At 44.2% G+C, this 57,671-nt stretch carries 59 protein-coding genes, 2 pseudogenes and 1 riboswitch (2 of these 62 cut by a window edge); of the genes and pseudogenes, 56 read left to right on the top strand and 5 right to left on the bottom strand.

The annotated features are described in order from the left end of the window. Positions 1-728, top strand: the final stretch of a protein-coding gene (locus OC538_RS03770) for an LTA synthase family protein (RefSeq protein WP_262173348.1). It extends 1,153 nt beyond the left edge of the window; the window shows 728 of its 1,881 coding nt (coding positions 1,154-1,881); its start codon lies beyond the left edge, outside the window; the stop codon is at positions 726-728. A gap of 88 nt (positions 729-816) precedes the next feature. Continuing rightward, on the top strand, positions 817-1,917 hold the full coding sequence (locus OC538_RS03765) for a hypothetical protein (protein ID WP_262173347.1): 1,101 nt from the start codon (positions 817-819) through the stop codon (positions 1,915-1,917). A gap of 81 nt (positions 1,918-1,998) precedes the next feature. On the opposite strand, the gene OC538_RS03760 is transcribed toward OC538_RS03765, so the two are convergent. Continuing rightward, entirely contained in the window at positions 1,999-2,181 is a 183-nt protein-coding gene (locus tag OC538_RS03760) for a DUF2759 domain-containing protein (RefSeq protein WP_251694409.1), read from the bottom strand. Positions 2,182-2,341: 160 nt separating this feature from the next. Between OC538_RS03760 and OC538_RS03755 the strand changes: the two genes are divergently transcribed. Continuing rightward, positions 2,342-2,980 carry an MBL fold metallo-hydrolase gene (locus OC538_RS03755; RefSeq protein WP_262173346.1) on the top strand — a complete coding sequence of 213 codons (639 nt, stop codon included), beginning with the start codon at positions 2,342-2,344 and terminating at the stop codon, positions 2,978-2,980. 42 nt (positions 2,981-3,022) lie between these two features. Here the strand turns inward: OC538_RS03755 and OC538_RS03750 are convergent, their stop codons facing one another. Beyond that, complete coding sequence (locus OC538_RS03750; RefSeq protein ID WP_251624533.1) at positions 3,023-3,265, bottom strand: DUF2626 family protein; 243 nt, start codon at positions 3,263-3,265, stop codon at positions 3,023-3,025. A gap of 298 nt (positions 3,266-3,563) precedes the next feature. On the opposite strand from OC538_RS03750, the gene comGA reads away from it, so the two are divergent. From comGA to gcvPB, 10 genes are all read left to right on the top strand, one after another. Next, positions 3,564-4,571 (top strand): competence type IV pilus ATPase ComGA, encoded by a 1,008-nt coding sequence (comGA, locus tag OC538_RS03745; protein ID WP_262173344.1) that lies wholly within the window; start codon positions 3,564-3,566, stop codon positions 4,569-4,571. Beyond that, positions 4,564-5,619, top strand: a complete 1,056-nt coding sequence (comGB, locus tag OC538_RS03740) for a competence type IV pilus assembly protein ComGB (protein WP_262173343.1) — start codon at positions 4,564-4,566, stop codon at positions 5,617-5,619. The genes comGA and comGB overlap by 8 nt, the downstream gene beginning before the upstream one ends. Positions 5,620-5,632: 13 nt before the next feature. Further along, positions 5,633-5,968 (top strand): competence type IV pilus major pilin ComGC, encoded by a 336-nt coding sequence (comGC, locus tag OC538_RS03735; protein WP_262173341.1) that lies wholly within the window; start codon positions 5,633-5,635, stop codon positions 5,966-5,968. Then, entirely contained in the window at positions 5,958-6,398 is a 441-nt protein-coding gene (gene comGD, locus OC538_RS03730; protein WP_262173340.1) for a competence type IV pilus minor pilin ComGD, read from the top strand. Before comGC ends, comGD begins: the two co-directional genes overlap by 11 nt. Next, the gene (locus OC538_RS03725; RefSeq protein WP_262173338.1) at positions 6,388-6,690 is read left to right on the top strand and encodes a hypothetical protein; all 303 of its coding nucleotides are present in this window, start codon (positions 6,388-6,390) and stop codon (positions 6,688-6,690) included. Before comGD ends, OC538_RS03725 begins: the two co-directional genes overlap by 11 nt. Beyond that, entirely contained in the window at positions 6,675-7,124 is a 450-nt protein-coding gene (comGF, locus tag OC538_RS03720; protein WP_262173337.1) for a competence type IV pilus minor pilin ComGF, read from the top strand. Before OC538_RS03725 ends, comGF begins: the two co-directional genes overlap by 16 nt. Positions 7,125-7,288: 164 nt before the next feature. Then, positions 7,289-7,801, top strand: a complete 513-nt coding sequence (locus tag OC538_RS03715; protein ID WP_262173336.1) for a shikimate kinase — start codon at positions 7,289-7,291, stop codon at positions 7,799-7,801. A gap of 184 nt (positions 7,802-7,985) precedes the next feature. Further along, positions 7,986-8,078, top strand: a riboswitch (glycine riboswitch). 135 nt (positions 8,079-8,213) lie between these two features. Next, on the top strand, positions 8,214-9,317 hold the full coding sequence (gcvT, locus tag OC538_RS03710) for a glycine cleavage system aminomethyltransferase GcvT (RefSeq protein WP_262173334.1): 1,104 nt from the start codon (positions 8,214-8,216) through the stop codon (positions 9,315-9,317). Positions 9,318-9,342: 25 nt separating this feature from the next. Then, a complete protein-coding gene (gcvPA, locus tag OC538_RS03705; protein ID WP_262173333.1) occupies positions 9,343-10,689 on the top strand; it encodes an aminomethyl-transferring glycine dehydrogenase subunit GcvPA in 1,347 nt (448 codons plus the stop codon). Next, complete coding sequence (gene gcvPB, locus OC538_RS03700) at positions 10,682-12,160, top strand: aminomethyl-transferring glycine dehydrogenase subunit GcvPB (RefSeq protein WP_262173332.1); 1,479 nt, start codon at positions 10,682-10,684, stop codon at positions 12,158-12,160. Before gcvPA ends, gcvPB begins: the two co-directional genes overlap by 8 nt. Before the next feature lie 59 nt (positions 12,161-12,219). On the opposite strand, the gene OC538_RS03695 is transcribed toward gcvPB, so the two are convergent. Beyond that, positions 12,220-12,537 carry a rhodanese-like domain-containing protein gene (locus tag OC538_RS03695; RefSeq protein ID WP_285847111.1) on the bottom strand — a complete coding sequence of 106 codons (318 nt, stop codon included), beginning with the start codon at positions 12,535-12,537 and terminating at the stop codon, positions 12,220-12,222. 133 nt (positions 12,538-12,670) lie between these two features. Here OC538_RS03695 and OC538_RS03690 point away from each other — a divergent pair, with 133 nt between their 5' ends. The 5 genes and pseudogenes from OC538_RS03690 to OC538_RS03670 all read left to right on the top strand — a co-directional run bounded on the left by OC538_RS03690 (position 12,671) and on the right by OC538_RS03670 (position 18,125). After that, complete coding sequence (locus tag OC538_RS03690) at positions 12,671-13,540, top strand: biotin/lipoate A/B protein ligase family protein (RefSeq protein WP_316044272.1); 870 nt, start codon at positions 12,671-12,673, stop codon at positions 13,538-13,540. Positions 13,541-13,708: 168 nt separating this feature from the next. Next, positions 13,709-15,667: pseudogene (locus tag OC538_RS03685) on the top strand (vitamin B12-dependent ribonucleotide reductase); the annotation flags it as partial. Positions 15,668-15,954: 287 nt separating this feature from the next. Further along, positions 15,955-16,557: pseudogene (locus OC538_RS03680) on the top strand (ribonucleotide-diphosphate reductase subunit alpha); the annotation flags it as partial. Between the two features lie 220 nt (positions 16,558-16,777). Continuing rightward, complete coding sequence (locus OC538_RS03675; protein WP_262173330.1) at positions 16,778-17,167, top strand: hypothetical protein; 390 nt, start codon at positions 16,778-16,780, stop codon at positions 17,165-17,167. Between the two features lie 94 nt (positions 17,168-17,261). Continuing rightward, a complete protein-coding gene (locus OC538_RS03670; RefSeq protein WP_262173328.1) occupies positions 17,262-18,125 on the top strand; it encodes an aminoglycoside phosphotransferase family protein in 864 nt (287 codons plus the stop codon). Between the two features lie 161 nt (positions 18,126-18,286). Here the strand turns inward: OC538_RS03670 and OC538_RS03665 are convergent, their stop codons facing one another. Further along, positions 18,287-19,270: a DUF1385 domain-containing protein gene (locus OC538_RS03665; protein ID WP_251694424.1), complete on the bottom strand. Its 984-nt coding sequence runs from the start codon at positions 19,268-19,270 to the stop codon at positions 18,287-18,289. A 177-nt stretch (positions 19,271-19,447) separates the two neighbouring features. On the opposite strand from OC538_RS03665, the gene OC538_RS03660 reads away from it, so the two are divergent. The 26 genes from OC538_RS03660 (at position 19,448) to OC538_RS03535 (ending at position 40,913) form a co-directional block, all read left to right on the top strand. Further along, on the top strand, positions 19,448-19,873 hold the full coding sequence (locus tag OC538_RS03660) for a hypothetical protein (protein ID WP_262173327.1): 426 nt from the start codon (positions 19,448-19,450) through the stop codon (positions 19,871-19,873). A gap of 66 nt (positions 19,874-19,939) precedes the next feature. After that, on the top strand, positions 19,940-20,386 hold the full coding sequence (aroQ, locus tag OC538_RS03655; RefSeq protein ID WP_262173325.1) for a type II 3-dehydroquinate dehydratase: 447 nt from the start codon (positions 19,940-19,942) through the stop codon (positions 20,384-20,386). Continuing rightward, positions 20,383-21,441 carry a M24 family metallopeptidase gene (locus OC538_RS03650; protein WP_262173324.1) on the top strand — a complete coding sequence of 353 codons (1,059 nt, stop codon included), beginning with the start codon at positions 20,383-20,385 and terminating at the stop codon, positions 21,439-21,441. The genes aroQ and OC538_RS03650 overlap by 4 nt, the downstream gene beginning before the upstream one ends. Before the next feature lie 22 nt (positions 21,442-21,463). Beyond that, on the top strand, positions 21,464-22,021 hold the full coding sequence (gene efp, locus OC538_RS03645; RefSeq protein WP_251700304.1) for an elongation factor P: 558 nt from the start codon (positions 21,464-21,466) through the stop codon (positions 22,019-22,021). A gap of 171 nt (positions 22,022-22,192) precedes the next feature. Beyond that, positions 22,193-22,402, top strand: coding sequence for a SpoIIIAC/SpoIIIAD family protein (locus OC538_RS03640; protein WP_251694429.1), 210 nt, complete (start codon positions 22,193-22,195; stop codon positions 22,400-22,402). Then, the gene (locus tag OC538_RS03635) at positions 22,381-22,779 is read left to right on the top strand and encodes a SpoIIIAC/SpoIIIAD family protein (protein WP_262173322.1); all 399 of its coding nucleotides are present in this window, start codon (positions 22,381-22,383) and stop codon (positions 22,777-22,779) included. The genes OC538_RS03640 and OC538_RS03635 overlap by 22 nt, the downstream gene beginning before the upstream one ends. Before the next feature lie 15 nt (positions 22,780-22,794). Continuing rightward, the gene (locus OC538_RS03630; RefSeq protein ID WP_262173320.1) at positions 22,795-23,694 is read left to right on the top strand and encodes a stage III sporulation protein AE; all 900 of its coding nucleotides are present in this window, start codon (positions 22,795-22,797) and stop codon (positions 23,692-23,694) included. Between the two features lie 8 nt (positions 23,695-23,702). Next, positions 23,703-23,870: a hypothetical protein gene (locus OC538_RS03625; RefSeq protein WP_262173319.1), complete on the top strand. Its 168-nt coding sequence runs from the start codon at positions 23,703-23,705 to the stop codon at positions 23,868-23,870. 67 nt (positions 23,871-23,937) lie between these two features. After that, positions 23,938-24,360, top strand: a complete 423-nt coding sequence (locus OC538_RS03620) for a hypothetical protein (protein WP_251694433.1) — start codon at positions 23,938-23,940, stop codon at positions 24,358-24,360. Then, a complete protein-coding gene (locus OC538_RS03615) occupies positions 24,347-24,889 on the top strand; it encodes a SpoIIIAH-like family protein (RefSeq protein ID WP_251694434.1) in 543 nt (180 codons plus the stop codon). The genes OC538_RS03620 and OC538_RS03615 overlap by 14 nt, the downstream gene beginning before the upstream one ends. 141 nt (positions 24,890-25,030) lie before the next feature. Beyond that, positions 25,031-25,549 (top strand): acetyl-CoA carboxylase biotin carboxyl carrier protein, encoded by a 519-nt coding sequence (gene accB / locus OC538_RS03610; protein ID WP_251694435.1) that lies wholly within the window; start codon positions 25,031-25,033, stop codon positions 25,547-25,549. A gap of 14 nt (positions 25,550-25,563) precedes the next feature. Continuing rightward, the gene (gene accC, locus OC538_RS03605) at positions 25,564-26,907 is read left to right on the top strand and encodes an acetyl-CoA carboxylase biotin carboxylase subunit (RefSeq protein ID WP_251694436.1); all 1,344 of its coding nucleotides are present in this window, start codon (positions 25,564-25,566) and stop codon (positions 26,905-26,907) included. A gap of 83 nt (positions 26,908-26,990) precedes the next feature. Then, positions 26,991-27,392, top strand: coding sequence for an Asp23/Gls24 family envelope stress response protein (locus tag OC538_RS03600; protein WP_251694437.1), 402 nt, complete (start codon positions 26,991-26,993; stop codon positions 27,390-27,392). A gap of 112 nt (positions 27,393-27,504) precedes the next feature. After that, a complete protein-coding gene (nusB, locus tag OC538_RS03595) occupies positions 27,505-27,885 on the top strand; it encodes a transcription antitermination factor NusB (protein WP_251694438.1) in 381 nt (126 codons plus the stop codon). Between the two features lie 24 nt (positions 27,886-27,909). After that, positions 27,910-28,776: a bifunctional methylenetetrahydrofolate dehydrogenase/methenyltetrahydrofolate cyclohydrolase FolD gene (gene folD / locus OC538_RS03590; RefSeq protein WP_251694439.1), complete on the top strand. Its 867-nt coding sequence runs from the start codon at positions 27,910-27,912 to the stop codon at positions 28,774-28,776. Between the two features lie 116 nt (positions 28,777-28,892). Then, on the top strand, positions 28,893-30,248 hold the full coding sequence (gene xseA, locus OC538_RS03585) for an exodeoxyribonuclease VII large subunit (protein ID WP_251694440.1): 1,356 nt from the start codon (positions 28,893-28,895) through the stop codon (positions 30,246-30,248). After that, positions 30,249-30,491: an exodeoxyribonuclease VII small subunit gene (locus tag OC538_RS03580; protein ID WP_251694441.1), complete on the top strand. Its 243-nt coding sequence runs from the start codon at positions 30,249-30,251 to the stop codon at positions 30,489-30,491. Then, positions 30,484-31,368, top strand: coding sequence for a polyprenyl synthetase family protein (locus tag OC538_RS03575; RefSeq protein WP_251694442.1), 885 nt, complete (start codon positions 30,484-30,486; stop codon positions 31,366-31,368). Before OC538_RS03580 ends, OC538_RS03575 begins: the two co-directional genes overlap by 8 nt. A gap of 129 nt (positions 31,369-31,497) precedes the next feature. Continuing rightward, complete coding sequence (gene dxs / locus OC538_RS03570; protein ID WP_262173316.1) at positions 31,498-33,399, top strand: 1-deoxy-D-xylulose-5-phosphate synthase; 1,902 nt, start codon at positions 31,498-31,500, stop codon at positions 33,397-33,399. Continuing rightward, on the top strand, positions 33,396-34,217 hold the full coding sequence (locus tag OC538_RS03565; RefSeq protein ID WP_262173315.1) for a TlyA family RNA methyltransferase: 822 nt from the start codon (positions 33,396-33,398) through the stop codon (positions 34,215-34,217). Before dxs ends, OC538_RS03565 begins: the two co-directional genes overlap by 4 nt. 43 nt (positions 34,218-34,260) lie before the next feature. Next, on the top strand, positions 34,261-34,710 hold the full coding sequence (gene ahrC, locus OC538_RS03560) for a transcriptional regulator AhrC/ArgR (RefSeq protein WP_251694445.1): 450 nt from the start codon (positions 34,261-34,263) through the stop codon (positions 34,708-34,710). A 38-nt stretch (positions 34,711-34,748) separates the two neighbouring features. Continuing rightward, positions 34,749-36,449, top strand: coding sequence for a DNA repair protein RecN (recN, locus tag OC538_RS03555; protein WP_262173314.1), 1,701 nt, complete (start codon positions 34,749-34,751; stop codon positions 36,447-36,449). Between the two features lie 100 nt (positions 36,450-36,549). Further along, positions 36,550-37,521: a SpoIVB peptidase S55 domain-containing protein gene (locus OC538_RS03550; RefSeq protein WP_251694447.1), complete on the top strand. Its 972-nt coding sequence runs from the start codon at positions 36,550-36,552 to the stop codon at positions 37,519-37,521. Between the two features lie 211 nt (positions 37,522-37,732). After that, positions 37,733-38,521: a sporulation transcription factor Spo0A gene (gene spo0A / locus OC538_RS03545; RefSeq protein ID WP_251694448.1), complete on the top strand. Its 789-nt coding sequence runs from the start codon at positions 37,733-37,735 to the stop codon at positions 38,519-38,521. 105 nt (positions 38,522-38,626) lie between these two features. Beyond that, positions 38,627-40,213 carry a DUF342 domain-containing protein gene (locus OC538_RS03540; RefSeq protein ID WP_251694449.1) on the top strand — a complete coding sequence of 529 codons (1,587 nt, stop codon included), beginning with the start codon at positions 38,627-38,629 and terminating at the stop codon, positions 40,211-40,213. Next, positions 40,188-40,913, top strand: coding sequence for a glycerophosphodiester phosphodiesterase (locus OC538_RS03535; protein ID WP_251694450.1), 726 nt, complete (start codon positions 40,188-40,190; stop codon positions 40,911-40,913). The genes OC538_RS03540 and OC538_RS03535 overlap by 26 nt, the downstream gene beginning before the upstream one ends. A gap of 798 nt (positions 40,914-41,711) precedes the next feature. Here the strand turns inward: OC538_RS03535 and OC538_RS03530 are convergent. Further along, on the bottom strand, positions 41,712-41,942 hold the full coding sequence (locus tag OC538_RS03530; RefSeq protein ID WP_251624491.1) for a DUF2627 domain-containing protein: 231 nt from the start codon (positions 41,940-41,942) through the stop codon (positions 41,712-41,714). 126 nt (positions 41,943-42,068) lie between these two features. Between OC538_RS03530 and OC538_RS03525 the strand changes: the two genes are divergently transcribed. The 12 genes from OC538_RS03525 to OC538_RS03470 all read left to right on the top strand — a co-directional run. Beyond that, entirely contained in the window at positions 42,069-44,102 is a 2,034-nt protein-coding gene (locus tag OC538_RS03525; RefSeq protein ID WP_251694452.1) for a sigma 54-interacting transcriptional regulator, read from the top strand. A gap of 14 nt (positions 44,103-44,116) precedes the next feature. Then, positions 44,117-45,025, top strand: coding sequence for a phosphate butyryltransferase (gene yqiS / locus OC538_RS03520; protein ID WP_251694453.1), 909 nt, complete (start codon positions 44,117-44,119; stop codon positions 45,023-45,025). A 30-nt stretch (positions 45,026-45,055) separates the two neighbouring features. Next, positions 45,056-46,153: a Leu/Phe/Val dehydrogenase gene (locus tag OC538_RS03515; protein WP_251694454.1), complete on the top strand. Its 1,098-nt coding sequence runs from the start codon at positions 45,056-45,058 to the stop codon at positions 46,151-46,153. A 54-nt stretch (positions 46,154-46,207) separates the two neighbouring features. Further along, a complete protein-coding gene (buk, locus tag OC538_RS03510; protein ID WP_285847114.1) occupies positions 46,208-47,281 on the top strand; it encodes a butyrate kinase in 1,074 nt (357 codons plus the stop codon). 29 nt (positions 47,282-47,310) lie between these two features. Continuing rightward, positions 47,311-48,738, top strand: coding sequence for a dihydrolipoyl dehydrogenase (gene lpdA / locus OC538_RS03505; protein WP_251694456.1), 1,428 nt, complete (start codon positions 47,311-47,313; stop codon positions 48,736-48,738). Between the two features lie 74 nt (positions 48,739-48,812). Next, entirely contained in the window at positions 48,813-49,820 is a 1,008-nt protein-coding gene (locus OC538_RS03500; RefSeq protein ID WP_251694457.1) for a thiamine pyrophosphate-dependent dehydrogenase E1 component subunit alpha, read from the top strand. Next, positions 49,820-50,803, top strand: a complete 984-nt coding sequence (locus OC538_RS03495) for an alpha-ketoacid dehydrogenase subunit beta (protein WP_251624484.1) — start codon at positions 49,820-49,822, stop codon at positions 50,801-50,803. The genes OC538_RS03500 and OC538_RS03495 overlap by 1 nt, the downstream gene beginning before the upstream one ends. Before the next feature lie 20 nt (positions 50,804-50,823). Further along, entirely contained in the window at positions 50,824-52,134 is a 1,311-nt protein-coding gene (locus tag OC538_RS03490; RefSeq protein ID WP_251694458.1) for a dihydrolipoamide acetyltransferase family protein, read from the top strand. Between the two features lie 199 nt (positions 52,135-52,333). Beyond that, positions 52,334-54,007 (top strand): methylmalonyl-CoA mutase family protein, encoded by a 1,674-nt coding sequence (locus OC538_RS03485; RefSeq protein ID WP_262173309.1) that lies wholly within the window; start codon positions 52,334-52,336, stop codon positions 54,005-54,007. Beyond that, positions 54,004-56,157 carry a methylmalonyl-CoA mutase gene (gene scpA, locus OC538_RS03480; protein WP_251694460.1) on the top strand — a complete coding sequence of 718 codons (2,154 nt, stop codon included), beginning with the start codon at positions 54,004-54,006 and terminating at the stop codon, positions 56,155-56,157. Before OC538_RS03485 ends, scpA begins: the two co-directional genes overlap by 4 nt. Before the next feature lie 32 nt (positions 56,158-56,189). Further along, positions 56,190-57,239: a methylmalonyl Co-A mutase-associated GTPase MeaB gene (meaB, locus tag OC538_RS03475; protein WP_251695266.1), complete on the top strand. Its 1,050-nt coding sequence runs from the start codon at positions 56,190-56,192 to the stop codon at positions 57,237-57,239. Between the two features lie 114 nt (positions 57,240-57,353). Further along, positions 57,354-57,671 carry the 5' portion of a BrxA/BrxB family bacilliredoxin gene (locus OC538_RS03470; protein ID WP_251624480.1) on the top strand. Its footprint extends 123 nt past the window's final position, so 318 of the gene's 441 nt are visible here — the first part of the coding sequence; its start codon is at positions 57,354-57,356; its stop codon lies off the right edge, out of view.

Below are 57,671 nucleotides of genomic sequence, written 5' to 3'. Positions count from 1 at the left end.
ATATACCGTTCTTTGAACAATCTGTGGAATTGATGAAGACAATGCCACAACCATTTTCAACGAGAATGATCACGTTGACGAACCACCATCCATTTGATTTGGATGAAGAAGATATGATGATTCCTGCATACGACTCCAATTCAAAAACATTGAATAAATATTTCCAGACAGCTCGTTATATGGATGAGTCCATTAAAATCTTCTTTGAAGAATTGAAGAAAAACGGTTTGTATGACAATTCCATAATTGTTATGTATGGAGACCATTATGGTATTTCGGAAAATCACAATAAAGCGATGGGCATGTATTTGGATAAGGAAATCACTCCACTTGATAATGTTGAATTGCAAAAAGTGCCGATGTTCGTGCATATACCTGGTAATGGAAAAGGTAAAACGATCCATGAGCTTTCCGGTCAACTGGATGTGAGACCGACAGTCCTGCATTTACTAGGCATCGATACGAAAGAAGACATGCAGTTGGGTGCGGACATATTCTCACCGGATCACGAACCGTTTGTCATTTTCAGGGATGGACGCTTGGTGACAGAGGATTATATTTACGCTCACGAGGTTTGCTATGATATAAAAACCGGAGAAGAAACAGAAGGAGCGGCGTGTGAACCGTATATTGACCGCGCTTCTACCGAACTTGGCTACTCCGATTTGATCATCAATGGAGACTTGCTAAGATTCACGGACAAAGATAGGGTTGAAGAACAGGAATAAGCCGATCCAGGCGTAACAACTATGTTCTGCACGGGTTCGTTTACCGTGCAGATTTTTTTTGAAAGAATGAAGGAAGGGGGAGAGGCGAATGAAAAGAATATGGTATCTGCTTCTGGTGAGCGTCTTCATCATGTCAGCCTGTTCGAAACAGAAGGTACAGCCTTCTGTGCAACCTGACATCGAAGAACCGTCAAATCTTGTGGAAAAGCCAGCTGAACCGCCGACTCCCCATGTCTTTAAAGCAGACCCTTCGAGCTTTCATTTCATTGCAGATTGGCTGACTGACACGCGGATTCTGTACGTTGAAAAAGATGAGGGCATGTACAAAGTGAACTATTTCGATATCGAAACGGGCGAATCGGGGTTGGTATACAAGGATGAATCATTTATTATCGATGTCCTCGTCCATCCTTCCCGCGATTATCTGTTAGTACATACGAGTGAACAAGCAAATGCCGCAGTTGTTAAGGTAATCGGAATGGATGGAACGATACAACATCAGGCCGAGATTGATTCGATAGAGCTTTCCGTCGAATGGAATCGAGATAACCCGGATAAAATACTTTTTGCAGCTTTTCAAGAAGATTGGTCCTTTGACCTGTTTGCATTTGATGGTTTAGATGATAGCCTTTCCGTTGTGAATTTTGATGATCCCTTTTCCAAATGGGCAAGTAATGACCGAATTATGGGCTTGTTGTTCAACGGTCATCCGCTTGACGGAGGAGAGGTCCGTTTGTTCCGATTAGATACAGAGGAAACCAGGACAATTGAAATGGATAACGTGATTTATCATGATGTGTTTGAAGACTCCCTCGTTGTCGTTCAGGTTAACGATCACGATACTTTTAACTATACAGTTAGAAATCTAGAAGGCACTGTTATTGCCGGATGGACGTTGCCTGCTGTTAGCAATTATTCAGAGTGGGTCACTCCGGAGATTGAATGGCTCGATGGAAATCGGCTGATTGTGAAAAGCGCTGAAAAAAGTGGTCAACTGGATGAAATGGCATCGGGATTTAATTTATACCTCATTGAAAACGGTAATCTGGAGCAGCTTACAAATGGGTTGGACGCAGGACCGTTAAAATGCTCGCCATCAAGGCGTTATTGTGTAAACGGTTATACGTCGGATGAGTTGATCGACATGAAAACGAAGGAAAAACATAAGTGGATTGAAATTGACAACTGATGTCTAACAGTACACTGCTGAAGAAATAAAAAACATCCTCTGCAACTAAATGCAGGGGATGTTTTTTATAACAAATGCTAATTAATGTACAAGAGCAGGTGGATATCCTTGGAAGACAATTGTTGCAATTGTAAAACCGCCAAAAATCAAGGCAGCTGCAACATTGAACAAAATGCTCAACACATTGCGCTCTTTGAAAGCTTGTACAGTTCCAATTACAGCAAAGATCGCAACGAGTCCGAAAATTACCATTAAGATGTTCATGCGGAAGACACTCCTTTCAACAGAGAAAAAATGAATGCCGATTAAGCAATATTCCTCTTCTATTGTACTGTTTCCTACAAATTTTGTCGAGGCATATAAATGACGATTGTTTGAAATCCAGTTATAAGTCCATTATTATCAGGTAAAGGAGGTGTGAAGGATGCTTGAAATACGTACATATCCATTAGGCCCGATTCAAACGAATTGTTATGTAGTCTACAATCGTGAAGGGGAGTGTTTAGTGATCGACCCGGGAGAGGAAGGGGATCGAATCATTGCCGAAATCGAAAAAACGAATGGCAAACCGCTTGCAATCCTTTTAACACATGCGCACTTTGATCATATCGGTGCAGTGGATCGGGTGAGGAACCATTTTGGCATACCGGTTCATATTCATGAGGCAGAACATGATTGGCTTGGAAATCCAGATTTGAATGGTTCTTCTAGATACCCCGGTTTGCCACTCGTGAAAAATAAGGATGCTGATCAATTCCTTCAAGAAGGTGAATTGAATATTGGTCCATTCCAATTGGAGGTCCGTCATACTCCCGGTCATTCTCCCGGCAGCGTCTCGTTCGTTTTTAAGGAGGCACAATTTGCGGTGGTCGGAGATACCCTCTTCAAGGGCAGTATCGGCCGGACAGATCTTCCCGGAGGAGATACGAAAACCTTGCTTCAGTCTATCCATGACAAGCTATTGACTTTGGATGATGAGATTGTTGTGTATCCTGGGCATGGCCCTTCGACAACGACTGAAGAAGAAAAGGATATGAATCCCTTTTTAAACGGATTTTCCTAAAAGAAAAAACAGCCGGATGGGCTGTTTTTTCTTTTAGGACGATTAATGTCCTGCACCTGGTACGTGAATGAATGTCGCATAATAGCTGAATCCTACCATGAAAATCATAAGGTAAGCTCCAAACATGTACATATACATACGCTCTGTTAGATTCAAATATCCAAGCAACAGGAAGAAAATAGTGCTAGCGATGAAAATGACGGAAGCTGTCATCATATCGCCGACGAAAAACATTACAGCGAAAATGCCAGTCCAAAAACCGCATAGCTTGAACATGTTATCCATAAGTGCGTCCCTCCTTAACGTAAAACAATACAAAGATCTCTTATTCATTATAATGGATAGCTATTCGAAAAGTAAACTCCTATCAAGTCGACATTGTGACAAATGCATGGACTGCATATTGATCTTATACCTCCAAAAATCGATTTTGAGCCGAAAATGCCATGTGAAAATTGAATTCAAGCCGGAAAGGGGCTTTAAAAATCGAATTCACTTATAAGTATTCCTTTTTCAAATCGTTCACCGTATACTCGTTGTAAGGTGAAAAGCGGTCTTTCACCTATTGAAAGAGGGGTGTTCAATGGAAAACCGTGATAATCTCATTGAGAAAAAATGTTTCGAACTATTAGAACGGGCGATTGCCAATGAGGCGACAGACATCCACCTCGTTCCGCTGCAAGATCGGTATGATATTTGTTTCAAAAAGAATTCAAAACTCGAACGGTCCGGCACATTTCCCCCACAGTTGGCCGCCCGTATGATCTCCTTTTATAAGTTTCTCTCCTCCTTAGATATCAGTGATAAACGAAAACCCCAAAGTGGTTCATTTCACAAGAAAATGCATGACGAGAACTTCTCGTTTCGTGTATCGACAATTCCCTCTATCCAAATGAAAGAAAGTGTTGTCATCCGTATTCAAAGGCATGATCAAATTGTCCCTCTCGATAAGCTCTGCATCGAGCCTGTCTGGGAAATGAAACTGCGGCGCGCCGCAGAAGAGAGACAAGGGCTAGTCTTGTTAACCGGTCCGACCGGAAGCGGGAAGACGACGACAATCTATTCCCTTACTGCCCATTGTGTCAATCAGCTTGAAAGACATGTGATTTCCCTCGAAGATCCGGTTGAAAACAACCATTCTCACCTTCTTCAAATACAGGTAAATGAAAGATCCGGTATGACCTATGCTGCTGGCTTGAAAGCAATACTTAGACATTCCCCGGACGTCATCATGATTGGGGAAATCAGGGATTCTGAAACCGCAAAAACAGCGGTGGCGGCTGCACTGACGGGGCATTTAGTACTGACGACGGTCCACTCGAAAGACCCGGAAGGCTGCTTCTATAGAATGATGGATTTCGGAATCACACCAGAAGAATTGAGGCAAACGGTTGTATGCATATCTGCCCAGCGTCTCATTAGAAAAACAGATGGAGACATCGGTGCAGTATTTGAAATTATCCAAGGCGATCTATTGGAATCCATCGCTGAAGGGATCATTTCAGGAGAGCATGTAACAGTGCCGAAAGAATTGACGATAGATGCCATCATAAAAAAATATAGCATGAAGAAAATGATATCCAGTGGTTAAGAACGGAAGGCGACTTGTTAAACGACCAGGGCATCGTATTGAGAATCGACCAGCATTTTTAGGGAGGCTATCACTCCTCATGCAAGAGGGCTACACATTCCATGATGGGTTGGTTCTGCTTATGCCTCACCATTCCAAACAATACAGTGAACTGCTAATTCAGGTAGAAAAGGATTTAAAGGATGGACTTGGCGTAACAGAAATTCTTAGAAGACTTGGGTTTTCTTCAAACATCCTTTTACCTGTCATCATCTCGGAAGTGGATGGAAGATTGGCGGATGCCTTAAAAGGAATTGCAGAAAGAATGAAGCAGTCTCAAGAAAGAAAGAGGAAGCTGCGGAGTCTATTGGTTTATCCGATTATTCTCTTTTTCTTTCTGGCCATCTTTCTAGTAGTTTTCAGAAGCTATTTTCTTCCGAATCTGCAAACGATGGCTGTAGCAAGGAATGAAGCTGGAACCGGCTTTGTTACCCTGCTGCCACTCCTTGTATCGAAAATTCCCGATGTAATGCTCGGATTCGGTGTGTTAATTATCGTAATGGCTTGGATTGGAAATCTTATCTATCGTAGGCTGTTGCCGTTCGAAAAAATTCGTTTCCTTCTGGCCATTCCGTTTGTCGGTCCGCTACATTCGAAATGGAAGACAAGGGATTTTGCCGGTGAAATCGGTGGCCTTCTTCAGTCGGGACTATCTATACAAGATTCACTCGAAGTGTTGGTTGAGCAAGAGGTGGATCCCATCCTGGGCGAAATTGCAAAGACTATCAAAGGGCATGTGATCTATGGCGAGAATTTTGATACAGCAATCCAACTGACAGTTGGTCTTCGAAAGGAGTTATGCGCCTACGCGAAGCATGGTTCCGATACCGGGCACTTGGGAAAGGAACTTTTACTGTTGAGTGAAAATCTTCATGACATGATCGAAGAGGAGATGGCAAGATGGCTTGCGCTGCTGCAGCCCATATTGTTCGCAATATTGGCCGTCTGCATCTTGGCTGCATATCTTGCATTGCTCCTGCCGGTTTACAGTACGTTTGACAACTTTTAAGGAGGAGGAAAGATTGAAACTAGTCAAGGAAGAAGAAGGGTTCACATTAATAGAGATGATGATCGTATTGCTTATCATTTCCGTTCTGGTACTGATCGCCATACCGAACGTGACAAAACATTCGAAATCGATTGATGAAAAGGGATGCGAGGCATATGTGAAAATGGTGGAGGGACAGGTTGCGGCATATAAAATGGAGAAGCATACTAATCCGAGCATTGAAGACTTGGAGAGAGGTGGTTATTTGCCAAATGGTGCGAAGTGTCCGGATGGATCTGAAGTTTCGATTGATAGCGGTATAGTTACGACCCCGATTCTAAATCCTCCGAAGGATAGCGATGAAGACTGACGAAAACGGCTTCACATTCCTGGAAATGCTTTTAGTATTGAGCGTCGTCGCAGTTCTGACTGCTGTAATACTGCCTATCGGAGACCGATGGATAACGAGGCATAGCGAGGAAGACGCGCTGTACACATTCATAGCAACGATTCATCATGCCCAGGCATATGCGATGGCGAACGAAACGTATACAGCAATCAAGTTTCGGAATTCCGGTACATCCTATAGCTTGTATGCCCCTAGTTCAGTGACATATTCCACGATTGATTTTCCGGAAGGTATGCACTGGGTAAGGGGCGGCAATCGGATCAGCGCAATCGAGTTTCATCCGAAAGGCCATATAATCAATCCGGGTACGGTCATTTTGCGTACATCGACCGGTGACAAGCGTTTGACATTGCAACTACAGCATGGGAGGGTGCTCGTCTATGATCAATGAAGAAGGGTATTCATGGCCGGAATCGATTTTATCCCTTGTCATTGTTACAGTGATTTTTGGAACGCTGTTGCCATTCTATTCTACTATGTCGACGCGTCTTGAAGTGAAGAGACTCGGCATGCATGCAGCGGAATCCGCCTACCATAGCGCCATTCTCTATCGTTCGTACGGAATAGTGTCAGGGACAAACCGGATAGAGAAGACATTGTACAACTGGTCTGTTGAAGGTGAGGGCATCTGTGTAACCTATCATTACATAGAACGGGAATTCGTGAAATGCATAGCATTCTGAAGCACCGTAATGAATTGGGATACTCTCTTCTGGAAGCTTTGTTTCAGTTACTAATCATGGGCATATTCCTTCATTTTTTCGTTCTGTTCTTTTATTGGAAACTGCCGATTGAACGTCAATTACAAGATTATTATGCGACTGAGTGGGAGCTATTTGCAATCGACCTGCAAGCATTGTTGGTTGATGTCGACGATTTCAATGTCCATATGGGTAACAGGGCCATTACATTCACAAATGAAAGAGGGAAAATAGAAGTGGGCCAAAGTAATAATGTCATTCGAAAATCGATAAATAATACTGGGTATATACCTCTCTTCACGAACATCTCAAGTGTCGTTTTTAATCATGAAGGGTATGAGCTCAATGTGGAAGTGACGATGCTTGACGGGTGGAAGCGGGAAAGGAGATTTGCAATTGGGTTTCGCCAAGAATGAGCAAGGAGTCATTTTGGCGGCTTCGCTAATTTTACTTTTTCTCGTCAGCCTCTTTCTTTTTACTATTGTTTCGTGGCATAGTAATCTATACAGAACTTACGATTCAATTGAACTCCATTACGAGAACGAAACATCAAAGTTAATGAGGCAAGGCGGGTAGAGATATGAAGAGAGTATACTTGGTCGGTTTCATGGGAAGCGGAAAAAGCGCCATCGGCAAGCGGCTGGGGACATTGTTGAATTTGCCTTTTTACGATATGGATACGGAAATTGCCAAACGGACAGGAATGACAATCCCTCAAATCTTCGAAACATACGGAGAGGAGTCGTTCAGGGAAATGGAAACCGAATTCCTACGTACTTTCCATGACAGCTATTGCATCATTGCGACCGGCGGCGGTGTTGCAATGCGAGAGGAAAACAGGAAAATTATGAGAAGGACAGGACTTGTATTTTTTTTGAATTCATCATTCCGTGATATTTGGCGAAGGATTTCCACCGATAGCAACAGACCGATCGTTCAGCGATCTTCCAGACATGAATTGGAGAGGCTCTTTCACAAGAGAAAGCCGCTTTATTTGCAAAGCGCTCATTTTAAAGTCGAAACGACAAATAGGACATTGAATGAGATTACTCAGTATATTGCGTCTCAGATTGTTAGATTGACTATCCAATGACTGCACACTGAAATATTTGTTTATTTAAACACGAACAATTAATAGTTCTGGATAAAAAACGTTCGGCAATTTAATAATACATCAAAAAGGATTGCGCTATTAAAAATAAAATGTTAAGATATGAGGCGAAAGGGCAGTTACTTGTCCGAATTTTACTCATTTTATTTTTAATTAAATATGGCGGATGATTGGATGGGGAGAGCACGCATTAGGCGTCGCCGAAGGAGCAAGTAACGGAAGTTATGAATCTCTCAGGCAAAAAGACTCATTCATGACGCGTCTCTGGAGAGCGCCGATTATTTCGGCCACCAAAGAGGAAAGCCGCAAGGTCAAACTTTCAGGTACATGGACAGAGGTTCTCTTATTACAAGGGGACTTCTGTCTTTTTTTCATCATTCATTTCAAGGGGGATATGACTTTGACAGGAACTTTGAAACGCACTGCACTATTTGATAGTTATCAACAGTACGGTGGAAAAACGATTGATTTCGGTGGTTGGGAACTGCCAGTTCAGTTTTCGAGCATTAAGGCCGAACATGAAGCTGTTAGAACTAAAGCTGGCCTATTTGACGTATCGCATATGGGCGAAGTTTTTGTTTCTGGCCCAGATTCACTTTCCTTCCTGCAAGGGTTGGTTACCAATGATGTCTCCAAATTGAAGGACGGTCAAGCGCAATACACTGCAATGTGTTATGAGAATGGCGGCACAGTAGATGATCTTCTCATCTACAAAAGGAAAGAGAATGATTATCTTCTAGTCGTGAACGCATCGAACATCGAAAAAGACGTTGAATGGATGAAGCAGCATGTGACGGGAGATGTGGTCATCGATGACCGTTCGAACGAATTCGGCCTACTAGCATTACAAGGTCCGAAAGCGCAGGAAGTTTTGCAGAAATTGACTTCCGAACCATTGGATGAAATCAAGTTCTTCCGTTTCAAAGAAAATGTCGATGTCGCAGGGCACAATGTTCTCATTTCCCGGACAGGGTATACCGGTGAAGACGGTTTCGAAATCTATGGATCGCCGGAATCGATGGTCGCTCTATGGCCGGCCATTTTGGAAGCGGGAGAAGAGGAAGGTGTGGTTCCTGCCGGTTTAGGAGCCCGCGATACTCTTCGATTCGAAGCAGGACTGCCACTTTACGGCCAGGAGTTATCGAAAGACATTACTCCGCTAGAAACAGGCCTTGGCTTTGTCGTGAAGTTGAATAAGGAAGCTGATTTCATAGGTAAAGAAGTGCTAACTGAACAAAAGGAAAATGGTGTTCCAAGGAAACTGGTCGGTCTTGAAATGATCGATAAAGGAATTCCGCGGACAGGCTATAAAGTCTTCATTGGCGACGAGGAAATCGGGGAAGTCACTACGGGAACCCAATCGCCTACACTGAAAAAGAATATCGGATTCGCACTTCTTGCAACGGAGCATACAGCTCAAGGAACTGAAGTTGAAGTTGAAATCCGTGGCAAACGTCTGAAAGCGAAATTGATTGCCACACCTTTCTATAAACGATAAATGAATGAAGAGGAGACATGTTGATATGAAGCATCGTTATATTCCTATGACGGAGACGGATCGTGAAGAAATGCTATCAGCAATCGGGATTGCGACAGTTGATGAGCTTTTTGAAGATATTCCGGAGAAAGTCCGTTTTAAAGGTGAATTGAATATTAAACCAGCGAAAGCGGAGTCCGCATTGACGAAGGAGCTTGCACAACTTGCAGCCAAAAACGCGGATGCGCGCACCTATGCATCATTCTTAGGAGCAGGTGTGTATGATCATTATAAACCGATCATCGTCGATCATGTCATATCGCGTTCCGAATTCTATACAGCCTATACACCATACCAACCAGAGATTTCTCAAGGAGAATTGCAAGCCATCTTTGAATTCCAAACGATGATCTGTGAATTGACGGGCATGGACATTGCCAACTCATCGATGTATGACGGCGGCACTTCATTGGCTGAAGCTGGGACGATGGCGGCAGGACATACACGCCGCACTAAAATCCTCGTTTCCGAAACAGTTCATCCTGAAGCGCGGGACGTAGTGGCGTCTTACGCGGCGGGCCAATTTATCGATGTGGTAACGATTCCTCATAAAGATGGGGTGACGGATATGGCATTGCTTGAGGAGTTGCTCGATGATAATACAGCAGCAGTTCTCGTGCAATATCCTAACTTCTTCGGTCAGGTGGAAGACATCCAAAAAATTGGAGACATTACTCATGACAAAGGCGGCTTGTTAGTCGTATCGGCGAATCCGCTTGCACTAGGTGTATTGACGCCTCCAGGAAAATTAGGCGCGGATATTACAGTCGGTGATGCACAGCCGTTCGGCATTTCCGAACAGTTCGGCGGCCCGCATTGCGGATACTTTGCAACTACTAAAAAGTTGATGAGGAAAATGCCAGGAAGATTGGTAGGGGAAACTACTGACAGCGAAGGCAGACGCGGATACGTATTGACGCTTCAAGCACGTGAACAACATATCCGACGTGACAAGGCCACATCCAATATTTGTTCGAACCAAGCACTGAATGCTCTTGCAGCTTCGGTTGCAATGACCGCCTTAGGAAAAGCTGGTACAAAGGAAATTGCATACCAAAATATCGCAAAAACCGCATATGCGAAAAGTTCTTTTGAGAAAGCTGGTATCGAAGTGAAGTACGGCGGGGTTCATTTCAATGAAATTGTCGTGGTAGTAAATAAGCCGGTTAAAGAAGTGAACGCGAAGCTTCTTGAAAAAGGGATCATCGGCGGATATGATCTTGGATTAACGTATCCAGAGCTTTCCAACCATGTTTTAATTGCCGTTACGGAACAACGTACGAAAGAAGAAATTGATGCACTTGTGCAGGAAATGGAGGCCCTTCATGCATAAAGACAACCAACCGCTCATTTTTGAAATTACAAAAGCAGGCCGGATCGGCTATAGCTTGCCTGAGCTAGATGTTCCTGAAATCGATCTTTCAAGCCATTTGCCGGAAGGTCTTCTCAGAGAGGAATCTCCTGAGCTTCCAGAAGTATCAGAACTTGATATTATGCGCCATTATACAGCACTATCCAACCGTAACCACGGAGTAGATACTGGCTTCTATCCACTTGGATCTTGTACGATGAAGTATAATCCGAAAATCAATGAGGCAGTGGCAAGATTCCCTGGTTTTGCGAATATCCACCCGTTGCAGGATGAATCGACTGTCCAAGGTGCAATGGAAATGATGTATGACCTACAAGAACATCTTGAAGAAATTACCGGAATGGATGAAGTGACACTTCAACCAGCTGCAGGTGCACATGGGGAATGGACTGCCCTCATGATGATCCGTGCGTTCCACGAAGCTAACGGGGAATCTCACCGTACAAAGGTGCTTGTACCGGACTCCGCGCATGGTACAAACCCTGCTTCCGCTACAGTGGCGGGCTTTGATACAGTTACAGTTAAGTCAAATGAATTCGGTCTTGTCGATATTGATGACTTGAAATCGAAGGTCGGCCAGGATACGGCTGCCCTCATGCTTACGAATCCGAATACATTAGGTCTCTTTGAAGAAGATATTCTTGAGATGGCTGAAATTGTACACGGCGTAGGAGGGAAATTGTACTATGACGGCGCGAACTTGAACGCTGTTATGGCAAAAGCACGTCCTGGAGATATGGGCTTCGATGCGGTCCACTTGAATTTGCATAAGACATTTACAGGTCCTCACGGCGGCGGCGGCCCAGGTTCAGGCCCTGTCGGAGTAACGAAAGAATTGGCTCCGTTCTTGCCGAAACCGATTCTTGTCAAAGAGGATGACCGTTATACATTCAAATATGACGTTCCTCAATCAATCGGGCGCGTCAAACCTTTCTATGGCAACTTCGGCATCTATTTGCGTGCGTACACATATATCCGTTCAATGGGTCCGGATGGTTTGAAAGCTGTTACGGAAAATGCGGTGTTGAATGCAAACTACATGATGCGCAGACTCGAGCCTTATTTCGACCTGCCTTACACGCAGCACTGTAAGCATGAGTTCGTATTATCTGGACGCCGTCAGAAGAAATTGGGCGTACGGACATTGGATATGGCGAAACGGTTGCTCGACTTCGGCTTCCATCCGCCTACAATCTATTTCCCGTTGAATGTTGAAGAGGCAATCATGATCGAGCCAACGGAAACGGAATCGAAGGAGACGCTTGATTCTTTCATCGATACTATGATCCAAATTGCGAAAGAAGTCGAGGAGAATCCGGAAATCGTGCAGGAAGCCCCTCATACGACTGTTATCAACCGTCTTGACGAGACGAAAGCCGCCCGTCAACCTGTGTTGAGATATACAAAAGAAAAAGAGCCTGTGAATGCTTGATATGGAATAAAAAAAGGAGAGACCTTGTAACCGGGTCTCTCCTTTGTCTATTCACATGATTATTTACTTTTCACTTTGCCAGTCCAAGTGCGGAATCCGCCTTGCAGCTGGTACAGCTGGGTGTAGTCCCGTTTCTTCAAATACATCGCAGCTCGTGAGCTTTTACCGCCGTTTTGATCATAAAGATAGACCGGCTTGTCCGGACGGATTTCTTTAAAACGCTGACGGAATTGTGAATATGGAATGTTACGAGCGCCTAAAATATGACCCGCTTCATATTCTTTTGGTTCACGTACATCAATCAATTGTGCTTTTCGGTATCCTTCAATGAATTGCTCCTGTGTTAGGTTTGTAACAGCCTTTTTGACACGGAACATTGTAATGACAAAATACAAAATGATGGCGAGCACTACCGCCCCAAGAATAATATAATCCACAACCGATTTTCCCCTTTCTTTCTATACTTCCATTATAAAGAATGAGTAGCACTTGTTCAATGGGAATGATAAAATGATATGCATTGCAGGTAAGGGGGTAGATGATTTGGGTAAGGCGGTTTGGCATTTTATCAATTCAGGAAAATGTTCGCCATCATACAATATGGCGCTGGACGAAGCGTTGTTGGAGTGGCATAGCATAGGAGAAATCGGGCCCGTACTGCGTTTTTATGAGTGGGACCCGGCAACACTTTCAATCGGATACTTTCAAAGCGTCGAAAGGGAGATTGATTTGGAAGCGGTTGAGAAACACGGACTCGGATTCGTACGTCGCCCAACCGGCGGAAGAGGCGTCCTGCACGAGCATGAACTTACATATAGCGTAATCGTAACTGAAGATTATCCTGGAATGCCGGAGACCGTCACAGAGGCGTATCGTGTCATTTCTGGCGGTCTTTTAGAAGGCTTCCGGAACCTTGGACTGCATGCCGAATTTTCATTGCCGGCTTCAAAGGAGCAAAGCAATAACCTTAAAAAGCCGAAAAGCGCTGTTTGTTTCGATGCTCCAAGCTGGTATGAGCTTGTCGTCGAAGGGAAGAAAGTCGCGGGAAGCGCCCAAACCCGGCAGAAAGGTGTAATATTACAGCATGGAGCGATCCTATTAGGTTTGGACGAGGACAAGCTTGTATCCTTATTCAAGTTCCCGTCTGAAGAAAGTCGGAAGCGGATGCTCGAAAGCCTGCCGGAAAAAGCGGTTGCCATCGATCGATTGACTAATCGCGAAATCTCCGTGGAGGAATGTGTTGGAGCTTTTGCAACAGGGTTTGAAAAAGCTTTAGATATCGTCCTTAAACCGATGGAACTTACTGCAGAGCAACTTCTTTATGTCGAAGAGGTTGAAAAAAGAAAATATGCGAATAAAGACTGGACGTTTAAAAAATGAGACTGGCACTTTCGAATTATTTTTTGTCGAAAAGTGCGTAATATCAACTGCGAATATTTCGGTCTCAAATCTTATCATTGCGGCAGGTTTCAATATGTAGTAGATTAGGGAATATAATCAACACAACATGTTGTGTTGACAAAAATAAACCAGAGGGAGGATGCGTTAATGGTAATTGTTTCAAAGCATCAGGAACCAATTCTGGATAAAGCGCGGTTGAATGCGGATATTGCCGAATTCCCGCAAGTGCATCCAATTACAGAAGACATGAAAATTGAACACAGCGGTGTGTCCCGTCTTGTCATGATCGATCGTTATTCTTTCAAGGATACAGAAAAGAAAACACTGAAGGTCGGCGATTTCGTCGTATTGACTGTTAAGGAAGATCCGAAGTTTCCAGCGAGGGGGCTTGGGTTCATCACAGCGCTTGATGAGAAGAATGGAAAAGCGGATATTTGGATTGAAAAGGAATACCGCACTGCAATCGACAATCCCGAAAATCAGGAAACAGGCATTATAACGAGACCAATTGAAGTCATTGAAAAGCCGCTTGAAGTATTCTACGAGCAGATTGCCAAACGGAATGCGACAGGGCTCGCATCTGTTGAAAAGACGGAAGAGCGGCGCAAGGAGTCGTTCGATTCGTTCTATGGACAACTCTCCAAATTGAACTTCATTCCGGCGGGCCGTGTATTATACGGTGCTGGATCTGATACTGAAGTGACATTCTTCAATTGTTACGTCATGCCGTTCGTGGCGGATTCCCGTGAAGGCATTTCCGATCACCGTAAACAGGTAATGGAGATTATGAGCCGTGGCGGCGGTGTTGGAACGAACGGTTCCACACTACGACCACGTAATACATTAGCACGCGGCGTCAACGGAAAATCATCCGGTTCAGTATCATGGCTCGATGATATTGCGAAATTGACACATCTTGTCGAACAAGGTGGGTCGCGACGCGGAGCTCAGATGATTATGCTGGCAGATTGGCACCCTGACATTTGCGAGTTCATCATTTCGAAAATGCAGAATCCAAGGATTCTCCGCTATCTTCTAGAACATACAGAAGACGAACTGATCAAGAAGCTCGCGAATGAAAAACTGAAATTCAAACCGCTTACCGCTCAAGAGGAAGCGATGTACCAAGGGATTCTCAACTATCGCACAATCCCTGGAATGGGCGGTTTCAACGAAGCAATCTTGAAAGACGCTGAAACGAAATTACGTGATGGCGGAACTTATTCCGTACACAATCCGGAGTTCCTGACAGGCGCTAATATTTCAGTCACATTGACAGATGATTTCATGAAAGCTGTTGAGCAGGATGCTAATTATGAACTCCGTTTCCCGGCAGTCGAAAAATACTCTGCTGAAGAGATGGCGGCTTATAATGAGGAGTGGCATAAGGTCGGAGATGTCCGTGAATGGGAGCGTCTTGGGTATGAAGTCCGTGTATACCGGACAATCAAAGCACGTGCACTTTGGGATCTCATTAACATTTGTGCAACGTACTCCGCAGAGCCAGGCATTTTCTTTATCGACAATGCGAATAACGAAACGAATGCAAAAGCATACGGCCAGCAAGTCGTAGCTACAAACCCATGTGGTGAACAACCTCTTGCACCATACAGTGTCTGTAATTTAGCTGCTGTTAACCTTGCTGAATTCGCTGATAAAGAAACGAAAACAGTGAACTACGATAAAATGAAAGAAACCGTCCGTGTCGGTGTCCGTATGCAGGATAACGTCATCGATGCGACACCATATTTCCTTGAAGAAAATAAAGTACAAGCCCTCGGCGAACGCCGTGTAGGACTTGGAGTCATGGGTCTTGCCGACCTACTGATCTATTGTGAAAAAGAGTATGGCTCAGATGAAGGAAATGAACTTGTAGACAAAGTGTTTGAAACTATTGCTACAACCGCATACCGTGAATCAATCGAGCTTGCGAAAGAGAAAGGGAGCTTCCCGTTCCTTATAGGTAAGACGGAAGATGAAACGAAGGCGCTACGTGAGGCTTTCATTAACACAGGATTCATGAAAAAAATGCCGGAAGATATCCGTGAAGCAATTCTCGAACACGGTATCAGGAACTCACATCTACTAACTGTTGCTCCGACGGGTAAATGAATTGCCCCCGTTGCAAGCAATTGCAACGTGCAAATTGGGCTATATGCGGGAAACTCTGAGTATCCTTTTGTACCTGTACTACGCCAGTACGTTAAGGTAAAAATCAAAAGGTGCAGACAATCCGCAGGGAAGTCATGGCTGACCCCTCAACGACTAAACGCCTAACAACCGAATCTAAGTAAATCTTACATTTGGTTGATGATATAGTCTGACCCATATGGCGACATATGGAGTGGGTACTAATAATCCCACCCTCCTTGAAATGGAGAGTAACAAAAGTGAGTACTGGAACAATGGTAGGAGTTTCTACAGGCCTTGAACCATATTTCTCCTTCACGTATTACCGTAGCGGACGTCTCGGTAAATTCATCGAGGTCAAAGCGGGCATCGTTGAAGAATATTTACAACGTAACCCGGAAGCTGATCCGGACAACCTTCCTGAATGGTTCATTTCATCCATGAGCCTGGCACCGGAAGCGCATGCAGACGTTCAGTGCATCATCCAGCGCTGGATTGACAGCTCAATTTCCAAAACAGTTAACGCTCCACGCGGCTATACGGTCGAACAGGTGGAAAGCGTCTACGAGCGACTCTATAAAGGCGGAGCTAAAGGCGGAACAGTTTATGTCGACGGCAGCCGTGACTCCCAAGTACTTACGCTGAAAGCCGAAGAAAACGAAATGGACTCCGATTATGTAGAAGAAGTCGTTGAACAACGAAAAGTCGTACTCGTTAATACGATTCAGGACTTGCGTTCAACAAACGTTACAATTGGCTCTGAAGTCGGCGATACATGCCCTGTATGTAGACAAGGAACCGTTGAAGAAATGGGCGGCTGCAACACATGCACAAACTGTAATGCACAGTTGAAATGTGGTTTATAATATAAAAACGAACTGTCCAATTAGTTAGCAACATAAAACAGGTAAGGAAAACAAATGATTTTCCTTACCTGTTTTTTCTATTTCCTCTAAGTTTTTAGAGTGATTGTTTGGAATACTTGGTATGATAAATAAAATAGTTACTTCATTCTTGTTCAGGACCAGAATGTTTAAGAAGGACCAATTAAATATTAAATTTAATTTACTACGGAGGGGGTAATGTATGAAACAGGTTGGAATTGTATTGGGCATAGTAGTAGTGGCTGTGGCGGTGTTTATTTTTGTGAATAAATCACACTATCCTTCTTTACCGATACATCATCTATCAGCGAAAGAAGCAATTGAAAAACTAAAAAACTCCGATGAGAAGATAGTAGAGCTCGCAACAGACACTGATTCCGTTTGGTATATCACAAGAACTGAAAATGAAGGCATATCGATAGCGGATGATACTATTAAACAGATGATTCGTTCAAAAGGATGGGAATTTAAAGAGAAAGACGGTGCTGGTCTGTTCTTTGAAAAAGATGGAGAAAGATTAGTTGTGACTACTCAAATGTGGACTGGAAAATACGTGATTGTTCAGGTGCAATATAAATTTAAAGAACTTTAAAGCCTTCAGCAATAGGACGCAGTTATTGAATAGGCACTGCACAATAACTAGGCTATTTAGCGGCATGACACTTTAAAGAATAAGGAGTGGTTGGATGTTAAATCGAGTCATTCAGCGATTCAAATTGAATGTATTATCAATTAATGAAGTTGAAGATTCCCATAGTTCAACAGTTTATAATTGTAAATTGCTAAATGGGGAAACTATCTTTTTGAAAATACCTTACACAAAATTGAAGTGTCAGCGAGAGTTGGAAGCCTATGAAATCTTAAAAGATCGAGTTTCCATTCCTGAAATATTGGATTATTGGTCTGGTGATGAGGAGTGTCCTGGTGCGTTCTTATTATCTGAATTAAAAGGACAACCGCTAACAAATAAGGCTTTACCCACAGTTGCTTTTCAGGTTGGGGTCCTTCATGCCTCTATGCATCAAATTCAGCCGCCTCCGAGTATACAGTTAATTAGCATACAAGACGAATTTTCGGTCTGGTCTAATATTGTGGAACGGCAATTTTATAGTTTTGCTGAGGATGTAAAGGAAGTTTTAGATGAAAGTTTATACAGACAGGCCATTGAGAATTTTGAAAGTATGAAAAGACAACTTCCTCCTGCAGATGGACCGAGCTTTATACATATGGATTTTCGTCCAGCGAATATAATTATTGATGAAAATAAGGTGTCTGGCGTGATCGACTTTGAAAGTGTACGATTTGGCTCAACAGAAATCGATTTCACCAAACTGTATCGTGATTTTTTAAGCTTCGATGTTAAATTGTATCAGTCTTATCAAGAAGGCTATAATACCGTAAGACCACTAATTGAATTGGAGGTCGTGTTGCCTTTTTATCAATTTACAGATGCTTTTAATAGTATTGGCTGGTGTAAACGCCGTGGAAGTGAAAAGAACGCTTCATTTCTGGAGAAAAATTTATCAATCCTTAAAAAAATACTACTATAAACCGAAAGAAAAATTGAAACCACAGTATTAGTAGGAACTCAGTTGATTGCAGTGGAAAGCGACCGCCTGAAACGGAAATCAACTGCCCCTGTATCGGTGAAGATCTTTTATCGGGACTATATAAAAAGAAAGTGCCCCAACTTCGGAGCACTTCCTTTTCGTTAATTTGCAGGAACTGTCGAATCTTGCATTTTTGTGTCGGTCGACTTCAAAATATCGATATTCTCAATTCCTTGCTCTTCAATTTCAAGCAACTTATTAAATGAGGCGATTGCAACCTCCACCTGCTTATCCTCAGGCTCCTTCGTCGTCAACAACTGCAACCATAATCCTGGATATCCTAAATACTTCAATACAGGAATATTACGAAGGCGGTTCGTAAACTGCAATACTTCAAAAGAAATGCCAATCACAACAGGAATCAACAGAATACGATTGACAACCCTAAACCATAACGGATCAGCGGGAACGAAGAAATAAATGAACATGCCTACAATTACCGTAAACAATAAGAAGCTGCTTCCACATCGATAATGGAGCCTTGATTGCGCTTGGACATTTTCAACGGTAAGCGGAAGACCGTTTTCATAAGCATTAATCACTTTGTGCTCAGCACCATGATACTTGAAAACTCGTTTAATTAACGGTGTCATGGAAATGAGGGAAATGTACAATAACAATAGTGTAAGTTTGAAAAAGCTCTCCAACAAGATTTGTGCCGTTTTCCCTGGCGCCATGAATTCAAGCATTTGCGCTAAAAAGACCGGTACTAGTGTAAACGCGAACTTGCCGAATAAAAATGAGAGCACGCCTACCGCTGCGACGCCAATTACCATCGTAAGCTTGGAGGCCTCTTCTCCGTTCTCCTCAACTTCCTCACCTGGCATGACATCATAACGCTCATTCGCAAACGTCAAATGTCTAGATCCAATACCTGCGGATTCAATCAAAGCGACAATCCCGCGCACAAAAGGTATCTTTTTCAATTTCGCTGCGAATGGCTTCTGTTCTTTTGGAACATAGAAATAATCGAGGGAATCATCCTTGCGGCGGATAGCTGTCACTGTATGGTTTCTGCTGCCGAACATTACACCTTCGATGAGTGCCTGCCCACCGTATGCTGGCGGTTGTTGTTTTTTAGTCATGGGTTCCCAACACCTTCTCTTATCAAATGAAAAACATGTGTTAAAAAAATGTTCTACTCTACAAACATTATATCAAATAACTTATCCTACTATTGTACAAAAAAAAGGGTATTGACTCCACCATTAAGGTTTAAAAAAAAGGCTTTTTCCCGACACTCGTCATAAGGAGGAGTCGATATGTTCAATAAAACAATGATATGGACGACAATCATCGCGGCATTATTCACAATGGGAGCATTGAAATTCCTGCATTTTTTCAATTTCATAAAATGGTCACCTGTTGGATGGGGTGGCAAATGGCTATTATTTGGATCATCAAATGAAGGATGGAAGTGGGCGTTGCTATTCATCATTCTAGTAATTGCTTTCGGTCTGTTCTATGGCCTGTCAAGAGCTACGGCAAATATCCCTCCGGCAATAACGGCCATCGCCGTCAGTATTGTTGCGGCTGTTGCGATTGAATGGATCATCTATTCTCCACTAACGTTCACAGAGGGAGTTAAGAAACTGTCAATTCCCTTCATCTCCCTTATTGCAATCGTCAGCAGGTTCATTACGGGAACCGCTGTCTATATGAAGAAAACTTTCGAACGACAACCATAAATAGGTTGCGCCATTGGAACGATATGATAAAATGGGGAAGAAAATGGTGAGGGGAATGGTGTAGCTGTGAGACTGCTTGTACTGAATGGACCGAATTTGAATCGGCTTGGCAAAAGAGAACCCGGAATCTATGGTGCTGAAACGTTGGAGGATGTGGAAAACAACATGAAATCCATCGCTAAAGAGCAACTTGTGGATATTTCTTTTTATCAATCGAATGCGGAAGGCGCTTTGATTGATAAAATCCAAGAGGCCGAAGAGGCCGGGTGTGACGGAATCATCTTCAATCCCGGAGCCTATACACATACGAGCGTTGCATTAAGGGATGCGATCGCTTCTGTCGATGTACCAGTTATCGAAGTTCATATTTCGAATATACATAGTCGGGAACCATTCAGACAAACATCAATGCTCGCACCAGTTTGCATAGGACAGCTGTCCGGCTTCGGCACAAGCGGATATGAGCTTGCACTCCATGCTTTCCTTCTCCGAAGAAAAGGGGTAAAGCTATGAAACTGGCAAAATTGAGGGAAGCGTTGAAAGAAAACGGTTTAGATGCATTATTGGTGACGAATCCATATAACAGACGTTATATGACTGGATTTACAGGCAGTGCGGGGGTTGCTATCATTTCAGCTGATGATGCAGTGTTCATCACCGATTTCAGGTATACAGAACAGGCAGCCGAACAAGTGAAAGGCTTCCGCATCGTCAAGCATGAAAAAACGATTATTGAGGAAGTTTCCAACCAAGCAAAAGAAATGAAAATCAAAACATTAGGCTTTGAAAAAGATAATGTTTCTTTTGGCACGTACGAATTATATAATGACAAAGTGGATGCCGAACTGAAAGCAGTATCCGGAATTGTAGAAAAGCTTCGTATGGTAAAAAATGCTGATGAAATTGAGATTCTTCAACAAGCCGCGAAAATTGCGGATGATGCATTTGCTCATATTTGCACGTTCATCAAACCGGGAATTACTGAGTTGGAAGTGTCGAACGAACTTGAAATGTTCATGAGAAAACAAGGTGCAGCTTCATCTTCATTCGATACGATTGTAGCGTCAGGGGAGCGGGGTGCATTGCCGCACGGTGTCGCTTCAGACAAAGTGATTCAATCCGGCGAGCTGGTTACATTGGATTTTGGCGCGCTATATAACGGCTATATTTCAGACATCACACGTACTGTCGCAGTAGGGGAGCCCTCAGAAAAATTGAAGGAAATCTATGAAGTGACCCTTGCAGCACAAGTATTGGCTTTGGAAAAGATCAAAGCGGGTATGACTGGAATAGAAGCGGATGCAATCGCACGTGATTACATCAAGTCGAAGGGATATGGAGATGCCTTCGGACACTCGACAGGCCATGGCATCGGTTTGGAAGTGCATGAAGGTCCGGCATTATCTTTCCGTTCGGAAACTGTACTTGTACCGAACATGACTGTCACTGTCGAACCGGGCATTTATCTGCCTGGAATCGGCGGTGTCCGTATTGAGGATGATATTATTATCACTGAAGACGGCAATATCCGTTTGACACATTCACCTAAAGAATTGATCATCCTATAACGAACAAAATGGAGGAAAAAGCATGATTTCTGTAAACGAATTTAAAACAGGTCTGACAATCGAATTTGAAGGGGACATTTGGCGCATTATCGATTTCCAACACGTAAAGCCAGGAAAAGGTGCGGCATTCGTCCGTTCAAAACTGCGTAATCTGCGCACAGGAAATGTGAATGAAAAGACATTCCGTGCAGGCGAGAAAGTTGAAAAGGCGCAAATTGACAATCGTCGTATGCAGTACTTGTATGCCAATGGCGATGACCATGTCTTCATGGACAATGAATCGTACGAGCAGATCGAATTGCCTTCTGCGCAAATAAAAGAAGAATTGAACTACTTGAGAGAAAACATGGAAGTTCATATCATCATGTTCAAGGATGAAATCCTCGGCGTTGAGCTTCCGGTAACAGTCACACTTGAAGTGGCAGAAACTGAACCAGGCATCAAAGGCGATACGGCAAGCGGCGGTTCGAAGCCGGCTACCTTGGAAACAGGTCTAATCGTCCAAGTTCCATTCTTCGTAAACGTCGGCGATAAACTGATCATTAACACTGAAGAAGGCGAATACGTATCTAGAGCATAATAAAGTTAAAGTGTTTTACTCCAACTCTTAACAGGGTTGGGGTATTTTTATTTTTCGGCATGGATTGTAGCGGAAAGCGTCCTCCCGAAGCGTAAATCCATATTTCTCTACATAACTCCATCATATTTCTCCCCGCCCTCTCATAAGTTGTTCATGAAGGGGGAACCCGAATTGGAATTGAATGATTTATTGCGTATTGCCGGAATTGGATTGGTTATCGGCTTTTTACATGTCTTCTTTGAACAGACCGGTAAGAAGGAGTTTTCTTTTTTCCTCTTCTTTGTAGCCTACATTTATATTGCCGCCGAAATGCTCCGTTTCCTTAGGATTTTCTTTACGGAAATTGCCGAGTTCTTTCAATGGCTCTCATTGGCATTCTAATGGTTACGCTTTTCCAACTGGTCGTCATCTACCTCCTTCTCCTTATCGTGTCATTCGCTTCCAAGAGCTTGCAGCCAATAATTTACGCAGCAATTTTCTTCTTTTTTCTGTCGTATGTCGGTATTACAATCATCATACCTTTCGGAAAAACCTTTATGGACCTATTCGAACCGTTGCCAGGGTCCTACGCAAAGCTTTTGATAGGAAGCGTCTTTTTGTTTTATTTTTCGGAGATGATTGTGAAGCATGTGGCCGAAGCGGGGTATGAGTCGATTGCAGAGATTGCTACTTTGGCCATTAAAATCGCAATACTATCGCTATGGCTTCCGCAGTTATCCATGCTGCTTAATACGCTCTCCAAATTTATCATTAAATGATCGGATGAAGAATCCATGATGCCTATGCTAGAATCCGTTATCGGAACAGTCCTCTCCAGTTTCATTATCGTCATCATTTCAACTTTCATGGCCTTGGTACTCGATTTTCTTTTTCCTTCATTTGCCAGGTGGACGAGAACCTTCCTGTTTTTCATCGTACTTACTGTAGTCCTGTACCCTGCGTATGAACATCTGCAAATGATTCGATCCATCACACAGACCGTCGCAACGATGTTCATATCCATTTATCCGTTATTGACTGCGAGTATCATTGCTTCCGGAGGCTCCTTCAGTATGCTGAACTTTCAGCCCGCCATGCTGTTGTTCGCAAACGGTGCAGTCATCCTATCGGACAAGATCCTCATTCCTATGTTGTCTGCAGCATTGCTGTTTGACATAGTTTCAAGGTTTCATCCAGCAATTCCATTTACGAGAATGGCAGATTTACTCAGGGGCTCCCTGATCGGCCTAGTTTCAGCCCTGGTCGCTGCTTACTCCATATTCATCACTGCGGGCGGCACGATTTCATGGGCGTTGACTGGTGTGACAAGTGAACCGATCAAAAAGTTGATCAGTCAAAATATACCACTCGTGGGCTCATTCATGACGGACAGTTTAGGGGCAATCGGACGATATTCATCGGGTGCAAGCGTTTTCATCGGTGCCTGGCTCATCGTCACGATCTGGTCGGTAGCTCTTTTACCGACGCTAAAGACGTTGTTGACCGGTTTTTTATACAGGTGGACAGCTGCACTTATTGAGCCGTTTGCGAATGAAGACATAACAGGAATACTCGATGATATCGGGAAGACGTTATTTGTACTTTGCGCTGTCTCTTTCCTAGTCGCATTTGCGTTCATCTATACCGCACTGTTTACTGTCATATTGGTCAAATTGATTACCGTGGTGAAATGAGGGGTGGGATGCTGCAGTTTCTGACAGGCGTTTTATTCATCACAATAGCATCCTTCGTTTTACTATTATTGCTGCCGGCCGAGAAGGAGGAAGAATTCCTGCCACTCGTCAAAATGGCAATGGGAATTTGGATCATTCATTTCATAACGAGAATTTTTGGTCATAGCCTCTTCTGAACAAGCATAATATGCATCATAGATAACACGAACCATATCCGGCTCGAAGGGATGAGATGGTGATCATATGCAAAAGCCAAAACGAAAAGTTCATATGCTCTTCATCGGAACGCTGCTAGCGGTTTTCATCATTTTCATCAATTCAACGATTGGTTCGATGGGAGGGGAGAAAGGGAAAGGGGAGGAGAGCCGGAAGGAAGCTCAGCTTGAACAAGCTTTGATGAAGATCGAAGGGGTTGGGGAAGTATTCATCCATTTCCATTACGATCAACAAGAAGAACCAAGCCCATTATCTGGATATTTTTCAGGCACCGGGTCCTCATCAGTAAAAAAGAATCCGCTCCAGGGAGTTTTAGTCGTTGCAGAAGGGGCGGACAATCCTAAAACGAAAAATGAATTAACTAGAATCTTGTCGACGGTTCTTCAGTTGCCTGAACATCGGATAGTCGTCGAAGAAATGAAAAGGGGGATACACGTTGAAAGCGAATAAACGTACAGTATGGTTCTTGACTTTACTAAGTCTAGTAGCGGTCATCTCGATCTACTATTTGAAGAAGGAAACACCGATGTCTCTAGATGGAATGGCAATCTTCGGTGATAAAGATGCAGTAACTGTCTCAAAACCGGGCGATGTTGAAGGAGAAACGAAAACCGTTTATGCAGACTCTATGTTGTTTGAAGAAATGAGAATGCAAGTGTTAAATGAAAGAAGCAGCTTAAAGGATCAATTGTTAACTAAAGTTCAATCTCCCGATACGACCGCTGAAGAAAAAAGCGCAGCGTATGATGAAATGGCAGAACTCACCAAACGTACATCTGCTGAAGATTTAATGGAAACACAATTAAAGGCACTAGGCTATCCGGAAGCGTTCGTTCGTAAAGATAATGGCAAGGTAAGTGTGGCTGTAATCGCGGAAGATGGCGGACATTCCACAAAAATGGCGGCGGAAATTACACAATATGTACTGACGAGTTGGGAAGATGCACGTACCGTCCAAGTCGACTTTATGGAAAAATGATTAAATGAGGCCCTAAATGGGTCTTTTTCTTTTTATTTTACCGTATTTCACAGTAAATCCAGTATATCTATTTCAATATGCTTGAAAAACGTCTAAAATAGGGAGGAGGTACGTAAATAAAAATGAGTCAGGAGAATTGTCATGTTGAAAATTCAAGAAATCCGTGAAATCATTAAATTAATTGATCAATCTTCAATTGAAAAATTTACATTCGAATCAGAAGGAACAAAGATTAAGCTCGAAAAAGCGAATGGTGCACACCAAGTTCCAGTACAAGCAGAACAACGGAAAGAGGAGCCTGTTCAGCAAGCTCAACCTGCCGTCCAAGAGACGAAGAAGGAACAGTCAGAGCAAGCACCTGCTAAACAAGAGAGCAAAGAGCCTTCCACAGAATCATCAGCTGCAGAAAACGATCCATCTTTGCATAAGATAACCTCTCCGATGGTTGGGACATTTTACAAGTCTTCATCTCCTGAAGCGGATCCTTACGTGCAAACAGGCGACTCTGTCAAATCGGATTCAATTGTTTGTATTGTTGAGGCAATGAAGCTATTCAATGAAATCGAAGCGGAAGTTTCCGGAGAAATCGTGGAGATACTTGTGGAAGATGGTCAGTTGGTCGAATATGGACAGCCTCTCTTCCTAGTCAAACAGAAGTGAGGGGGCAAACTACAATGAAAAAAGTATTAATAGCAAACCGGGGCGAAATAGCGGTAAGGATCATCCGGGCATGCAAAGAAATGGGTATTCAAACAGTCGCGGTCTATTCGGAAGCGGATCGGGAAGCACTTCATGTTGAACTTGCAGACGAAGCATATTGCATCGGACCGAAACTTTCGAAGGACAGCTATTTGAACTTTTCAAATATCATCAGTATCGCCAAATTGACAGGTTGTGATGGAATTCATCCGGGTTATGGATTCCTCGCTGAAAATGCGAGCTTCGCGGAACTTTGTGAGGAAGTTAATATTGAATTCATCGGTCCGACTGCTGACGCGATTTCCCGAATGGGAACAAAAGACGTGGCAAGGGAAACGATGAAACAAGCAGGCGTTCCGATTGTTCCAGGATCCGACGGAATTGTCGCAGATGAAATTGAAGGCCTGAAAGTGGCACAAGAGATTGGCTTCCCAGTCATCATCAAAGCGACTGCAGGCGGTGGCGGCAAAGGGATCAGGGTTGCCAGGGATGAAGAGGAATTGGCCAAAGGTATTAAGATTACGCAGAAAGAAGCTGCAGCAGCATTTGGAAACCCCGGCGTATACCTTGAAAAGTATATTGAAGAGTTCAGGCATGTTGAAGTGCAAGTCCTAGCAGATAAGCACGGCAATACGATCCATTTTGGGGAACGTGATTGTTCCATTCAACGAAGGATGCAAAAGCTCGTAGAGGAAGCTCCTTCGCCAGCCCTTACTCCGAAGCTGCGCGAAAAGATGGGGGAAGCCGCTGTCAAAGCTGCTGAGGCTGTAAACTACCGAGGCGCGGGAACAGTCGAATTCATCTTTGATCATATCAATCAGGAATTTTATTTTATGGAAATGAATACACGTATTCAGGTAGAGCATCCAGTAACCGAGATGATTACTGGAATCGATCTGATTCAACAGCAATTGAAGATCGCAGCGGGTGAAAAGCTTGCTTATCGTCAAAAGGATATCAAGATTAACGGTTGGTCGATCGAGTGCCGGATCAATGCAGAGAATCCGGCGAAAAACTTCATGCCTTCACCCGGAAAAGTGACAATGTACATGCCGCCCGGCGGTTTTGGAGTCAGGGTCGATTCAGCAATGTATACGGGTTACACGATTCCGCCGTTTTACGATTCCATGGTGGCGAAGCTGATTGTTCATGCTGATACGCGCGAAGAAGCTGTTGCAAGGATGAAACGAGCACTTGACGAATTCATCATCGAGGGTGTCGATACGACGATTCCTTTCCATTTGAATTTGATGGACCATGAAGTGTTCAAATCCGGTGATTTTGATACGAAGTTCCTTGAGAAATATACAGTCATGTAGTAAATGGATAACCCGGCTAGCGCAGAGAAAGTTTAGACGTTTAGTCCGGGCATGAAATGCATAGGAGAGGGAGGAGAAGTGGAATGGCTGATAAGGTAAATCCTTCATTCGCAGGAAAGAGTTCAAAAGGAGACGAGGTTTTAGGCCGTGTTCAATTGGCTCCTGAAGTGCTTGAAGTTATCATCGGCATTGCAACGAACGAAGTCGACGGCGTAGCAACGACGAAAGGCAACTTCGCGACAGGGGTTGCGGAGAAGTTCGGCAAGGTGTTCCATGGAAAAGGGGTCAAGACGGATTGGACTGGTGATAGACTCGTTATCGATGTATATTGCGTCGTCCAATATGGCCACTCGATCCCCACTGTAGCGACGGAGATTCAAAGGCAGATCCGACATGCTGTTTACAATATGACTTCGCTCGAGACGGAAGAAGTGAATGTCCATATAACTGGCATCGATTTCGATACATCTCCTGAATCAGAATGATCTGAAAAGCATCGTCCATTGGATGGTGCTTTTCAACTTGTCCTGCTATATCTTCGTCAAGTGAATATGCTATGATAAAGCCCAAGAGACACAGTAGTGGAGGAGACAGACAATGAAACGAAGAGAAGCACGTGAAAAGGCTATCCAAACGCTTTTTCAATTGGACAATACGGAAATGTCGATTGAGGAAGCGATTACTTATATAATGGAACGGCCAATCGACCCTTTCTATGAATCACTCGTCAAAGGGACGACTGAATATCGAGACGAAGTGGACAAGGCATTGTCAAGCAAGCTCGAAAACTGGTCGCTTGACCGATTGCCGAAAATCGAAAGGACGATTTTGAGATTGGCGGTCTATGAACTACTGCATCATGACGACGTGCCCCATAGAGTCATCTTGAACGAAGCAGTCGAGCTATGTAAGCAATTCGGAGATGAAAAGTCAGGTCGCTTTGTCAATGGCGTCCTATCGAAATTCGAAGAGAAATAAGACTGTAAAGTGGAGGGAAATCGGATGACCGCAAAAATTATAGATGGCGTGGCGATCGGCAAAGAACTCAGAGGGGAAATAAAGCAAGGGGTCGGCATTCTGGTAGAATCCGGCTGCAAACCTGGTCTTGCAGTCATCCTCGTAGGAGAAGATCCCGCATCGCAAACATATGTGAAGAACAAGGAGAAGTCCAGTGTCGAAGCCGGCATGAAATCGGAACTGATCAGATTACCAAAAACGGTGACTGAACTGGATTTATTGGCACATGTCAATAAATTGAATAACGATGATTCCATCCATGGCATTTTAGTCCAATTGCCTTTGCCGGAGCATATTAATGAAGATCTTGTAATCCAAGCGATTGACCCAAGCAAGGATGTAGACGGATTCCATCCACAAAATGTCGGGAAGATGATGATCGGGCAAGAGACCTTCCTTCCATGCACCCCACACGGAATAATGGAAATGTTGGAACGTTCCGGCGTTGATATCGCAGGAAAGCACGCTGTTATAATCGGAAGAAGCAATATTGTCGGTAAACCGATGGGACAACTTCTGCTTCAAAAAGACGCTACAGTGACATACTGCCATTCAAGAACAAAGGACCTTCCGTCATTTACAAAACAGGCTGATATTTTGATCGTTGCCATCGGTCGGGCAAAATTTGTAACGGACGAACATATTAAAGAGGGTGCAGTTGTCATTGATGTCGGTATGAATCGTGATGAAAACGGCAAATTATGCGGGGACGTCGATTTTGAGAAAGCGAAGACTGTCGCTTCTGCCATCACTCCTGTTCCAGGCGGTGTCGGTCCGATGACCATTACGATGCTTTTGAAAAACACATTGCAAAGTGCCGAATCGGCATGCCAAGAAGGCAAGTCGCAATAACGGAGGGTAAACGGATTTTGGGTACCCGCCTTAATTAATCATAAAACGAAGAGCTACGCTGTTTTTCATAGGAAAGACAGCGTTTCTATACGTCTGAATTTCCGGGGGTGAAGTTATTGAGTGAAAATGTGTATCTTTCCGTGCATTCATTGACAAAATACATAAAACGTAAATTCGAAGCCGATCCTTATTTAAGAAATGTATTTGTGAAAGGCGAACTTTCCAATGTGAAAATCCACCCAAGCGGGCATATTTACTTTACGTTGAAAGATGATAAAAGCAGAATGCAGTCCGCCATGTTCCGTTCAGCTGCAGGAACATTGAAGTTCAAACCTGAAGAAGGAATGAATGTCCTGATCACAGGGGACGTGAATGTTTACGAATCAAGCGGTCAATATCAGCTGTATGTCCAAACAATGCAGCCAGACGGCGTCGGGGCGTTATATCTGGCTTATGAACAACTGAAAAAAACGCTTGCGAAAGAAGGATTATTCGATGCGCGTTGGAAACAACCGCTGCCTAGCTTGCCAAATAAGATAGGGGTCATCACCGCCCAGTCAGGTGCAGCGATCCGTGATATCTGTTCCACATTACAAAGGCGTTATCCATTAGCCGATATTTGCCTGTTTCCGGCAATCGTGCAAGGACCTCAAGCCGTCCCTTCTATTGTGCAGGCGTTGGAGCTAGCGGAATCACATGGTTCGATCGATGTGTTAATCCTAGGACGAGGCGGCGGCTCCATAGAAGACCTTTGGGCTTTTAATGAAGAGGCGGTTGCTAGGGCAATATTTTCTTGCAGGATTCCTATTATAAGTGCTGTCGGCCATGAAACGGATACAACAATCGCTGATTTTGTAGCCGATATGAGGGCACCGACTCCAACTGCGGCCGCTGAATTGGCGGTTCCTTCAAGGGAAGAGTTATTTGAGAGGGTATTGGAACGGAAGCGCTCCCTTTACATTTCACTTTCGAATCAAATCAAGCATGAACGCAAGCGTTTAACCACATACCAGCAATCGTATCCATTGCAATTCCCGGAGAGGCTTTACCGGCCATTCACTGAAAAATTGAGCGGGCTGGATGACAGGCTTCTCAGGAGCAGAAATGAACTGACCGCGAATAGGAAAGCGGACCATCACCGATTGGATAGGATGCTCTCATTTTATACTCCGCTGCAGCGGATTAAAGAGGAAGATCGAAATCTTTCGTTATTAACCGAAAGAATGAAGAGGTCAATGCAAAATGATTTGCGCAACAAGGCCGAACAATTCAATTCAGCGATCAGGATGCTGAAAGCGCTAAATCCGTTGGAAGTAATGGAACGCGGATTTTCAATCATCTATAAAGAAGGAACGGTCACTAATTCCGTTATCGGACTAGAAATTGGAGAGACGTTGCAAGTCCGTATGCAAGACGGGACTGTAGAGTCTGAAATCAAATCAATCACGATGAAGGACGGGGAGGAAAGTTAAATGAGCGAAGAAACACTACGATTTGAAGAAGCAATGTCGAAATTGGAAGGCATTGTTCAAAAATTGGAAGCGGGTGACGTTCCGTTAGAGGACGCTATCACATTATACAAGCAAGGTATGGAGCTATCCGCTTATTGTCATGGGAAATTGCAGGATGCGGAAAAGCAGTTAATCTCAATCATAGATAATAATGGGCAGTCGACTCCTTTCGATCCATCCAAAGGTCGGGATTCGAATGGATAAACGGCTGCAGGTATTCATTTCAGAAAAAGCACCACTGATCGATGCGGAATTGAATCGGTTGATAGACTTGGAAAATGCCCCATCTTCATTGAAGGAATCCATGCTCTATTCAGTGAATGCAGGCGGTAAAAGGATTCGTCCTCTTCTCGTCCTGGCAGTCCTTGCCGATTTCGGGAAAGAATCCGCGGACGCGCTTAAAGTGGCATGTGCTGCTGAACTCATCCATACATACTCTCTCATCCACGATGATCTGCCTAGCATGGACGATGATGACTTCAGAAGGGGCAAACCGACGAACCATAAAGTATACGGCGAAGCGACAGCTGTTCTTGCCGGAGATGCCTTGCAAACGAGGGCCTTCGGGATATTAGCTTCCCTGGAACATACGTCGCCCAAGCAAGTTATCAGATTGGTCGCTCTGTTGGCGGATGCTTCTGGCGCGAATGGAATGGTAGGCGGTCAAGTGTTGGATATGGAAGGGGAGACGGCAGTATTATCGCTGCAGGATCTTGAAAAAGTCCATCTGCATAAGACAGGCGCTTTATTGTCATTCTGTATAGAAGCAGGTGCTGTTCTATCCGATGCAGAAGATGCCGAGTTGGAACTGCTTCGCAAATATGCGAAGAACATCGGATTGGCTTTCCAGATCAAGGACGACATTTTAGACGTCACGTCAACGACCGAACAGCTGGGGAAGACTGCGAATAGCGATGCTGCCAGTGATAAGTCAACGTATCCTTCCCTTTTGGGACTTGAAGGGGCGCAACAACAGCTGGAAAAGTATCACTTGGATGCAACGGCAAGCTTGGCTTTTTTAAAGAAAGAAAACTCGATGCTAAAACTTTTTGCTGATTATATCGTCCAAAGAGATGTTTGATATTCCTTTGGTTTGAAAAACCCGTTGTCCGGATTATGGTCCAATAGTTCCTATTGAAGAGCCTTCTTGTTATAATGAAAACATTACTTGGACTTACGTGGCAATAATTTATGAAGGTGTGTGATAGTAGTGGATCTCACTAAAATTACAAATCCGTCTTTTCTGAAGCAACTTGATAAAGAAAACATGACGGAATTGGCGAAAGAAATCCGGAAATTTCTAATTGGAAACCTGTCTGTGACAGGTGGTCATATCGGTCCGAACTTGGGAGTTGTCGAATTAACGATTGTCTTGCACAAGCTTTTCGACAGCCCAAAAGATAAATTCATCTGGGATGTCGGGCATCAAGCATATGTGCATAAAATCTTGACGGGTCGAGCCGGTCAATTCGGCACGCTCCGCCAATATAAAGGTCTGAGCGGCTTCCCGAAAATGTCCGAAAGTGAACACGATGTATGGGAAACAGGACATAGTTCCACATCCCTGTCCGCTGCAATGGGAATGGCTGCTGCAAGAGATATGCAAGGCGGCTCGAACCATGTTATTCCGATCATCGGCGATGGTGCATTGACGGGCGGCATGGCTTTGGAGGCATTGAATCATATCGGCCACCTGAAGACAAATATGATTGTTATCTTAAATGATAACGAAATGTCAATCGCGCCGAACGTCGGAGCGCTTCATGATATCCTTGGCAAGTTAAGGACTGCCGGGAAATACAATAGCGTGAAAGATGAATTAGAATATATTTTGAAAAAGATCCCTGCAGTCGGCGGCAAAGTGGCTGCTGCTGCTGAACGAGTGAAGGATAGCTTGAAGTATCTGCTTGTTTCCGGAGTGTTTTTCGAAGAGCTTGGATTTACGTATCTGGGACCTATCGATGGACATGACTTCAATGATCTGGAACGCAATCTTCAGTATGCCAAGAAGGTTGAAGGTCCTGTCCTGCTACACGTTATTACGAAAAAAGGAAAAGGATACACTCCTGCAGAAAATGATAAAATCGGAACCTGGCATGGAACCGGCCCTTATAAGATAGAAACGGGCGATTTCGTGAAATCAAATACGACTGCACCGTCATGGAGCGGATTAGTGGCTGAAACCGTCAGAACAATCGCCAGGGAAGATAAACGGATAGCAGCCATTACTCCGGCTATGCCCGTAGGATCCAAACTGGAGTCCTTCGCGGCTGAATTTCCGGACCGGTTTTTTGATGTGGGAATTGCTGAACAGCATGCCACAACGATGGCAGCAGGATTGGCAACCCAAGGGATGAAGCCGTTCTTGGCCATATACTCGACGTTCCTGCAACGGGCATATGATCAAATGCTTCATGATATAACTAGACAGAAGTTGAACGTCTTTATCGGCATAGATCGTGCAGGACTCGTTGGTGCGGATGGAGAAACTCACCATGGTGTGTATGATATTTCATTTTTACGACATATGCCAAATCTTGTGATTATGATGCCGAAAGATGAGAATGAAGGACAGCATATGGTGAAGACTGCTCTGGAGTATGATGACGGTCCTATTGCGATGAGATATCCAAGAGGGAACGGTCTAGGAGTCGTAATGGACAAGAAGCTGAAAACGATTCCTATTGGTACATGGGAAATACTGCGCGAAGGTGCGGACGGCTCGATTTTGACATTCGGGACGACTATTCCAATGGCGTTGGATGCAGCCGAGACACTTGCGAAAAAAGGCATATATGTGAAAGTAGTCAACGCAAGATTCATCAAACCGATGGATACGGAAATGCTTGATCAGTTATTCAGTACAGGCAAACCGATTGTTACTGTGGAAGAAGCAGCATTGGCAGGCGGGTTCGGGAGTGCTGTCATGGAGTACGCACATGACGTTTCTGCAAATGTTTCCATTAGCCGAATCGGTATTCCGGATGAATTTATAGAACACGGCAGTGTCGATAAGCTGTTTGAAGAAATCGATTTGACGGTAGAGAATGTTATAAGGACGACAGAACTGGCTGTCAAAGGAACGACCCGTGCAGAAAGGGAAATCGTATGACGACCGGTCAACCAAAAGAGCGAGTCGATGTACTCCTTGTTCAAAGAGGGCTAGTTGAAACGAGGGAGCAGGCGAAGCGTTCCATAATGGCAGGAATCGTGTTTTCTGCAGAAACGAGATTAGAAAAGCCCGGTGAGAAAATCAAGATAGACGCTCCGTTGTCGGTAAAAGGATCCGCATTGAAATATGTGAGCCGAGGCGGCTTAAAGCTTGAAAAGGCTCTCGAAGTTTTCGATATATCCGTACAAGATAAGATTGTTTTGGACATAGGTTCTTCTACGGGCGGTTTTACGGATTGCGCTTTACAAAATGGAGCGAAACATTGCTATGCACTAGATGTCGGGACAAACCAGCTTGCTTGGAAAATACGAAGTGATGAGCGTGTTACCGTCATGGAGAAAACCAATTTCAGACATGCGACTCCCGAAAACTTCACGAAAGGGACGCCTCAAGTCGCCACGATTGACGTCTCTTTCATATCACTTACATTGATACTGCCCCCGCTGAAACGAATAATTGCCGATGGTGGAGATGTCGTTGCTCTCGTCAAACCTCAGTTCGAAGCGGGGAAAGATAAGGTGGGGAAGAAAGGGATTGTGAAGGAGAGGGCCGTTCATTTGGAAGTCTTGCAAAAGATAGCGGCTTCATCCACGATGAATGGATTTTCTTTACGCGGCATTTCTTTTTCCCCGGTTACTGGCGGGGAAGGAAATATCGAGTTTCTCTTCCATTTGCAATCGAAGGAAGACCCGGTCAATTCTTATGATGAATTAGCTTTCGGTGCTTTAATCACTGAAGCGTATGAAGTATTGACATGATTTTAAATAGAAAGGTGTGATGGTAAGCATGGGAGGTATTGTATTGAATAAAGGACAACGGCATCTTCGTATCCGGGATATTATTACAAATGAGGAAGTTGAAACACAGGATCAACTTGTTGATAAATTGAAGAACGCCGGAGTGGACGTGACACAAGCTACAGTGTCCCGTGACATTAAAGAATTGCATCTCATCAAGGTCCCATTGCCTGACGGTCGTTATAAATATAGTTTGCCGCCCGTCCATAGATTCAATACCGAAGAAAAGCTTCGTCGTATGTTAACAGATGCATTCATAGGTATTGATAGTGCAAGTCACTTCATAATTCTGAAAACGTTGCCTGGAAATGCGCATGCAGTCGGTTCCTTGATTGATAACTTAGGATGGGATGAAATGCTTGGGACAATTTGCGGAGATGATACGTGCATGATCATTTGCAGGGATGAGTCCCTAACAGTTGAAGTGAAAGAAAGACTGTTGGCGCTCATTTAAGCTGAATGTTCGATTCGATGGAGGAGGTGCGTGTTTGAATGTTAGGTGAGATTTCCATTCATAATTTCGCGATAATAGAGCATCTCGAAGTGACTTTTGAAGAAGGCTTGACCGTTCTGACTGGAGAAACAGGCGCCGGTAAATCCATAATCATTGATGCCGTTCAGCTCCTTGCTGGAGCAAGAGGGTCGCAGGAATTCATTCGTCACGGTGCAAAAAAAGCCGAACTGGAAGGGATGTTCACAATCGATGATGAGAATCATCCTGTCTTTAAAAAACTAACTGAATTCGGCATTGATTGCGAGGATGGTATAATTATTCTCCGACGCGATTTGAACGCAAGTGGAAAAACGACGTGCCGGGTCAATGGCAAACTAGTGACGATTGCAAGCTTAAGAGAAATCGGTTCTCAATTGATCGATATTCACGGCCAACACGACAATCAAGAATTGATGCATGAAAAGCGGCATATCCATCTGCTCGATCAATTCGCTGGAGTGGATCTGGCTGAAGCCCACCGTAATTATTCGGATATTTACAGTCAATATATGAAATTGAAGCGTAGGCTCGAAACGGCTAATGAAAATGAACAGCAAGTAGCACAACGAATCGATCTCTATTCTTTCCAATTAAAAGAGATCGACAATGCAGAGCTGATCATCGGTGAAGAGGAAGAGCTCGAAGAGGAAAAAATGAAACTTCAACACTTCAATAGGATCTTTGAACGTCTGAATACCGCTTATGAGTCGATCAGCGGTGACAATCATGCATTGGATTGGGTGGGGTCGGCAATGAGTGATTTGGAAGATGCCGCCTCTGTGGACAAAGAACTGGAATCCCATTCGGAGATCATTTCATCAAGTTTCTACTCATTGCAAGATACTGCACATGAATTGAAAAACATCATTGACCGAATGGAGTACGATCCAACGAGATTACCAATTGTTGAAGATCGATTGGCAATGCTCGTATCACTAAAGCGCAAGTATGGTGCCACGATCGAGGATATTCTCATTTATCGGGAAAAGATTGCAGATGATCTAGATCAATTGCTCAATCGGGATGAACGTCTTGGCCAAGAACAGGAAAAACTCATCCAACTTGAAAAAGATCTAGAAGTGGAAGCGAATGAACTATCTATTATCCGACAAGAATCAGCTCTCCGTCTGCAAGATGCAATTATGCAGCAATTGAAAGAGCTACATATGGAAAAATCCACCTTCAATGTATCGATCACACGAAAAGCATCCGGCAGTTTTGACAGTAATGGCTTTGATGAAGTTGTTTTCCTCATTTCAACAAATCTGGGAGAACCGTTGAAACCTTTAGTTAAAATTGCATCCGGTGGCGAATTATCGCGGATCATGTTGGCATTGAAAACAATTTTTTCCAAGCATCAAGGGGTAACTTCAATTATTTTCGATGAAGTCGATACGGGGGTAAGTGGACGGGTCGCTCAAGCGATTGCAGATAAAATTGCGATGGTCGCCACTCATTCACAAGTGCTTTGCATATCCCACCTGCCTCAAGTCGCTGCAATGGCTGACCACCACTTGCTCATCCGAAAAGAAGTGAAGTCGAACCGGACAACGACAGCGGTTGCTGAAATCACTGACCTGGAAAGAACGAAAGAATTATCAAGGATGCTGTCGGGTGCAGAAATAACTGAACTGACGTTGCAGCATGCTGATGAATTACTGTCAATGGCAGACGAAAGAAAAACGACTTTCCGCATTTAAGCGCATACAACAAGTATGCGTTTTTTTACATGATTTAACCTTTCATAAGATTCATCTGAACGGACATACCAATAGTATCTTTCATCTGAGGAGGTGAATCATGGGATGGAGTAAACGACTGATGTTATCCGTTTCGTTTGCCACGCTTTTGAATTTCCTGCCGATCCAAAATGAAGTTTCGGCTTCTTCCGGTGACAAAGTTATTCCGATGGGCCATTCAATTGGTATTCAAATGGATTTATCGGGCATTTTCGTCACGAATGATGTACTGGTTAATAACGAGCAATGGCTGAAGGCTGGCGATTCCATTATCCGGCTTAACGGAACTGACATCGTGAGTCTCGGCGATTTCGAACACATCATGATGAAAGTGAAAAAAGAAAAAATCCACATGAATATCAGTCGGAAAGGTACATCAGTTGAGGTGTTGGCGGAAAAGGATGCTGTAAAACGCCTCCTGCCTTTTCTTAAAGACCGAACGGAAGGTACCGGGACACTGACATACGTCGATCCTCAAAGCGGCACGTATGGAGCCCTCGGCCATCAAATTGTTGACAGCTCCTTGAAATCACCACCACCATTTAAAAATGGCGCGATATACCTTTCGGAAATTGAACAGATAAAGAAAAGTATACCAGGCTCTCCAGGATATAAAATCTCCTCCATCGTAGAAGATGAAGAATATTTGGGAACAATCAGGACTAATGGGGTTTATGGGATTTTCGGAGCGTGGAACGATGCTTATAAGAAAGTGTTGGCTGAACCACTCGAAATTATGCAGCCCGCGGAATTACAAGCAGGGGCAGCGGAAATTTTTACGACAGTAAAAGGGACCGAAGTCGAAAAGTTCTCCATCCAAATCACTGACATTGAAGAGGAGCAGTTCCATTTCGTTTTAACCGATGCGAAATTGCTGGAAGCCACTGGTGGAATTTTACAAGGCATGAGTGGAAGTCCCGTCATTCAGAACGGAAAGTTTGTCGGCGCGGTCACTCATATGTTTGTCGATGAACCGAAAAAAGGCGCAGGCTTATTTTTAGTCACAATGCGTGACGGAGAAAAACGAAAATGAAGAAAAACCGATCCGAAACCTGGGTCGGTTTCTTTTATTGAATTTCGTCGAATAATGACGAAACCGTAATCCTTAAGTTTCATTTTTCGGAAAACAGAAGGATTGTTCGAATGTTTGTCGAAATTTTCCTTTACAGCAATTAGATTTCATGTGAATAATAGAATCATGGAGAATAATGGCAGGGATGAAAAACGAGTAGGGGGAAAATGGGATGGGGAAAGTAAGGATTGCAATAGCGGACGATAATAAAGAATTGGTGAACACGATGAATGCATATTTCGAGCAGCATCCGGAATTGGAAGTCATTTGGACAGCACATAACGGCAAGGTATGTCTCTCAATGTTGCAGGAGAATAAACCTGATTTGCTGCTTCTGGATATCATTATGCCACACTTGGATGGAATTGCGGTATTGGATACGATAAAGAAGGATCCAGCATTAGCCGATATGCATATTATCATGTTGACTGCATTCGGGCAAGAGGATGTCATGGCGCAGGCAGGTAGCTTAGGCGCATCCTATTTTATGTTAAAACCATTCGAATTTGACCGCTTGATATCTCAAATCTTCCAAATCTCAGGTACGGCAAAACCTTCAAGGCCAACCGTTCACAAACAGGTGGAAGCGGACACAACGATGACACAGCGTGCTCTTGATACTACGATTACATCGATCATTAAAGAAATCGGAGTCCCTGCGCACATTAAAGGATATGCATTTTTAAGAGAAGCGATTCAAATGGTCTACACCGATGTCGACCTGCTTGGATCCGTAACCAAAATCCTTTATCCGGACATTGCAGAGAAGTACAAAACAACCCCTTCTCGGGTGGAAAGGGCAATTCGGCATGCGATTGAAGTTGCTTGGAACCGGGGGAATTACGATGTCATTTCAAAAACATTCGGCTATACAGTCCATCATTTGAAGAGCAAGCCGACGAACAGTGAGTTCATAGCAATGATTGCAGATAAAATCCGTCTTGAACATATAGCAAGCTAACCGGCATCATTAAATAGCTACCTCATTAAACACCGTAAATTTGCGGTGTTTTTTATCTGTCTATTGTAGAAATATTGTTTAAACTTTATAATGAAAGAAGGATAGATGAGAAAACGGGGTGTCGAATTGCTAGTTCAAAATGACTTTTTTGATTTATACGTGATAGAGGAAGATGTAGTAATCGACTTGAAAAAGACCGGTTTTCCTTTAAAATCGTTTGACATGATTACCAACCAAAACCCAAGAATTAAAATTGCATCCTTTCCAGCATTGAGAAAAGCACTGACGGAAATTGGGGATGGACATAAAATCGGCTACTATTTACCTTTGATTGAAGTGATGGTTCATCCGGATCTTATGAAAACTGAAGTTGTTCTGAATATGACAATAACAGAATTTCAATCGGAGCAACATCGATTGCTCAACCTGATTGAAAAATCACTGCAAGACTCCGGTATCGTCTTTGGCATAATTGAGTTGTCAGAAGAAGATTTGTATCCGGGGATTGCTATTGTGGCTGCAGTTGGACGGGAACCCGAGAAGGGCGCGGATGCTATAATTACATATATAGAAAAACCGGAAAAAAAGCCTGTTATCCGTGAAGATGGTTTAGCAGATTACTATGAAATGAATTTTGTCACACATGTTGAGGAAGGCGATTGGTTAGGCGAAAGAATTCCGCCTACAGATGGTAAACCTGGCAAGGATATTTTCGGGAATACTGTTGCCGCAATGCGGGGTAGCGATGCTAAGCTTCGATATGACCGGAAATCAGTAGTGGAAGTGGAAGAGCAGGAGAAATTTGTACTTCGTGCATTATTCGGCGGTGCGCTGGAATTTGTCGATGATATTGTCGGCGTCGGAAAACACTTGATCATTAACGGGGATGTAGGCCCTGAAACGGGTTCCATCACATTTGACGGGTCGGTTACAGTCTATGGAACGGTCATGTCGGGCTATTCTGTCAATGCAACAGGAGATATTTCCATAGAGGGTAACGAAGGTGTAACGAATGCCAAGGAAATATGTTCATCCGAAGGGGATCTTTATATTAAGGGCGGAGTATTCGGTGGGGACATTTCTGTGATAGAAGCAAGTGGTGATATATACATAAAGCACGCAAACAATTGCAGACTATTCGCAAAAAACATCCATGTCGGGTCATATGTTTTGGGCTCAGACGTAGTCGGCGAAACGGTTATGGTTGATAAAGGAAAAGGCAGAATTATTGGCGGCCGTATTGAAGCGCTTTTCAGGATTGAGTGTGCATTCGCTGGCAATGCCCATGAAAGGATGACCCATTTGTATGCCAAAGGAATCGATAAAGATCTTATCTACCTTGAAATACAACAAATGGCTGTGGAATTGAAGAAAATACAAAAAAACATCGGGCATCTTGAAACGCAATTGTCGATGCTTGATAACGGGCTATCAAACCAATTGCATGGAGAGCAGGCTGATGCATATGATAAGTTGCATAAGACCCTACAAGCGGGGAGGGATAAGATGTTTGAACTCGACCGGGAAATCCAGGTCGGACTTTACAAAATCAAAACTGCCAAGCCTCCTCAGATTGAAGTTTCACATGAAGCATATCCAGGTGTCATTATTCAAATCGGGTCTAAATCCAGTTTGCTGAATAAACCAACGAAAGGTGTCTTCGAAGTTGTCGACAAAACACTTAATGTCTAGCCCGATGGTATTCGCGCATAGGGGCGCTTCTGGTGTCTGTTTTGAAAATACCATGCAGGCATTCAAAGAAGCTGCAAGGATGCAAGCTGACGGAATTGAATTGGATGTTCAATTGACAGCCGACGGAGTGCCTGTCGTAGTTCATGATATGGATCTTTACAGAATTTCCGGAATCCGGAAGCGCGTTTCAAATCTACATTTCAGTGAATTGCAACGTATAAACATCGGCAATAAATTCTTTAGGCTTATTAAAGGTCATCGCATACCAACATTGCAGGAAGTCGTTTCGTTCTGCGAATTAAAACGACTGGCTTTAAATATCGAGTTGAAAGAGACCGTTTCCGAGAGGCCGGAAACGTTGCATAAAATCATCGGTATGGCCATGCTATCCGATAGCGTCCATTTGTCTTCATTCGATCCGGAAATACTTCGAAGAGCAAAAGCGATAGAACCTTCTATTGAAACTGCATTGTTAGCAAAAAGAACAACGACTGATTGGAATTGCCTGGAGAAGTATGATTTCGCAGATGGCTTCAACTTCCATAAACGTTTGTTGAAGGAACCGTATATAGGGGAAATGGTCGCTAGCGGAAAAAAGTTGAGGGTCTATGGAGTTACCGGTAAAGAGGCAATCACTCAGCAACCACCTCCATATATCGATGGCTGGATAACAGATTTCCCAGACAGGTTCAAAAAATAGGTTCTAAATCAAATATTGGGGTAATGTGACTTGCATATCCCCTATCACTTAGTTTTTTTCTATTAATAATGTTGATTTACGCTTCGGGCGGACGCTTTCCGCGGGCACGGCTTCAGCCGCTTCCCTCGCTTCGCTCAGTCCAGGGTCTTCAGCTCGCGCTGTTCCCGCTGGAGTCGCCGCCCTCCGCTTCAATCAACGGTAACTTCTACTAAATGAAAGAGGAGATGGATAGTAATGATGAAGAACCAATTTACGACGCTAACAGTTGGAAGCGCTATCCTTATACCTGTTGGTCCCTCGACATTATCCAGATTATCTACCCTTTAGTAGAAAATCTTTATTCATCCATTGGGAGACTCAATTAAAAAATCCTATGGCGCTGAAGAAGATGACATTGCATACGTTAGATTTTCAAATACACACATAGTCATTATTTCTTGTATATCTATTTGGCATACTTATATATTAAGAAGCACTTGTTGTTTGGAGTGCAGACGCTCGACTCCTGCGGGACTAGCATGAGTCTTGAGACCCCGCAGGGCGCACGCCTTTCGCGTCCGAGGAGGCTCAAGCCATGCCCGCGGAAAGCGAGCGTCGGAACGGAAAGCAACAGTCTGTTGACATACTCGGCACCTTTAATCATCTAAAGTACCAAGAAATTAGTAAAACACTTGACTATAGATAAAAACTCGTCCGCCCGTAGCCGAAATCAACAATTCTAAGTCTCGAATTGCTGAATTTAATAAATAGTATGAAAGGACATCGGCGAATTCGTCGATGTCCTTTTTGAATTAACGATTATTTGAAACGATCTTGAACCCTTCCTTTTCGTCTATCACGTCGTAGCAGGAAACCTGCAAAGAAGGCAAGACCTGCACCGAACATGAGGAAGCCCACCGTGAATTGTAGCCAGATGAAAGGAAATGGAGCAAATTGGATTCCGAAAAGTGAATCACGCATGAGCTTAATACCGCCTGCTGTGATAAGAATAGGAATCAGAAGTACGATGAATGCCGCCATACGAGCCATAATATCAATCTCCTTACCAAATATAATTTTACCTGCTCAACAATTATTGTCAAGAACAGAACAATCGTGTATTATGAATATAGATTTGCAAAAGATTGCATGGTGCAAAAAGGAGAATGAATATCCTTGCAAAATGTACTCATTGTTGGAGCGGGATCCGGGGGCACGAAAATACTGAACCTGCTCTTGAACTCAAATTTCATGAATGTGTCGGCAATTGTCGATATTGATGAACAGGCACCAGGACTTGTAATCGCCAAGAAACTAGGAATCTCGTATGGCTCCGATTGGAAGCTTTTCTTGACTGATGAAGTCCAAATTGTTTTTGATGTATCTGGAGACAAAGCAGTTTTTGATGAATTGATGAAGAGCATCCACATGAATACGGTATTAATTCCCGGATCTGTCGCGAATCTACTCGTAGGACTATTGAATGAAAATGATCAATACATCCGTAAGATACAAACGGAAATGGATAGGCAGCGTCTCATATTTAATTCAATTGATGAAGGCATGATTGGTATCGATCATAAAGGGATTATTGATTTTATTAATGAAAGCGCTTGCATGATGTTAGAAGTTTCTGATTTCGACGCAATCGGCAAATCGATTACTGACATTATCCCAGACAGTAAATTGGTCAGAGTACTTTCGTCCGGACGCTCCGAAGTAAATGAAGAGTTGATTCTGCGCAACGGAGTGAAAATTGTAAGTTCCCGTTATCCGCTCATTTCCACGGAGGGAAAGACATTTGGTGCATTTGCAATATTTAAAGATGTGTCCGAGGTTGTCAAGCTCGCAGAGGAAATAACTGATTTGAAATCAGTGAAAACGATGCTGGAAGCGATCATTCAATCTAGTGACGACGCAATTTCGGTTGTTGACGAAAAAGGGAATGGCATACTTGTCAATCCGGCGTACACTCGGATAACAGGCTTATCTGAAGACGAAGTGATCGGGAAACCGGCGTCTGTCGACATCAATGAAGGCGAAAGCATTCATATGAAAGTATTGCAAACAAAAAAGCCAGTCAGAGGCGTGAATATGAGGATTGGGGAAGATAATCGGGATGTCATCGTAAACGTGGCTCCTATTATTGTAAATCAGGAAGTGAAGGGAAGTATTGGTGTCATTCACGATATCACTGAAATGCGAAGCCTTATGAAGGAACTTGATTGGGCAAGACAAACAATCCGAAAATTGGAGTCGACTTGTACATTCGACGATATCCATGGCAGCTCCTCTGAGATCAATCTTGCTATCGATCAGGCAAAGGTTGCATCGAAATCGGATATTCCGGTCTTACTACGAGGGGAAGCAGGCTCAGGGAAAGAATTGTTTGCGAATGCGATTCATAGCGGTAGTGACAGGAAGTCAAGTAAGTTCATCCGTTTGAATTGTGCGGCAATTGATCCTTTTGTAATAGAGAAAGAAATCTTCGGGGATAACGTAACTCATGACACAGGTGCTACATTCAGGGCGGGATTATTGGAGGAAGCAGGTAAAGGGACTCTTTTTTTGGACGAAGTGACCAATTTGCCATTAGCCGTCCAATCAAGACTCCTTGATTACCTACAACTTTCAATGACCAATAGGAGAAGTGAGGCATCGACTGAGACAGCTCGAATTATTGTGGCTTCTACAAAAAACCTTGAAAAGTCAATTCATGAAGGTACGTTTAATGTGGATTTGTATTACATGCTCAATCGGTTGTCGATTCAAATACCTTCATTACGAACGAGGAAATCGGATATTCCGGAAGTCGCACTTCAGCTATTGAAGAAGCTGAATCAGGAGTTTGGCATGAATGTAGAAAGCATTTCTGAAGAAGCTATGCAAAGGCTGCAAAAATATGAATGGCCAGGAAATGTACGGGAACTTGAAAATGTCTTAAGCCGAGCAATGATTTTTATAAAGCATGGAACAGCTGTCATAGGGGAAGAAGATATAAGAAGGTCCCTTTCCACAAATGAGGTTAAAGCCGGGGAAGTTGCCATTCCCGAAATCAGTACACTGGCCACAGTTATGGATGATTACGAACGAACCGTACTTGAAAAGGCTTTGGCTGAACATGACGGGAACAAGTCATTGACAGCAAACCGTCTTGGCATTTCATTGCGTTCCTTATATTATAAATTGGAGAAATACAAACTCATCTGAAGGAGGCTGCTCATATGTCGACGCTGGATGCTTTAGTCGAAAGAACGGCTTCTTCTGGTACACGGGTCGTATCCGTTGCATGCGCCGCCGATTCGGCAGTGTTAGAAGCAGTGGAAATGTCGGTCATGAAAGGAATTGCATCCTTTCTTTTATTTGATAATGAAGAAAGGTTGCGACTGGCGATTAAAGACCATTTTCCAGAACTGTACGGACATCCTTACATCACCCTAATCCATACTGACAGCAACGAAGAAGCGGCGGAAAAATCCGTACGTGCCGTTTCAAGCGGGGATGCACAAGTGCTAATGAAAGGCAACTTGCCGACTGCACTTATTCTGAAAGCCGTATTGAACGGAGAATATGGGTTACGGACCGGAAAAATCCTCTCCCATGTAGCGGCTTTTGAAGTGGAAGGCTATGACAGGTTGCTTTTCGTCACGGATGCTGGCATGAACATTGCGCCCACTTTGGAAGAGAAAGCCCAAATTATCCGGAATTCGGTTGCCGCCGCCAGGGCATGTGGCGTAAAAACGCCGATTGTCGCCCCACTTGCAGCAATCGAGACAATCAATCCGGTAATGACACCCACGACTGATGCAGCATCGCTTGTTGTCATGAATCAAAGAGGGCAAATTAAGGACTGCATCATCGATGGCCCACTTGCATTGGATAATGCAGTTTCCATCGAATCCGCCAAGCACAAGGGAATAACGAGCGAAACTGCGGGGCTGGCGGACATTCTCGTAGTGCCTTCAATCGAGGCGGGAAATATCTTATATAAGTCACTCATGTATTTCGCAAAAGCGAAAGTCGGCGGCATCATACAAGGTGCCAGTGCTCCGATCGTATTGACATCCAGATCTGATAGCGCAGAAAGCAAGCTGTACTCGTTGGCATTAGCCATTCAGGCATCTAAAAACTAAAAACGGATATTCCGGAGGAGGAAATGCATTATGGAAATTTTTAACTATATGGAAACTCACGATTACGAACAGTTGGTTATTTGCCAAGACAAAACTTCAGGGTTGAAAGCGATTATCGCAATCCACGATACGACTTTAGGACCTGCTTTAGGCGGTACTCGCATGTGGACATATGCGAGTGAAGAAGAAGCAATCGAGGACGCACTTCGACTAGCAAAAGGAATGACGTATAAAAATGCCGCTGCGGGACTCGATTTAGGTGGCGGAAAGACGGTCATCATCGGAAACCCGAAAACGGATAAAAACCCAGAGATGTTCCGCGCATTCGGCCGCTTCATAGAAGGGTTGAACGGAAGATATATTACAGCAGAAGATGTAGGTACAACAGAAGAGGATATGGATTTGATTCATTTGGAGACGGATTATGTTACTGGCGTTTCCGCAGAGTTTGGTTCTTCGGGCAACCCTTCGCCTGTCACGGCGTTCGGTGTTTATAAGGGGATGAAGGCTGCAGCGAAAGAAGCATTCGGAAGTGATTCTCTTGAAGGCAAGACAGTAGCTGTCCAAGGCGTTGGAAACGTCGCCTACACATTATGCGAATACTTGCATGAAGAAGGCGCAAAGCTGATTGTTACTGATATTAATAAGGAAGCTGTTCAACGTGCTGTTGAGGCTTTTGGCGCAACTGCCGTCGATACCGACGAAATTTATTCGCAAGAAGCGGACATTTTCGCTCCATGCGCATTGGGCGCCATCATCAACGACGAAACGATTCCACAACTAAAAGTGAAAGTCATTGCTGGTTCAGCGAATAACCAATTGAAGAATCCGGAGCACGGCGATACAATCCATGAAATGGGAATCGTCTACGCACCTGACTACGTCATCAATTCCGGAGGCGTCATCAATGTGGCTGATGAGCTTGCTGGCTATAACCGGGAACGTGCATTGAAACGCGTCGCTGGAATTTACGATACGATTGAAAAGATTTTCGCGATATCAAAGCGCGATAACATTCCATCGTACGTTGCAGCGGATCGACTTGCTGAGGAACGTATCGCCCGTGTTGCCAAATCACGTGGACAGTTCCTGCAAAACGAAAAAAGTGTTCTTACACGAAAAAAATAATAGCAAATCATTCCCTAACAGGTGCACCCCGAGAGGAGGATGACCGTGCGAAAAATGAGGTACCGGATTCTCGTCATAAACCCCGGATCCACATCAACGAAAATCGGTGTGTACGATAACGATCAAATCATATTTGAAGACACATTGAGGCATCAGGCGGAAAAGCTTGCACACTTCGATTCGGTCATCGATCAATATAATTTTCGGAAAGAGGCCATCTATTCTTCTATGGAAGTTGGCGGCATCCGCATGACGGAATTGGATGCTGTATGTGGAAGAGGAGGATTACTCCGACCGATTTCAGGCGGTACATATTACGTCAATGAAGAAATGCTCAATGATTTGAGAAAAGGCTTTTCCGGTCAACACGCTTCAAATCTTGGCGGCATCCTAGCAAATGAGATTGCTTCTGAAGCAAATATCCCTGCATTCATCGTCGACCCGGTTGTTGTCGACGAAATGCAGCCGCTTGCCCGTATTTCGGGATTTGCACCAATCAGCAGAAAATCAATTTTTCATGCACTCAACCAGAAAGCGGTCGCCAGAAGATATGCGAAGCAAGTCGGCAAAGGTTATGATGAGCTCCGACTGGTTGTCACTCACATGGGAGGCGGCATAACAGTCGGGGCACACTGTTACGGTAAAGTTATAGACGTCAACAACGGCTTGCACGGTGATGGGCCATTCAGTCCTGAACGGTCGGGTACAGTACCAATCGGCGAACTGGTAGATTTGTGCTATTCGGGAACTTATTTCAGAAAAGAGATCATGGCAAAATTAGTCGGACAGGGCGGTCTTGTCGGATATTTAGGTACGAACGACGCTGTGACTGTCGAAAAAAGAATAGAAGCTGGCGACTCAAATGCGGCTTTAGTCTATGAGGCAATGGCATATCAAGTCGCAAAGGAAATTGGCAGCGCGGCAACAGTGCTCGAAGGCAAAGTCGATGCCATCCTATTGACTGGTGGCCTCGCATACGGCAAGGAGTATGTTGAAATGATCAAAAGCCGGGTCGGCTGGATATCCGAAGTAGTAACCTATCCAGGTGAAGACGAGTTGCAAGCCCTTGCTGAGGGTGCTCTACGGGTCCTGAATGGTGAAGAGCAAGCAAAAACCTATCCTGCTTGATGGATAGCAAGAGGAGGCCATGAATAAAGATGGCAAACGAATATGATGTTGTAATTTTAGGCGGAGGCACAGGCGGTTACGTCGCCGCAATACGCTCCGCACAATTAGGCCTAAAAACGGCACTAGTTGAGAAAGATGCACTTGGAGGGACTTGCCTGCATAAAGGATGCATCCCAAGCAAAGCCTTATTAAAAAGTGCTTCCGTGTATCAAATGACGAAAAATGAAGCTGCCCAGTTCGGGGTTGATACGAATGGCGCATCATTGAATTTTGCGCGTGTCCAGGCAAGAAAGGATGAAATCGTCCAACAATTGCATAAAGGTGTCATCGGGTTAATGAAAAAAGGAAAGATTGATGTATATGAAGGGCACGGCCGCATGTTGGGACCTTCGATTTTTTCTCCGATGCCAGGAACGATTTCCGTTGAAATGAACAACGGGGAAGAAAATGAAATGCTCATATTGAAAAACCTCATTATCGCAACCGGCTCGAGACCCCGTACTTTGCAAGGGTTGGAAATCGATGAACAACAGGTGCTTTCTTCAGATGGAGCCCTCCAGATGACGGAACTACCGAAATCGATCCTTATTGTCGGCGGAGGAGTCATCGGAATCGAATGGGCTTCGATGTTGAATGATTTTGGCGTCGAGGTCACTGTAATTGAATATGCGGAGCGGATCATTCCTACGGAAGATGAAGACATTTCAAAGGAAATGAAAAAATTACTGACGAAAAAAGGCATCACATTCGTAACTGGAGCGAAAGTGGCCGCGGACAGTCTCTCAAAAACAGAGGAATCTGTCACGATATCCGCTGAGTTAGCAGGTGAAATGAAAGTGTTCACTGCCGAGAAGATGCTTGTTTCAGTTGGACGCCAAGCGAATGTAGAAGGAATCGGCATTGAAAATACGGAAATTCAAATTGAAAACGGTTTTATTAATACAAAGCCCACATTCCAGACGAAGGAAAGCCATATCTATGCAATTGGTGATTGTATAGGCGGACTTCAGTTGGCACATGTAGCTTCCCATGAAGGCATTGCAGCTGTTGAGCATATCGCCGGTATTTCAACAGAACCGATCAATTATACGAACATTTCCCGGTGCATTTATTCAAGTCCTGAGGCGGCAAGCGTTGGTCTAACCGAAATGCAGGCAAAAGAACAAGGCTTTGATGTCAAAGTTGGAAAGTTCCCATTCGCTGCGATCGGCAAGGCACTTATTAATGGAAATGCCGATGGATTTGTGAAAATTATCGCCGACAAAAAATCAAATGATATTTTAGGTGTCCATATGATAGGCGGGCATGTGACGGATTTGATTTCTGAAGCAGGTTTAGCAATGGTGCTCGATGCAACTCCATGGGAAGTAGCTTCAACCATCCATCCGCACCCGTCTCTATCTGAAGTAATCGGGGAAGCATCCCTTGCTGTGGATGGAATAGCAATTCATATGTAAAGAAATATCGGAATCGGCTGTCCGTACGCATTCGAACACCGATTTTATGCTTGGATAAGAAGGGGGTTTCTAAAATGGCAAAAACGCGTCATGAAGAATTGGGATTGACGAATGAAGATGCATTGGAAATATATGAAACGATGGTCATGGCAAGACGGTTAGATGAACGTATGTGGCTACTGAACCGTGCAGGTAAAATTCCGTTTGTCATTTCGTGTCAAGGGCAGGAGGCCGCTCAAGCAGGAGCTGCGTATGCACTCGACAAAGACAAGGATTGGATTGCACCTTATTACCGTGATATGGCAGTTGTCCTTCACTTTGGAATGACACCGAAGGAACTTATGCTTTCGGCATTTGCAAAAGCGGAAGATCCAAACTCTGGAGGTCGCCAAATGCCAGGTCACTTCGGGCAACGGAAGAATCGTATCTTGACGGGCTCATCACCCGTGACGACACAGCTCCCACATGCAGTGGGCGTCGCGCTTGCTGCGAAAATGAAACAAGAGGATTTCATCACATTCGTTACATTAGGGGAAGGGTCGTCCAACCAAGGCGACTTCCATGAAGGGATGAACTTTGCAGGTGTCCACAAACTTCCGACAGTGATTATGGTCGAAAACAATAAATATGCAATTTCCGTTCCAGTTGAAAAACAGTTGGCTTGTGAGAACGTCTCTGATCGTGCCATTGGATATGGCATGCCTGGCGTGACTGTCGATGGTACAGATCCACTTGAAGTATACAGGGTAGTTAAGGAAGCGGCTGACCGTGCCCGTAATGGTGAAGGGCCGAGCCTCGTTGAAACAATCTGCTATCGTCTCACAGCGCACTCTTCAGATGATGATCATCGTTTGTATCGGGATTCAGAAGAGCTTGAAAACGAACGGAAGCATGATCCGATCCCTAAATTTGCAGCGTACTTAAGGGATGCTGGCATCCTCGATGAAGCGTATGAAAAAGAAATGGAAGAACGTATCATGGCGATTGTCAATGAAGCGACCGACTATGCAGAAAAAGCACCATATGCAGAACCGGAATATGCGCTTCGCCATGTTTATAAAGAGGAAGGGGGGAACGAATAATGGCCGTCATTTCGTATATTGATGCAATTACACTTGCCATGAAAGAAGAAATGGAAAGAGACGAAAATGTATTCGTTCTTGGAGAAGACGTTGGAAGAAAGGGCGGCGTTTTTAAAGCGACAAACGGCCTTTACGATCAATTCGGTGAATACCGCGCGCTTGATACGCCTCTTGCAGAATCCGCTATTGCGGGTGTAGGAATCGGAGCCGCCATGTATGGAATGCGTCCTATAGCTGAAATGCAGTTCGCGGATTTCATTATGCCTGCTGTAAACCAAATCGTTTCCGAAGCGGCGAAAATCCGTTACCGTTCCAATAACGACTGGTCTTGTCCGATTGTCATCCGTGCACCTTTCGGTGGCGGAATCCACGGAGCATTATACCATTCCCAATCAGTCGAATCGATGTTCGCCAGTACACCTGGCTTGAAAATCGTCATCCCTTCGACTCCTTATGACGCAAAAGGATTATTGAAAGCGGCAATCAGAGACGATGATCCGGTCCTGTTCTTCGAGCATAAACGGGCATACCGTTTAATCAAAGGGGAAGTTCCTGAAGAAGAGTACGTACTGCCAATCGGAAAAGCGGATGTGAAGCGCGAAGGGGACGATATTACAATCATCACCTACGGCCTCTGTGTGCATTTCGCATTGCAAGCAGCGGAAAGACTGGCTGAAGATGGAATTTCTGCTCATATTCTTGATTTGCGGACAGTTTACCCGTTGGATAAAGAAGCCATCATTGAAGCGGCTTCCAAAACCGGAAAAGTGTTGCTCGTCACAGAAGACAATTTAGAAGGCAGCATAATGAGTGAAGTGTCAGCAATCATTGCAGAAAACTGCCTATTTGATCTCGATGCCCCGATCAGACGTCTTGCAGGTCCTGATATTCCAGCAATGCCTTATGCACCGACTATGGAGAAATTCTTCATGGTCAACCCGGATAAAGTTGAAAAAGCTGCACGAGAACTAGCAGAATTTTAATCGGAAGGAGGTACTAGGATATGACAATAGAAAATATCGAAATGCCAAAGCTTGGAGAAAGTGTCACAGAAGGAACAATTGAAAAGTGGTTAGTGAAGCCAGGGGATACTGTCAATAAATACGATCCGTTGGCTGAAGTGAACACGGATAAAGTGACTGCCGAAATCCCTTCCTCCTTCGCTGGAACAATTAAGGAAATTATCGTTCAAGAAGGCGAAACTGTAGAAGTTGGCATCGTCGTTTGTACAATCGAAACGGAAGGGGGCGCAGAAGCTTCGGTGGAAGCTGTCCCTGCGAAAGAAGAGCCAGCGAATGAAATGCCGGCAGCAGGCTCACAGAAACCTGCTGCACCTATTAGACGTGAATCTGGAGCAGCACGCTATTCTCCTGCGGTCATGAGATTGGCACAAGAAAATAATATTGATCTTTCACTTGTCCAGGGTTCTGGGAATGAAGGACGCATCACTCGTAAAGATATCCAACGAATTATCGATAGCGGTGAAATTCCAACCGCAGAAGCAGTGCAATCCGAACAGTCATCGAAAAACGTTGAACAGCAGGCTGCGGCTCTAGTACAAAGCGCTCCTGCTAGCAAGCCGGCAGAGCCTGTCTCAATTCCGACCGCTGCAGGTGATATCGAAATTCCGATTACAGGAGTGCGACGTGCGATCGCGACAAATATGCTCCGCTCCAAACACGAAGCGCCACATGCATGGACAATGATCGAAGTGGACGTAACGAACCTTGTCCAGTATCGTGACTCCCTGAAAAATGAGTTCAAGCAGAAAGAAGGCTTCAACCTGACATATTTTGCTTTCTTCGTGAAAGCAGTTTCCCAAGCCTTGAAGGAATTCCCAATGATGAATTCTATGTGGGCAGGAGACAAGATCATCCAGAAAAAAGATATTAATATTTCCATCGCAGTTGCTACCGAAGATGCATTATACGTCCCGGTCATTAAGCATGCCGATGAAAAAACAATCAAAGGCATCGGTCGTGACATCAATGATCTCGCATCAAAAGTGCGTTCGGGCAAGTTGAAGGCCGAAGAGATGCAAGGCGGGACATTCACTGTTAATAACACTGGTTCATTCGGTTCCATCCAATCAATGGGTATCATCAACTACCCACAAGCAGCAATCTTACAAGTCGAATCAATCGTCAAACGCCCTGTCGTTATGAACGGCAATATGATTGCCGTGCGCGATATGGTAAACCTCTGTCTATCACTCGATCACCGCGTGCTTGATGGGTTAGTGGCTGGTCGTTTCCTTGCACGAGTAAAGGAAATCCTTGAAAACATCACATCAGAGAATACATCTGTCTATTAATAAGCAGAAGGCTGTCCCTCCTAATCGCGAGGGGCGGCTTTTTTCAATTTCTCTACCTTTCCAATTCCCTTTTGCGCTTTCAAACAATTGGTGAGTCAGGTAAACTATAAGTAGATGAAGAATATTCAGATGCACTTTACATATTTTATGGATGGCCTGAAAGCCTACTACTATGCTCAATATGAGAGGAGCAAGCTAGATGACAATTGATAATATGAAAAAAACGAAATTCGAAAAAGCGGATTTTAAACAGTGGAAAAAAATTGCTGTCGACTCCCTGAAAGGGAAGCCCTATGAAAAAATGAAAACATCAACATTAGAGGGCTTTGATCTTGAACCTCTTTACGTTGAAAGGCCTGCCCTCGAGAGCTCATCAATCGTCCGATCCATGAAACGGAATGCCGGTTGGATCATTGCACAGCAAACTATTGCTTACAGTGGTGATGAGTTCCTGGAACAATTGAAAGATTCAATCGAAAAAGGGAATGAAGCTATCGTATATGACGGGATTCATCAGTTTAATTGGAATGACGATCAGCTATTACAATTGTCTTCATATATAGCTGAATATCCAGTATTTCTTTTCAACGTCCGTAATGATGACACGATTTTAAGGGCATTTGATTTTGTCCATCATGAGGTGCGCGAGAAAGTAACGGGAATTATTCAAGTGGACGATTGGATCATGCCTGTTGGTTATACAAATATCCGGACAGCAGGGTCAGACCTATGGAAAGTTCACCATCAAGGCGCTGATGCAGTCACAGAATTGGCAATCGCATTGGCAGAAGCTTCTCGAATCGCAGCAAGCTCGGACAGTTTTCATAGTTTCACAAACAACTTCTTCGTCCGTTTTCCGATTGACACTCATTTTTTTATGGAAATCGCTAAACTTCGTGCTTTTCGAGTGTTATGGCAAGCGTTCGCACAAGCTTATGATGTTGAAGAACCACCATTCATACCCGTATTTGCAGTAACATCTCTGCGTTCTTTTTCAAAGCTCGATCCGTACGTCAACCTTCTTCGAGCGGGAAATGAAACATTCGCCGCTGTTTTGGGCTGTGCTGATATGATTCAAGCACATCCGCATAATATATTGACTGGACCCAATGCAAGCTCCATCCGACATAGTCGAAATATGCAACTCGTTCTAAAAGAAGAAACGCATGTTGAAAAAGTTCTTGACCCTGCTGGTGGCTCTTATTTTATTGAACAACTGACAGAAGAACTCGTAGAAAAATCATGGAAACTGTTTCTGGAAATCGAGAGCAAAGGCGGTATCGATAAATTCCTTGAAGGCGGCCAGTTAGAGGGAAACTTAGTAAAACTTCAAAAAGAGACAGCTGTAGGTAAACGAGTACTTATCGGAACGAATGTGTACGCTGATCTTACAACGACGAATTTTGATGATTGGAGTGGCTTATATCCAGTAGCTCGTCTGGCAGAGCCGTTTGAAAAACTCCGTCAATCATTTAATGAAAATCAGCCGAAAACCATAATACTGACTTTCGGCAAACTGAAAGACTTTAAGCCTAGTGCGGACTTCGTAACTAGTTTCTTGGCTTCCGGCGGAATCGATAGCAGTTGGAGTCCTGCTTTCGATAGTATTGAACAAGCAATCAAATGGTTGGATAGTGAAAAACCCGAATATGTAATTGTCTGTGGAAATGATGAAATTGTATCAGCCGGAATGGAAAGTCTCCTTGGAAAGCTGCCAACGGAAATCATGCTGGATGTGGCAGGGAAATTCGATGAAAAAACATTGAACAAATGGGAGCAACTGGGCCTCAATGGCTTGATTTTCAGCGGCCAGGACAAAATAGAGAAATTACAGAACGTACTCAATTCGTGGCAAGGAGGGACCCGGAAATGAAAAAACCTGACTTCAATAAAGTTGACATCAACAAACTGATTACAGCTGTAAATCCTTGTGTAAACGAAACGCCTTTTCTTACGAATGAAGGTATTTCAATCAAGTCAAATTACACAACTAAAGATGTTGAAGGCATTTCTCATTTAGGTGACATGCCGGGCCTCGCTCCGAATACGAGAGGTCCATACCCGACGATGTACGTCGCACGGCCGTGGACTGTGCGTCAATACGCCGGTTTCTCTACAGCCGAAGAAAGTAATGCTTTTTATAGAAGAAACTTGGCGATGGGACAAAAAGGCTTATCGGTAGCTTTCGACTTGGCAACTCACCGTGGCTATGATTCAGATCATCCCCGGGTGACAGGTGATGTCGGAAAAGCGGGAGTGGCAATCGATTCTGTAGAAGATATGAAAATCCTATTTGACGGAATTCCCCTTGATCAAATGTCCGTCTCGATGACAATGAATGGTGCAGTTTTGCCGATAATGGCCTTTTACATCGTTGCGGCAGAGGAGCAAGGTGTAACTCCGGAAAAGCTTGCAGGTACGATTCAAAATGATATTTTGAAAGAATATATGGTTAGGAACACTTATATTTTCCCTCCGGAAATGTCGATGCGCATCATCGCCGATATATTTGAGTACACTTCCAAAAACATGCCGAAATTCAACTCGATTTCGATTTCGGGATACCATATGCAAGAGGCGGGAGCAACGGCTGATATCGAGCTTGCCTATACACTGGCAGACGGGCTTGAGTACGTTCGTACCGGATTGAAAGCGGGAATTGACATCGACTCATTCGCACCGCGTCTATCTTTCTTTTGGGCGATCGGAATGAACTACTTCATGGAAATCGCAAAAATGCGGGCGGCACGCAATATTTGGGCGCAGATGATGCAGTCTTTCAATCCGTCCAATCCTAAATCCCTTGCATTGCGGACACATTCCCAGACATCAGGGTGGAGTTTGACGGAGCAGGATCCTTTTAATAATGTCACTCGCACATTGGTGGAAGCGAATGCTGCGGCAATGGGACATACACAGTCCTTGCATACGAATGCACTCGATGAAGCGATAGCACTGCCGACGGATTTCTCTGCACGGATAGCAAGGAACACCCAATTGTTCCTTCAAGAGGAAACGAATATGACGAAGACAATCGATCCTTGGGGCGGTTCCTATTACGTAGAAAGGCTGACCGCTGACTTGATGGAAAAAGCATGGGAGCTGATTGAGGAAATCGAAGTCTTGGGCGGCATGGCAAAGGCGATAGAGACCGGTTTGCCAAAGATGAAAATCGAGGAAGCAGCTGCCAAACGTCAAGCGAAAATCGATTCCCGCACGGAAACGATTGTCGGTGTGAATAAATACAGGCTTGAAAAGGAAGAGCCTATCGATATATTGGAGATCGACAACTCCGTCGTACGACAAAAACAAATTGCTCGGATTCATCAGATGAAAGAATTGCGTGATGAAGCCAATGTAACCGCCTCTTTGGAAGCACTGACAGAGGCTGCGCGCGATGGAAACGGAAATCTACTGGCGCTATCGGTAAATGCAGCTCGTGCAAGGGCGACAATCGGAGAAATATCCGATGCAATCGAGAAAGTATCCGGTAGACACAAAGCGGTTATCCGATCTGTAAGCGGCGTCTATAGTTCGAATTTCTCGAATTCGGATGAAATCCAGGAAGTGAAGGCGATGGCTGAGGAGTTTTTGGAAAATGAAGGCCGGCGTCCCCGTATCCTCATTGCGAAAATGGGGCAGGACGGCCATGACCGAGGGGCGAAAGTGATTGCTTCGTCATTTGCCGACTTAGGATTTGACGTCGACATCGGTCCTTTATTCCAAACTCCGGAAGAGACTGCCTTGCAGGCGGCGGAAAATGACGTCCATGTGATTGGGGTCAGTTCGCTTGCTGCTGGGCATAAGACGCTAGTTCCAGAGTTGCGGAATGAGCTGTCGAAAATCGGAAGGGATGACATCCTGATTGTTGTCGGTGGAGTCATTCCCGCACAGGACTATGATTTCCTGCGGGAAAATGGTGCAACGGCCATTTTCGGTCCGGGAACGGTCATACCTGTTGCAGCGCAAAAAGTGATAGAGGACATCTATCGCGCGCTTGGGTACGAGGAAGTGATGGATTGAGCAAGAAGGAACACTTCCAGAACGACAGCGCAATGCATGTAATGAACGGCATTGAGTCGCAGCATGATGGCATGGTGGCACAAAAGCGCAAACGATTTGTGAGAATAGAAAAAAATATCGACATCAATAATTTGTATGAAGAAATCAGCAAAGGCTCAAGACTGCACTTATCAAAGGCAATTACCCTTCTGGAAAGCCAGGCGGAACCGGATCAGAAGGCGGGGCAGGAATTATTAAAGAGATTGCTGCCAAATACAGGAAATAGCATTCGGATCGGCGTCACTGGAGTACCCGGTGCGGGAAAGAGTACATTCATAGAAACGTTTGGACTTCAATTGGCTGAAGCCGGACATAAGGTCGCCGTGCTTGCAATCGATCCGAGTTCAACAGTGACAGGCGGGAGCATTTTAGGCGATAAGACAAGAATGGAGGCACTCGCAAAACATCCGAACGCCTTCATCCGTCCTTCGCCGTCTTCCGGGACTCTCGGTGGCGTGCATAAAAAGACGCGTGAAACGATGCTGCTATGCGAAGCTGCAGGATATGACATCATTCTCATTGAAACGGTCGGCGTCGGCCAAAGTGAAACCGTTGTTAGGGGAATGGTCGATTTCTTCATGTTGCTCGTTTTGACAGGTGCAGGTGATGAGCTTCAAGGCATGAAAAAAGGGATCATGGAATTGGCTGATTGTATGATCGTCCACAAAGCTGATGGAGATAACGTTAAACTCGCTAGTAAGACGGTAAGGGAGTACCGCCAACTTCTCCATTTCCTCCAGCCGGCAACCCCAGGATGGACGACGACTGCATTGCCTGTGTCATCGCTGGAACGCACCGGCTTTAAAACAGTGTGGGAAACAATAAAAACGTTCCAGGACGAAATGGAGGCAAGCGGAGTCTGGAGAGCAAGAAGGCAGTCCCAGACGAAAGATTGGTTCCATTCAATGATAAGGGATCGATTGATCGATAGTTTCTTTTCGCAGCAAGGGAAAAAAGAGTTGGTTACCGAACTTGAAAAACACTTGCTTACAGGTGAAATGACAGTTGCAAGTGCAGTTGATAAAATACTTCCCATGAAGTGACTTCAATGGATGGTTGTTCGTCAAACCAGTCAACTATGTTTCTAAATCCGGTTTTTTGCAAGTGTAACAGTCAACTGCTATGATGAAATTATATTTTGAAAGGGGCCGATCCGAATGACTATGGATTTCAACTTTTATATGGAAGATATTACGAAGCAAGCACGGTCTGAAATGGAAGCAAGCGGGTATGAGCAATTGACAACGCCCGAGGAAGTGGAAGCGGCATTCAAACGACCAGGCACGACTCTCGTCATGGTGAACTCCGTTTGCGGATGTGCAGGCGGAATTGCGCGTCCTGCTGCAGCACATGCTGTTCATTACGATAAACGTCCGGATCACCTAGTTACTGTTTTTGCGGGTCAAGATAAGGAAGCGACTGCATATGCACGCATGATTTTCGGTGAAGACCATCTTCCTTCATCTCCATCATTT

It is taken from the genome of Saccharococcus sp. Marseille-Q5394 (genome assembly GCF_946901335.1).
GTDB classification, from domain to species: Bacteria; Bacillota; Bacilli; order Bacillales_A; family Planococcaceae; genus Sporosarcina; species Sporosarcina luteola_C.
The sequence above is the reverse complement of the archived record's forward strand: the minus strand, read 5'-3'. Positions and strand labels throughout refer to the sequence as shown.

What these genes read in the sequence shown, in the direction of transcription:
- OC538_RS03765 (WP_262173347.1), top strand. Translation starts at nt 817, where the DNA reads ATGAAAAGAATATGGTATCTGCTTCTGGTGAGCGTCTTCATCATGTCA.
- OC538_RS03760 (WP_251694409.1), bottom strand. Translation starts at nt 2,181, where the DNA reads ATGAACATCTTAATGGTAATTTTCGGACTCGTTGCGATCTTTGCTGTA.
- OC538_RS03755 (WP_262173346.1), top strand. Translation starts at nt 2,342, where the DNA reads ATGCTTGAAATACGTACATATCCATTAGGCCCGATTCAAACGAATTGT.
- OC538_RS03750 (WP_251624533.1), bottom strand. Translation starts at nt 3,265, where the DNA reads ATGGATAACATGTTCAAGCTATGCGGTTTTTGGACTGGCATTTTCGCT.
- comGA (WP_262173344.1), top strand. Translation starts at nt 3,564, where the DNA reads ATGGAAAACCGTGATAATCTCATTGAGAAAAAATGTTTCGAACTATTA.
- comGD (WP_262173340.1), top strand. Translation starts at nt 5,958, where the DNA reads ATGAAGACTGACGAAAACGGCTTCACATTCCTGGAAATGCTTTTAGTA.
- OC538_RS03725 (WP_262173338.1), top strand. Translation starts at nt 6,388, where the DNA reads ATGATCAATGAAGAAGGGTATTCATGGCCGGAATCGATTTTATCCCTT.
- comGF (WP_262173337.1), top strand. Translation starts at nt 6,675, where the DNA reads ATGCATAGCATTCTGAAGCACCGTAATGAATTGGGATACTCTCTTCTG.
- OC538_RS03715 (WP_262173336.1), top strand. Translation starts at nt 7,289, where the DNA reads ATGAAGAGAGTATACTTGGTCGGTTTCATGGGAAGCGGAAAAAGCGCC.
- gcvT (WP_262173334.1), top strand. Translation starts at nt 8,214, where the DNA reads ATGACTTTGACAGGAACTTTGAAACGCACTGCACTATTTGATAGTTAT.
- gcvPA (WP_262173333.1), top strand. Translation starts at nt 9,343, where the DNA reads ATGAAGCATCGTTATATTCCTATGACGGAGACGGATCGTGAAGAAATG.
- gcvPB (WP_262173332.1), top strand. Translation starts at nt 10,682, where the DNA reads ATGCATAAAGACAACCAACCGCTCATTTTTGAAATTACAAAAGCAGGC.
- OC538_RS03695 (WP_285847111.1), bottom strand. Translation starts at nt 12,537, where the DNA reads ATGTTCCGTGTCAAAAAGGCTGTTACAAACCTAACACAGGAGCAATTC.
- OC538_RS03690 (WP_316044272.1), top strand. Translation starts at nt 12,671, where the DNA reads ATGATATGCATTGCAGGTAAGGGGGTAGATGATTTGGGTAAGGCGGTT.
- OC538_RS03675 (WP_262173330.1), top strand. Translation starts at nt 16,778, where the DNA reads ATGAAACAGGTTGGAATTGTATTGGGCATAGTAGTAGTGGCTGTGGCG.
- OC538_RS03670 (WP_262173328.1), top strand. Translation starts at nt 17,262, where the DNA reads ATGTTAAATCGAGTCATTCAGCGATTCAAATTGAATGTATTATCAATT.
- OC538_RS03665 (WP_251694424.1), bottom strand. Translation starts at nt 19,270, where the DNA reads ATGACTAAAAAACAACAACCGCCAGCATACGGTGGGCAGGCACTCATC.
- OC538_RS03660 (WP_262173327.1), top strand. Translation starts at nt 19,448, where the DNA reads ATGTTCAATAAAACAATGATATGGACGACAATCATCGCGGCATTATTC.
- OC538_RS03650 (WP_262173324.1), top strand. Translation starts at nt 20,383, where the DNA reads ATGAAACTGGCAAAATTGAGGGAAGCGTTGAAAGAAAACGGTTTAGAT.
- efp (WP_251700304.1), top strand. Translation starts at nt 21,464, where the DNA reads ATGATTTCTGTAAACGAATTTAAAACAGGTCTGACAATCGAATTTGAA.
- OC538_RS03635 (WP_262173322.1), top strand. Translation starts at nt 22,381, where the DNA reads ATGGCTCTCATTGGCATTCTAATGGTTACGCTTTTCCAACTGGTCGTC.
- OC538_RS03630 (WP_262173320.1), top strand. Translation starts at nt 22,795, where the DNA reads ATGATGCCTATGCTAGAATCCGTTATCGGAACAGTCCTCTCCAGTTTC.
- OC538_RS03625 (WP_262173319.1), top strand. Translation starts at nt 23,703, where the DNA reads ATGCTGCAGTTTCTGACAGGCGTTTTATTCATCACAATAGCATCCTTC.
- OC538_RS03620 (WP_251694433.1), top strand. Translation starts at nt 23,938, where the DNA reads ATGCAAAAGCCAAAACGAAAAGTTCATATGCTCTTCATCGGAACGCTG.
- accB (WP_251694435.1), top strand. Translation starts at nt 25,031, where the DNA reads ATGTTGAAAATTCAAGAAATCCGTGAAATCATTAAATTAATTGATCAA.
- accC (WP_251694436.1), top strand. Translation starts at nt 25,564, where the DNA reads ATGAAAAAAGTATTAATAGCAAACCGGGGCGAAATAGCGGTAAGGATC.
- OC538_RS03600 (WP_251694437.1), top strand. Translation starts at nt 26,991, where the DNA reads ATGGCTGATAAGGTAAATCCTTCATTCGCAGGAAAGAGTTCAAAAGGA.
- nusB (WP_251694438.1), top strand. Translation starts at nt 27,505, where the DNA reads ATGAAACGAAGAGAAGCACGTGAAAAGGCTATCCAAACGCTTTTTCAA.
- folD (WP_251694439.1), top strand. Translation starts at nt 27,910, where the DNA reads ATGACCGCAAAAATTATAGATGGCGTGGCGATCGGCAAAGAACTCAGA.
- OC538_RS03580 (WP_251694441.1), top strand. Translation starts at nt 30,249, where the DNA reads ATGAGCGAAGAAACACTACGATTTGAAGAAGCAATGTCGAAATTGGAA.
- OC538_RS03575 (WP_251694442.1), top strand. Translation starts at nt 30,484, where the DNA reads ATGGATAAACGGCTGCAGGTATTCATTTCAGAAAAAGCACCACTGATC.
- OC538_RS03565 (WP_262173315.1), top strand. Translation starts at nt 33,396, where the DNA reads ATGACGACCGGTCAACCAAAAGAGCGAGTCGATGTACTCCTTGTTCAA.
- recN (WP_262173314.1), top strand. Translation starts at nt 34,749, where the DNA reads ATGTTAGGTGAGATTTCCATTCATAATTTCGCGATAATAGAGCATCTC.
- OC538_RS03550 (WP_251694447.1), top strand. Translation starts at nt 36,550, where the DNA reads ATGGGATGGAGTAAACGACTGATGTTATCCGTTTCGTTTGCCACGCTT.
- spo0A (WP_251694448.1), top strand. Translation starts at nt 37,733, where the DNA reads ATGGGGAAAGTAAGGATTGCAATAGCGGACGATAATAAAGAATTGGTG.
- OC538_RS03540 (WP_251694449.1), top strand. Translation starts at nt 38,627, where the DNA reads ATGAGAAAACGGGGTGTCGAATTGCTAGTTCAAAATGACTTTTTTGAT.
- OC538_RS03530 (WP_251624491.1), bottom strand. Translation starts at nt 41,942, where the DNA reads ATGGCTCGTATGGCGGCATTCATCGTACTTCTGATTCCTATTCTTATC.
- yqiS (WP_251694453.1), top strand. Translation starts at nt 44,117, where the DNA reads ATGTCGACGCTGGATGCTTTAGTCGAAAGAACGGCTTCTTCTGGTACA.
- OC538_RS03515 (WP_251694454.1), top strand. Translation starts at nt 45,056, where the DNA reads ATGGAAATTTTTAACTATATGGAAACTCACGATTACGAACAGTTGGTT.
- buk (WP_285847114.1), top strand. Translation starts at nt 46,208, where the DNA reads ATGAGGTACCGGATTCTCGTCATAAACCCCGGATCCACATCAACGAAA.
- lpdA (WP_251694456.1), top strand. Translation starts at nt 47,311, where the DNA reads ATGGCAAACGAATATGATGTTGTAATTTTAGGCGGAGGCACAGGCGGT.
- OC538_RS03500 (WP_251694457.1), top strand. Translation starts at nt 48,813, where the DNA reads ATGGCAAAAACGCGTCATGAAGAATTGGGATTGACGAATGAAGATGCA.
- OC538_RS03495 (WP_251624484.1), top strand. Translation starts at nt 49,820, where the DNA reads ATGGCCGTCATTTCGTATATTGATGCAATTACACTTGCCATGAAAGAA.
- OC538_RS03490 (WP_251694458.1), top strand. Translation starts at nt 50,824, where the DNA reads ATGACAATAGAAAATATCGAAATGCCAAAGCTTGGAGAAAGTGTCACA.
- OC538_RS03485 (WP_262173309.1), top strand. Translation starts at nt 52,334, where the DNA reads ATGACAATTGATAATATGAAAAAAACGAAATTCGAAAAAGCGGATTTT.
- scpA (WP_251694460.1), top strand. Translation starts at nt 54,004, where the DNA reads ATGAAAAAACCTGACTTCAATAAAGTTGACATCAACAAACTGATTACA.
- meaB (WP_251695266.1), top strand. Translation starts at nt 56,190, where the DNA reads ATGCATGTAATGAACGGCATTGAGTCGCAGCATGATGGCATGGTGGCA.